Raw genomic sequence first — 56,255 nt, forward strand, 5'->3', positions numbered from 1 at the left:
CCCGTTCCCTATGGCCGCCCGCCCGGCCCACCACCGCCTCGCTCCGGCGGCGGAAACGGCGGGCGAGGACCAGGACCGGGCGGGGGCGGCGGAAAGGGAGGGCGCTGGCCATATCCCGGCGGTGGGCCGTACCCGGGTGGCGGGCCGTAGCCCGGTGGTGGGCCGTACCCGGGTGGAGGAGCGTAGCCGGGCGGCGGCCCCGGCGGCGGACGGTATCCGGGCGGCGGACCGTAGCCCGGCGCAGGTCCGTAGGGGTTCGGGTGGTGCCCGGGCGGGATCGGATGTCCACCGGGCGGGACCTGCCCATACCCGTACGGTGGTTGAGTCACTCCCCCGTACCCCCTCGTCTCACGTTCGCCGACAGCCGCTGACGCAGAATAGCAAGCTGTTTAGAGTAGGCACTCATGCTGACTCTTCGGGGGGGCGCCGTCGGCGCGCTGCTTATCACCATCGTCGGAGTGCTCACGATGGGTTCGCCTGCGACCGCACCGCAAGCCCATGCGCAGGAGCCCGTCGCCGACGGCATCACCATCGTCGCCGATCTGAAATTGAGCCGCGAAGGCGTGCTCGAGGTCAAAGAGCAGATCACCGTGCCCGAGGGCGACAAGTTCACGATGACGGTGCCGCTGCGGGTACCCGCGGGCGAGGGCGCCGAACGCGTCTTCGAGGTCACCGATATCGCCGCCGAGGGCGCGGGCACAGCGAAGGTCGAGGGCGACCTGTTCACTGTGCGCGCAGACCCCGGCCAGTCGAGCTTCAGCTACTCGGTGAACAACACCGTCAGTGAGCAGGAGGGCACCCAGCTGTTCCACTGGGTCGGGGTGATGAACGCCGATATCGCCTCCATCACCGCGTCGCTGATCAGCCCGAGCTTCGAAATGGGCATCGTGGACTGCACACTCGGCCCGCCCAATGCCAGTAAGCCGTGCGCCGACGTGCACATCGAGCCCGACGGCGTGCTCTACCTGGAGCAGACCGATCTCAGCAAGGGCGATGCCATCGACCTGACCATGCAGATCCCGCCGGGCACGGTGCCCGCGAACGCCGAGATCCGCGAGACCGGTTCGACCGCCTTCGACATCACCGCGCCCGTCCTCGCCGCATTCGGTGTGCTGCTGCTGGCTCTTGCCGCGTTGGCGGCGTATGTGTTCCACGCTCGCCGTCAACAGGCCGACGCGGGGACCGCAACCATCGACCCGGTGCTGCGCGAAGACGGCAAAGCACAGTTCACCTCCCCCGACGGAATCTTGCCCGGTGAGGCGGGCGTCCTGCTCGACGAGAGCGCCGACCCGACCGATATCGCCGCCACCGTCGTCGATCTCGCGGTGCGCCGCTACCTGTGGATCGCGCCGATCAGCGATTCGGATTGGCGCATCACCCGGGTGAATCCGGCCGACGATCAGTTGCGCCCGTACGAGCGCGCCGTCTACGAGGCGCTGCTGCCCGGCGGTACCGAAGCCGTCACCGTCGGCGAACTGCGCGCCCCCGGACGGGTGCAGGCAGACCCGGTGCGCGAGGCGATGCTGGCCGACGCGATCGAGCGCGGAGCCTTCATCGACACGGCCCGCCGCAAGCTGCCGATCTGGTTGGGGATCGGTCTGCTGGTGGTCGGTGTCGGTGCGACGATCGGCCTCGCGCTCACCTCCGGCCATGCCCTCGTCGGTGTCGCCATCGCCCTCGCCGGTGTGGCGGCCCTGCTGCTGCCGCGTTTCCTGCCGACCCGTACCGCGCACGGCCGCGCCCTCACGGGCCAGGTGCGCGCTCTGCAACGCGGTCTCGACGCCCTGCGCCGCGATTCGATCCCACCCGCCGACCAGGAACTGGTCTTCTCCCGCGCTCTCCCCTTCACCATCATCACCGGCCGCGCCGACAACTGGATCCGCACCTTCCGCGACCTGAACCCCAGCGCCGACCGCCAACCCGGCCTCTACTGGTTCGGCAGCTTCGAACGCGACCGCAACCTGCACCGCTTCGCAGGCCACTTCCCATTCTTCATCACGGCGGTGGAAGGTTTGTTCCCCGCCGGAAACTAACGGCAGGACTTCCCGGAGCCCGGCAGCCGATTCGCTGCCGGGCTCCGCTGCGTTTCCAGCATGGCCGAAACCGGCGGCCGCACTGCGCCGGTGACAGCGACCGCGGCGGGGGCTTGCGCGTCCACCCCAACCCAGACCGCATCGCCTCCATTCGATGCTTGACCTGCAAGTATTCGAGTAGCTATGGCGCCAAAGGGGTTTCACGACAATTCGGGGTTCTCGGGGACTACTCACACCACCCAGGGCGCAAACAGCCAACAGCACCGGCCGGATCGGAGGCGTGGCCTGCCGGAATCCGTTCGATTCCAGGCAAAAGCCCAGTACCGGACCCGTTCCGGCTACAGAAACGTCCCGCGCGCGGGACACGAGAGCCAAGGGGATTCGAAGATATGAGGGAGACCAGTAGCACCTTGCCCCGCCGCGAACTCGGGCGGCAGTTGCGAGAAGCGCGGGAGGGTATGGGGATGAGCCTCGAACAGGCAGCGGATCTGGTAGTTCTGGAATTCGGCAAGGATCGGCGCGGTAAACCGACCGAGCCCACGACAGTCTTCACCGAGTACTACACAGGCGAGTTCTACTCGGAAAAGGTCCGTACGATCGAGCGGTATCGGCAGGCGTTTGCGGCGCTCCAACTCGTTGCGCTGAGTGAGATCGACAGCAACTGCGTCATCGAATTCGAGCCGGCGAGCCAGGTCGTACGCGGTGCGCGCAGGCGTGGTGCAGAAGAATCCGTCAACTCGGCACAACTCGTCGTCAGGTATGCGCATCCTGTACACCCGCAGGTCCGCAGGTGACCGAGCCGTATATGGGAACGCGGTCTCAGGCTGCCGGTCATCAAGCCAACGCGTTCCGTGCAATGCCGCGGCCGAAACCCCGACAAGTATCCCGCGCCCTTTCCCCCACAAGCCGGCGGCGACAGCCCGCCCTCGCGCATCGAGTGAGAGCCCAGGCGGCACATACACATCCGGGTACACCCGCACATACTTCCGCTCCAGCTGCCACCGACTAACCCGCCCATCTCGCACCGCGACAGACCCCGCAAACGGCAGCGCCTCGCACACCCCCATCGCTCGATCCTCCCACCCCTCACGGCGTCATGTCGACGAGGGAGACGTAAGGCTTGCGACACGCCGGGGCCACCGGTCTCATGTCTCCCTCATCGTCCTACGTGAGGGTGGTGCGGCGGATGGTTGGTAACGGGTCGGTGTAGAGGGGGGTTAGGGAGGTTGCTACGGCGGCGAATTCTTGGACTTTGGGGGCGAAGCCGGTGATGCGAATGTCGGTGGGGGGCAGCACCGTTGCTTGGTTGAAGGCTCGGGAGACGTGGGCTAGGGCGGGGCGGTAGGTGGTGAAGGCTTGGCCGCCCAGGACTACTCGGTCGGGGTTGAGGAGGTCACGGACCAGGGCGACGGTGTGGCCCAGGATCGTGGCGCGTTCGGCTAGGAGGTCGCGGGCGGAGTGGGAGCCGTCGGCGGCGACGCGGTAGAGGTCGGTGATGGTGGTGCCGCCGGTGCCGTTGTGGGCGGGGATGATTCCGCGGCCGACGGCGCGGGCGTGCAGGGCACGGTCGCCGACGGTCACCTCGAAGCAACCCTTACGGCCGCAACCGCATTCGACGTCCGAGCCGGTCGGTAGGTGCGCGATCGAGCCGGGGCCGTTGCTCGGGGTGTGCACTCGACCGTCCAAAGTGACGGCTACGCCGGCGGTTTCGCGGACGTAGAAATAGAGGCTGCTGCCTTTGGCGAGCCCCGACCAGACGTCGGCGGCTTCGCGTTCGACAGTGGGCAGCAACAGTTCCGATGCGGCCATCGCCTCGACATGCGGCGCCACCGACACCGGAAGCTCTAGGACTTCGGCCAGCACCGCCCCGAGCGGCGCGCCACGCCAGCCGAGCTTGGGGTGGTCGACCACACCGGTCTGCGAATCGACGCGGCCGCCGATCGCGACCCCGGCCCACAACGGTTTACGCCGATGCCAGCGCTGCAGGAACGCGCGGGCGCTGCGGGCGACGGTGGTGACGGCGAATTCCTGACCGGTCTGCGGAGTGGCAATGGCGAGACCACCGAGGATGCGGCCGCGTAGATCGGCGGCGACGATCTTGGTGGCAGCGGCACCGATGTGCACGCTGATCGTCAGATACGCGTCGTGGTCGATTTCGAACGGCACCCGTGGCCTGCCGACCGCGCCGGATGCGGTCAGATCGGGACGCTCCCGCAGTACCCCGGCGTTCAACAGGGCCGAGACCTGACGGTTGACCGTCGCGATACTCAAACCTGTTGCGCGAGCGGCGTTGTCACGAGATACCGGACCGCCGGTCGCGGCCCGCAGGACGGCGGCCGCTGGGTTGTCGGAGATCCGTAGTTCCGGTGCGACGACGACCGGGCGCGTACTGCGGACACGGGGGGTGGGCCGAGAAACGGTACGTTCCAGGGTAGGAAGGGACATCTGTGATTCCTTGCTGAAGTCCCGGCGAACGGGACGTGCCTACACGTGTGGTGTGGCGGCAGCGCGCGAGCGGGAGAACCCGGAGAACTCGCTCAGCCGCGGCAGCAGGGACAACACAGTTCCCGCGTGAGCGGGAGCCGCAGACCGAGTCCAGCGGTCACGTAAGTGACTCGCTGAGCGGTGATGCGGCTGGTGAACATGCGATCGAAGGTAACACCGATTCGCGCGACGCACCAAGCCCCTGCACGCCTATGTGTGTCCGAACACAACTGTTTCCGCAGGTAATAGCGTTGCCTGACATCTCATGGATGCGGGCGCGCAAAAGCCCCGCCCGGCGCATCGCCGGGCGGGACGTGGTTGACCCTTATTTCGCGGGCGCCGGGAACGGCTGGTTGATCGTCGAGAAGTACTGGATCGCCGCGCCGATGGCGACGGGAGCGGTCACCAGCAACTGACCGGCGACCGTGCCGAGGGCGCCGACGGCAAGGACGCCACCGAGGCAGCCGATAGCGGCAGCCGGAATGAACGGACCGAACAGCCCGACGATGGTGGCCGAGGCGACCGTGGCGCCTGCGATTCCGCCGAGCACGCAGCCCGCCGCCGCGCCGCCGAGACCGCCGACCAGCGTGCCGACCGATGCGCCGAGGGCGACGGTGGTGGTCAGCCTGGTCCACGCGTCCTTTTCGCGATCGTATTCGGATTTGAACGGCGCCTTGTTCTCGAACGGCAGCGCAACGGGTTGGTAGACCGCGTGTGCGAGATCGAATTTCGGCGTCAGCGTCGCAGTCCGCCCGGATATCTCGGCGGCGATCGGAAATTCGAATTCATCCACCCGGAAATTCAACGGAGTTCCGGCGAGCACCGTCCCATCCGGGCCCTTGACCTTGAATGTATCGCCCTCCACCGCCAGCGATCCGGCATCGGTGGTGATGATCGACTGCGTGTCGCTCGATTCCGCAGTGAAATTCACCGCGCCCGGTTCCTTTTCCGTTGCCGCACCCGCTGTTCCGGCAGCCATACCGGTCGCAACCGTCACCAACGCCGCGATAACGGCTAGCTTGTTCATCTTCATGAAACGCAATCCCTCATCTCAAAGAAACCTTCGAGGAAGAGCATCGACTGAATTGCGTCCGGCGCCGAGGTTAAAACCCGGCGAGATTTCAATGGGCTACGTCCCAGCGAAGCCATCGCGCTTCGAGATCGGCCGGCAATCTCCGTCGGACCAAGGAATCGCGGATTGCCTCGGACTCGAGCCGCCCCTACACCGGCGCGTACGACGAGTAGGTGACTCCGCTGCGGAAACCCTTGGTGTCCAGCAGTTTCAACTTCGGCACCTGGTAACTATCCGGAAATAGCCTGCGCCCACCACCCTGCACCACCGGGTAGACGAAGAGGCGATACTCGTCCACCAGATCGGCGGCGATCAGCGCGTGACAGAGCTTGATACTCCCGGTCACCACGATCTCGTCGCCGGGCTGCTCTTTCAACGCCCGCACTTCTGTCACCGGATCGCCGGACAGAACCGTCGAGTTCTGCCATTGCGGGTCGGTCACGGTAGAGGAGACCACATACTTCTGGATCCGATTCAACGAGGCCGTGATCCCGGTGGGATCGTCGGCCTGCTTCGGCCAGTAGCTGCGGAAGTCCTCGAACGTCTGCCGCCCGAGCAGCAGCGCCCCGGCCTTCCCGTTCTGCTTATGGGTTTCCTCCAGCAGGTCGGAATTGTCGGCTTCACCCGACTCCTGCGGATCGAACCAGTCGCCGAGCATTTCGATGGATCCGTCCACCGTGATGTTCTCTGTGACTACCAACGGCCGCACGCCAGCCTCCTCGGTCTCGTCCCTGTGCCTATATAGACGATCCCGAGGCCGCCGATTCATCGCCGTGCGGCAGCCGAGCAACGGCATTCCGCCGCCGGGTGCCGCACGGCGGACGATCAGTTGACGACGCAGGCGCTACCGAGATTGATGCCGTTACCCACCTGAACGGTGGTGCTGACGACCTCGTCGGTGCCTACGTGGATCTCGGCGGTGATGACGTGCTCACCGGGAGTCGACGGCGTCCACATCTGGGTGACGGTGTCGCCGGCCACCTTCTTCGGGCCGCCGTTGCCGCGGATCTCCCAGCCGTTGTCCCGGAACATCGTCCGATGTGCGATCGAGGCGTCGACGATGGCCTTGATCTCGTAGGAACAGGTGGTGCCATAGCCATTGGCGAGGCCCTGCGACACGGTGACGCTGTGGACGACGGCGGCCGAGGCCTGCGGCGCGGTCAGGGCCGTGCCCGCGGCGACAGCGAGGACGACGGGACCGAGTGCACGCACGATTCGCATAATGGTGGATCAACTCCTGGTGCTTGATGTGACGAGGGGTCGAGCAGCAGCGGCCCGAAACGGCCGCAGACACCGATCATTCGGCTCGCGAGCGTCCCCGGCAAGGCACAGGAAGTATGGTCTCAGCCCTTCTTGGCGGCCGCCTTCATCTGCTTCTTGAAGGCGCGAACCTCCAGTAGCGACTCCGCGTCGACGATATCGGCGGCCGAACGGCGTGAGCCCGGCTCGGCGTAGGCGCCTGCCGCGTCCTCCCAGCCCTTCGGGCGGATATCGAGCTGCTTACCGAGCAGGGCGAGGAAGATGCGGGCCTTCTGGTCGCCGTAACCGGGCAGGTCCTTGAGCCGGCGCAGCACCTCTTTGCCGTCCGGGTCGCCCTCGGTCCAGATGGCCTCGACGTCGCCGTTGTAATGCTCGATGACATAGCGGGCCAGATCCTGGGTGCGCCGGGCCATCGACCGGCCGTAGCGGTGGATGGCGGGCGGGGTCGCGCACAGTTCCTCGAACTCGGCGGTATCGGCCTCGGCGATCCGGTGGATATCGAGTCCGCCCATGCGGTCGGCGATCTTCTTAGGACCGCGGAACGCATGCTCGAGCGGATACTGCTGATCGAGCAACATGCCGATGACCAGGGCCAGCGAGCTCTCCGACAGCAGCTCGTCCGCCTCCGGTTCCTGCGCGAGAGTCAACTTGCCCATGATGCGCTCCTCCTACCCGTCCGGACGTCTCCCGATCATCCCACCCCGCCCGCGTCCCGTGCACGAGCGCGGCTGCACCGGGCAGGATGAATGGCCTGTGTTGATCCGCAGTGATTACAGTCACAGACCTGCGTCGCGGGCACAGGCACGCCCACGTAGGCTCGGCGCATGCCCCAAACGGCGATACCCACATCCGCAACACCCACGATGGATGGACCCATGAACAGCTTCGGGCTACGTCCCGACCGCTTCGACTCCGCGGGCCAGGAACAATTGATCGATGTGCGCGACCTCCAGGCCGCGCTGCCCGGACTGGCGCGGTTGCGCGACTGGGCACATGACGCCCTCGCACTGCGTCCCGGTGAGACCGCCGTCGATATCGGCTCCGGCACCGGCTCGGAGGTCATCACCTTCGCCGAGGCCGTCGGGCCCGACGGGACCGCGCTCGGCGTCGAACCCGATCCACATCTGCTGTCAGCGGCCGAGCGCAACGCCGCGCAGACCGGTTCGCGGGCGAAGTTCCATTCCGGCGATGCCTACGGCATCCCGTTCGGCGCCGACACTTTCGACGCGGTGCTCTGCGAGCGCGTCTTCCAGCACCTCACCGCACCCGATCGCGCTGCTCGAGAGATCGCGCGCGTGGTGCGACCGGGCGGACGGGTCGTGGTGGTGGATTCGGATTGGGGAACCGCGATCGTGCACCCCGGCGATCGTCGTGTGGTCCGCGAGGTCGTCGACACACTCATCTCCGCGACCACCAACCCGTTCTCCGGACGCCGTCTGCCCGGCCAGCTGACCAACGCCGGCCTGGTCATCGACGATATCGGCTCGCACGCACTGGTCCAGGAGCGCCCGGCAGGTGCCGGTGCGCTGGTCTCGCGCGTCTCGGCGATGGCCGTGGCACGCGGGTCGATCACCGAGGCCGAACGCGAGCAGCTGCTTGCCGACCTCGCCGCGGGTGCCGCCAGCGGCGATATCCACCTGTCGGTGACGATGTTCGCGGTCCTCGCCCACAAACCGGCGTAGGCGACGTCACGACAGCGGCCCCGGCAGAACAGGAAGTTCCGCCGGGGCCGCTGATTCGTATCTACTACTTACCGAGCAGCTTCTCGGTGGCCGCCAACAACACGCAGGTAGCGAGACCGTCCATGGCTTTGGCCAGCTCATCCAGTGACGGGAAGCTCGGCGCGATACGAATGTTCTTGTCTTCCGGATCTTTCCGGTACGGGAAGGCCGAACCGGCGGCGGTCAACGCAATGCCCGCGTCCTTGGCCAGCGCGATCACGCGGGCCGCGGTGCCCTCCATGACGTCGAGGCTGATGAAGTAGCCGCCCTTGGGCTCGGTCCAGGACGCGACCTTCGACGCGCCGAGCCGATCCTCCAGAATCTTCAGCACCAGTGCGAACTTCGGCTCCAGCAGCGCACGATGCTTCTGCATATGCGCGCGCACGCCTGCGGCATCGGTGAAGAAGCGCAGGTGACGCAGCTGGTTGATCTTGTCGGGGCCGATGCTCTTCTTGCCCGAGTGGCCGAGGTACCAGTCCAAGTTGGCGGTGGAACCGCCGATGAAGCTCACGCCCGCACCGGCGAAGGTGATCTTCGAGGTCGAGGCGAACACCAAGGGGCGGTTCGGGTTTCCGGCCGCCTCCGCCATCCCGAGCACATCGAGCACCGGCGCGGCGGTATCGGTGAGCGGGTGCACCGCGTAGGCGTTGTCCCAGAACAGGCGGTAGTCCGGAGCGGCGGCGGGCATCGAAACGAGTTCGCGCACCACGTCTTCGGAGAAGACGACGCCCGTCGGGTTGGCGTAGTTCGGCACCGCCCATAGGCCCTTGATCTGCGGGTCATCAGCCAGCAGTGCCGCGATGGCCTGGGTGTCGGGGCCGTTGTGGCGCATCGGGATCGGGATCATCTCGAAGCCGAGCGCTTCGGTGATTGCGAAATGACGGTCGTAGCCGGGGCTCGGGCACAGGAATTTCACGGTCGGCTCATCGGCCCAGCGGCGCGGCGAATCCGGCGTGCCGAAGAGGGTCGCGAATACGATGACGTCGTGCATCAGCTCGAGGCTGGCGTTATTGGCGGCCAGCAGGTTCGACACCGGAATGCCGAGCAGCTCACCGAAGATGGCGCGCAGTTCCGGCAGGCCGTGCAGGCCACCGTAGTTGCGGCAGTCGGTGCCGGTGCCGTCACGGAAGTCACCGTCGCCGGGCAGCGAGAGCAGGGCATCGGACAGATCGAGTTGTTCCGGTGAAGGTTTACCCCTCGTCAAATCCAGCGTGAGCTTCTCGGTTTGGAGCGTCGCGTAATTCGCGGTCTGGGTCTCGTGTTCGGACACGAGCTCCTCATGGCTCATCAAACCGATCTGCGTTTGCCGGGGCATCCTGGGCAGCCTTTCCAAGCAGCGTGGGGTGGTGGGAGTCGGGGGCCGATCACTCGGCACACCCCGGTCAACGTTACCCGGCGATTGCTGCGAATTGGGCGCAATAAAATAAGGGGACCCCGCGCACCCGGCAGAGCCCGTTGACCCTTGCTGCCTTCCGGCCCTGGGGGAGTTCACAGGATGCGCGCCGCGCGGGATCCGTCGGCCAGTGTAGCGGTCCATGGCGGGTGCGCGCAGACGGGGGCAGCGCACAGCAAGATCGCTGGCTACGATCCTTCTGAACATCGGAGGGGCCTTTGCCCTCAGGCACGAGGGGATCGAGTAGATGACGAACCAGAATCCGCCCGAACAGGGCGGCCAGGAACCGCAGTGGTGGGAGACACCGAACGCCGGTGCCGGAGCCGATCCATCCAGATCGGATCCGACGATCCTGCGATCCGACCTGAATCAGCCGGTCGCCGATCCGACCATCCTGCGCTCGGACCTGAACCCACCGGGCGACCCGTACGCCGGCGGCGGTAACCCGTATGGCGGCGCCGCACCGTACCCGGGCGCCAACCCGTACCCCAGCGGCGGCAACCCCTATCCGTCCGGCCAGCAGCAGTGGGCGCCGGGGCCCGGCCAGCCCGTGCCGCCGCCCGGCTTCATGCCTCCCCCGCCGCCACGGTCGAGCAGCAAAACGCCGTGGATCATCGGCGGTTCGATCGCCGCGGTGGTGGTGCTGGTGATCGGCATCGGCATTTTCGCCATCGCGAAGGCCGCATCCGAAGGCGAGGGCGATCAGCCCTGGGACGGCGATTACGCCTTCAAGGAAGGCAACGCCTGCGAACTGGTCGACCTCGGAGTCCTCGAGCAGTGGGCGGTCAACCGCGACGAGACCACGCACAAAGAGGACGGGCCGATGGATCGCCTCGGCGGCGGCGACCTCACCTGCCGGGCGAAGAACACCGACCCCGGCGAGGACGGCGACGAGGCTTCCCTGTCCCTCGAAGTCTCCTTCGACTCCAAGTACCAGGACAAACCCCGCTACGACATGTGGAAGAGCTTCGACACCGGAACGACGGGCACCGGCTACGACAACGGCACGGTGAGCGGTCTCGGTGAGCGCGCCTACTACGCCACCGAGGAACGCACCTACAGCTACATCCCCAGCACCCTCGACCACATCGTCGCGGTCAACGACAGCAATATCTCGGTCAAGGTCGAGATCAGCGTGTCTTCGATGAGCAGCTTCGACCGTGACGGTATCGATGCGGCCGCGCGGGCACAGGTCACGAAGGTGCTCGACGCCCTGCGCAAATAGCCCGCGACGACGGCCCGCGCCCGCCGCGACCGGCCCGTTTGGCGTCCAGCAGGGGGCAGCCGGTATGCTGCACCACGGAGGATTCGCCTAGTGGCCTATGGCGCTCGCCTGGAACGCGGGTTGGGTTAACGCCCTCAGGGGTTCAAATCCCCTATCCTCCGCAGAGAACGACAGGTCAGGACATTATCGATGTCCTGACCTGTCGTCGTTTCAGGCCACCGATCCGGCTCGGGCGAGATCGGCGGCGTCCCAGCGGCCGCGCGAAGCCATCACCGCGGCCCGGTGCCGTGCGGACCACTCGGCTATCACCTCGAGCGCGGACAGCAGGCTGCGGCCCATCGGGGTCAGCGCGTACTCGACCTGGATCGGGACGGTCGGGTAGACCGTCCTGGCGATCAGACCGTCACGTTCGAGTCTGCGCAATGTCACCGTGAGCATGCGCTGAGAGATCCCCGGCACGCTCCGATGCAGTTGCAGGAACCGGCGCGGATCGCCGGTGAGTTCGGCGATCACCAGCACCGACCATTTATCGCCGACGCATTTGAGGACATCGCGAACATTGGTGGCCACCTGATGTCCGTCGCCCATCACATGCGGGGTGTCGGTTGCTCGTCGGAGCATCGTTTCCATTGCTATCGCCGCCGTTCACTCGCCGTCACGGACCCGGGAGCGGCCCGGGTCGCCAGGTACATGCGATCGCGCGCGTTTCCGAGGGCGACGATCAAGATCAGGTTGCCGAGGTTGTAAGGCCCGAGCAGGCGTTCGGCCTCGCCGAACGAGTCGTCCGGCACATCGAATCCGGACAGCTGAGTCAGCGATTCCGCGAAGGCCAGCGCCGCGCGTTCCGCATCGGAGTACAGCGGCGAATCACGCCAACCCGCCAGCTGATTCAGCCGCTCCTGGGTTTCGCCGCCTTCCAGCGCGGCCCGTGTGTGCACGTCGAGGTGGTAAGCACAGGCATTGAGCTGAGAGACCCGGATCCGGACCAGCCCCTTGAGCCGGGCATCGGCCCACCCCTCCTGCTGGAGAACCAGCTCGAGCTCGGCGATCAACTCGAACGCACGCGGCGAAACCGCTGCCAGATCGAGCCGCTGTCGGTACATCGTCCATCCTCACCATCGGGTACTTCGACAAGCCTCGTGCGGTGCCCGGACCGGAACAACGGCAAACTCCTCACCTATCGGTAAGCTGCGTTTACCGATAGGTGAGGGCGTTGGATGGATGGGCAGGAACTGGAGGCGTTCCTGACGCTGTCCGAGGAGCTCCATTTCGGGCGGACCGCCGACCGGCTCTTCGTTTCGCGGGCACGAATCAGTCAGTTGATCAAATCGCTGGAACGACGCGTCGGCGCACCGCTGTTCGAGCGGACGAGCCGGCGGGTGGTGCTCACACCGATCGGGCAGCAGCTGCGCGAGGGCCTCGGCCCGCATGTCGACGGTATCCACCGGGCCCTCGCCAAGGCAGCCGATTCCGCGCGCGGCATCGGCGGCACTTTGCGCGTGGGGTTTTCCAGCCCGCGGGCCAGCGAACTGGTCGTGCGGATCATGGCGGACTTCCGCGCGCGACATCCCGATTGCGATGTCCAGATTCGCGAGGTTCACCTATCCGACCGCTACGGGGCCGTGCGCCGGGGCGAACTCGACATGCTCCTCATCGAATTCCCGGTCGACGAGCCCGATCTCGTCACGGGTCCGGTCCTGTTCAGCGACGAGCGGGTCTGGTGTACATCCCACTGGCCGACGTGCCCCCACTCGACTACGGCCTCGCCTGGTCGGCGGTGGACGTCGCCCCGATGGGCCGCGAGTTCGCCCGGCTGGCCATCAAGAAGTACGCGATGCGCTCGTCGGACGCCGAAGGCTAGCCGCCACTGGCGACCTCGCCGGTCCCCGTCCCCGCCCTGTCGTCGACCGCGGAGCGAATGCGCGCGATGAGGTCGTCGAGACGACGCTGATGTGCACCGGCCCAGTAGATCCGGCCGCAACCACCGCATTGCCGGAAGGTGTTGTAGTAACGGCGAGTAAGCGGTTGCAGCTGGTCGGCGATATCACGCTTGGCGACGTCGGCCAGTAGGCCGCCGCATCGCACGCAGCGGGTGAGCGGGGCAAGGCGGCCTGCGAGATCGAGTCGGGTGACGACCTCCACGATCTGTTCCACGGGACGATCCGAGCGCACGAATACCCCGTGGGTGACGATGCGCCGAGCGAGTAGGCCGCGGTCGCGGGTGAGCAGGATGCGATGTTCGGCAGCCGATATCTCGGCCAGTTCCGCGTCGTCGGCCTCGAACTCGCAGCGGATATCGAATCCCATGAGCCGCATGAGGCGGGCGAGCCCACCGAGGTTGACGTCGACAAGGAAGCGCGGGTCACGCAGTGGATGTGGGCGCACGCGGGTCAGCGACCCGATGTCGAGCGTTTCGAACACCGGGTAGACCGCGAGCCGATCGCCCGGATGGGGACGGTGGGCGAAATCGACGGATTCGCCGTTCACCAGCAGCAGGTCGATCTCTGTGTGCGGCACACCGGCGGCCTCGACGACATCCTTCACCGTCTGGTGCGGACGAGCAGGCCGCCACAGCGCCCGGTAGCGAGCCGACGGCGGCAGGAAGTCGTTCAGCTCGGCATATACGCGCAGCTCGACGCCTGCGGTCACCGGACCATTGTCCCGGTCAGGCGGCCAGCCGCTGCTCGTAGTCCGCCGCGAGCTCGCGCAATGCCGTCGCGCTGTCACCGACGAAGCTCGAGCCGTGCATGATCGCGAGCGTGGTCGGCTGGAGGTCGGCGAGCCGGTAGAGCGCCGCGGGCACGGCCGGTCCGAGTGAGGTCGCATGGAATGCGTCCTCGGCGGCCGATGCGGGCCCGACCAGATCGGCCGCGGTCAGCGCCGGACCTTTGCCAAGCTGGGACATCAGATCGCCGCAGAACAACGTGCCGGTGGTCTGCTCGTAGAGCACCCTGGCCTCCCAATTGTGCGGTGCGTGCGGCGTATCGAAATGCTGCACACGACGGCCGCCGAGATCGATGACCTCGCCGTCGACCATCCGGCGCGGCGGCCGGTCGGCCATATCGTCGATGGAGACCATGCAGCCGAGTTCACCGTGGGCCACCTGAGCGTTCGGTGCGGCCGCGAGGAACTGATTCATGGCCCCGCACTCGTCGGCCTCGACATGGCCGAAGGTGATCCAGCGCAACTGCTCGACCGGCCTTATCCGCTCGATCTGACCGGAGACCAGCGGAAACAGCGCCCGCATGCCGCAGTGGAACAACAGCGGTTCCTCGGCATCGACGAAGAACTGATTGAAGGTGAACCCGGCGGGCCCGACATCAGGGATGAAGGTGGAGATGCGATAGATGCCGTCCGCGATCTCGTCGGTATGGGTATCCATAACAGAATCCCTTGTAGTACTGACCCCCCACTCACAACCACGCGCGATCTCGCATTTTACTCGCGGATCACGGTCGCCGGTACATCGCAGAAGAAGGCGTTCAGTCGGTTTCCAGATCAGGGACCTGTCGCGTATGCGTACACCATGCCCAGGAATGGGCACAGCGATTCGGCCACATTGCCTGAAAGCGGCTTAAGGTTGCTTCAGCCTAGCTTCAGCCGCACCTGAGACCGTTAGCGGCAACTTCGAAATAACAGCCCCCACTGGAGGTTTCGTCCGATGCTCCTGCGCAAGATTACCGCCGTATCGACCCTCGTCATCGCAGCTACCGTTGCCGCGATCGGACCTGCCAGCGCGAATCCGCATGCCGCACAATCCGAAGCTGTCAACTACACAGCTACCACCAATCATGAGAATAGTGTTATCTCGGTCGATTCGGGATCACTGACCGCGGATAACGGCATCTTCGAAATCAAAGCCGACAATGGCACCGTCCTCGCCGGCACGCCGCTCGAGTTCCGCGTCGACGATTTTCTCTTCCCCATTGTCGCCGATATTCATGGCCGGACCGCGACGCTCACGCCCCGGTTCGACCTCGAACACGCCGTCTACAGCCCGGTGGCCCTGCCCTTCGAAGACGAGGCGAGCTGGAAGACGCCCTACGACCGCGAGGTCGCGGCCTTCACTCGATTGAAGGACACGATCGCCACCGGCGCCTCGATCGGCACGATGGTGGGCGGAATCGGTGGCGGGGCGATCGGCTGCGTCCTCGGCGGTATCGCCGGCGCCACGGTTGCGGCGGCCACCATCGTCGGCATGTTCGGACCGTTCATCCCGGCCGCGGCGGTCGGCTGCCTCGGCGGCATCCTCGCCATCGGAGCCCTTGGCACGCTCGCCGGCCAGCTCCTCATCACCGCGCCGGTCGCGATCGCCGCACTGACGCAGTACTTCACCACGATCAATGAGCCCTTCACCCCGCGCGGCAAGTAGAACCCCGCACTCGACCGGGGGCAACACCCCCGGTCGAGTTCTTGCGTGAAGGCGAAAGCCGGTTCAGGACTCCCGGGAATCGGCTGTTTCCGGCGAATCCGCCCGTGACGGCTCCCGTGGTCCATCCGGTGGCGGCGGTCGACGACGCTCCCACGCGCGAGCGAGCAAAATTGTCACCCCGACATACGCCCAGCCGAGCAGCACATCCACCGCGTAGTGCTCGCCGCCGTAGATCAGCGTGAATGCCATGGCCGGCGGGTACAGCGCCAGGATGACGCGGAACCATTTCGGCGCGTACGGCCATAGCGCCACCGCCACCATCAGCGAGAACGCGGCGTGCAACGACGGCAGCGCGGCGACCAGATTGCCCTGCGCTTCCAGCCAATCGGCGCTGGTATCGAACGACACCATCCCGAATCCGAAGCCGCTGACCCGGCCGACCTCCTCCGGGATCACCCCCTCCCGCGACGCGTACCAGGGCGGTGCGGCGGGGATCAGGATGTAGGTGAGCAGGCCGAGATACGACAGCAGCACGATGCGGCGCATGTACTTGGTGAATCGGCCGCGCGACTGCACGTAGAAGATGGCAGCCACCAGCCACGGGACAACGAAATGGCTGGTGTAGACGATGCCGGTGAGCAGCGTCCACCACGGTTGCTCGTCTCCCGACACCAGATGCTCCTGCAACCAGACCGTCGGAATGGTCCCACCGAACATCCAGCTCTCCACCGAGACCAGTTCTTCCACCCGAATCGGCATCCCGAGTTTGTCGGCAATACCGCGGGTGTGGTCGTAGACCACCAGAGCGGCGATCAGCGGTACCCAGTCGATCAGAATGCGCACATGCTCGCGCCACGGCCGGTAGGGATTGAAGGCCGCGATGCCGACCATGATCCAGGCAGCCTGATAAATGCGATCGGTCGGGATTCCGAAGACGATGCTGACCACGGCCAGCGCCACAAGGTAGCCACACCAGATCCCGCTGCGGAACAGTCGGCGCATCGGTCGCTGTTGTTGTACGGCCGAAGCATTCGCCGTTGGCACGCCCATCTATCCAGTTTCCACGCGCGACGCGGGCGCCCGCGCGATATCCGGGAGACGTCCAGTGTGCGACGCCACGGTGAATTCGTTTGCTGAAGTGTTGCTGATTCCCGGTTCGCGGGATACGGTCGTGCCCGATGGGAGACGGACGACTCCCAGGCTGTTCGCATGGGACCGGGAGAATTCGATGGGGAACACGACCAATAGCTGCCACCTTGCTCGTACCGGGCGCAGCGGCGGCATGATCGCGGCCGACACGCCGGTCGACGATTTGCTGGCGACCAAGGAATTCACCGTCGACGGCACCGCGGTCCGAGTGATGATCGGTCGCCCGGAGCCGTACGCCACCGGGCGCGGCTGGCGCTGCCGGATCCGCGTCGAGCGCGGCACCTCGCGGCTGGAACAGTCCCAGGTCGTGGCACCGGACGAATCGTCGGTCGTGCGGCTGGCACTGGAACTGGTCACCTCACGGCTCGGGGTCAGCGAAAACCAGTTCTTCGAAGGCGCCACCGTCGGCCCCGGCGCCACCGGGGCCACGATCGTCCGCTGATCGGCCCGGATCACCTGGTGTGCTCGGCGAGAAAGTCGGCCCAGGTCCTTTTCCCTTCGTCGCAGCCGAAGACCAGGTTGTCGCCCGCGCGGTAGGCGCGGCCAAGTGCGCCGGGAATCCGAACCGGAAGCAGCAGACGACGTTTCCCGGTGGCGCGCAGGTATTGACGGGTGACCTCCGGTAGCTCCAGCACCTCGGGTCCGACGAGGTCACGCACCAGGCCCGACGGTTCGCCGAGGGTGAGTTCGACCAACCGCCGCGCGACCTCGGCCGACTCCACCGACTGGAACCGCATACCGCCGGGTGCCGGTGTCACCGGCGACTTCGCCAAGGTGCTGACGATGGTGAACACCAGGTCGTGGAATTGGGCCGCGCGCAACGTCGTCCACGGCACCCCAGACTCGACTACGGCCTTCTCGGCGGCCGTCTTCTGCCGGTAATACCGCACCGGCAGCGAATCCGGGGCCGTGACCGAGATGTAGACGACGTGGCCGACGCCCGCCCGTGCCGCCGCCGTCATCAACGTCCGGGTGGTCTCGGCGTCGGTCTTGGCGTCGCCTGCCAGGTGCAGGATCGTGTCGACGTCGGCCACCGCGGCGTCGATGCCCTCGTTCTTGAGCAGGTCACCGGTGACGAATTCGATCCCGTCGCGAATGTGCCCGCCGTGCCGGCTCAGCACCCGAAACGGCACGCCTGCGCGGCTCAGCATCGGCGTCACATGACGTCCGAGGGTGCCGGTGCCGCCGGTGACCAAGATATTGGAAGGCATCGCCGTTCTCCGTTCGCATCGCGCCACCGGGCGATCGACCCGGTGATCAGCAGTTTTCGGTCTACGTCTCAGACGAGTGATGGGCTCCGAATGTGACGGCCCGGCCGGACAGTGACCACTGTCTCACCGGAAGTGCGAAGATTTCGGTACGACGTTCGCTCCTGTGCGAGAGAAGTGCCGACGATGATCGAGGTAAGCGACAGCATCCTGATCGATCGACCGGTCGACGTGGTTTTCGACTACGTCGCCGATCAGACGCACGCGCCCGACTGGCAGGACGGTTTGATCGAGGTTCGCCGGACCACCGACGGCCCGATCGGCGTCGGGACCACGCATATGGCCGTGCGCACCTTCCTCGGCCGCAGGCTGGAACTGACCAACGAATACGTCCGCTTCGAGCCGGGCCGGGAGGTCGCGTTCACCGCCGCAACCGGGCCAAGCCACATGGAGGTCTCCTACCGCACCGAGCCCGAGGCAGGCGGCACCCGCCTCAGCTGTGAGATGCGGATGGAGCAGAAAGGGCTGTTCAAGCTGGCGGATCCGTTGGTAGCCCGGAGCCTACGGCGGGACTTCGCCTCGAATTTCGCCAATCTGAAGGCCCTGCTCGAAGGCGTAGTGGAGTAGAGGCGACACTCTTCGATCAGCTCGCGGCGGGGAAGATCTGATCAGCAGGCGGCCGGACCGATTCTCGGACCGCGGCCGGCGGCGCTCACCTCTTCCAGGGCGACGCGGAGCAGTTCGGCATAGAGGTCCAGGTCGGGGACGGTCTCGGGGTCGGCGTGGATGGACAGGGTGATGGTGTCGCCGAGGCCGTGGATGCCGTGGGTCAAGTGCATAACGGAGCCGAGCGCCGGGAAGCCGGCGGTGAACAGCACGGGCGCCGAGCCGAAGGTGAGGTCGGCGGGGCCCCGGTGGACGCTGGAGACCACGGTGTGGCCCGCAATGAAGTCGGGGACGGTGTCGATCGGGTAGCGGTCGACGTCACGGCGCAGGATCGGGGCCGGCAGTCCCGCGGTGACACGGTCCTGCACCGACAGCAGCGGGTGGGCGGCGCGGGTGCGGCGGGCGGCCAGATCGGCGGCGATGTGTTCGGCGCGCCGACGCACGTTCGGTTCGCCGGCATACAGGTCGATACCGAGGCTGCGGTAATTGTTGCGTGGCGCCCGCGCGAGCCGCGCGAACACATCACCGATGGCGGACGAGACGCGGCGGACAAGGTTCTCATCGCGCCTGTCCACCGGGTGCGGCGTCGGCAGTGCCATCGGCACTTGCGCACCGAGCCGGTCCATCGGCGCATCCCGGCGTTCCAGATACCGCGCCAATGCGATGGACACCGCGGTCAACGCCACGACCGTCACGCTGAAACCCGGCACCCGCAGCCGCTGTTCGGGGCACACGATCATCCGCACCCGATGCCCGCGGACCTCCCCCGGCCCGTTCAGCACGCTGGGCGCGAAGCCCCCACCCGCCTCCGGCAACTCCCCCGCCGCAGTCAACTCCGCCAATTCCCGTTGCGCCAGGTACGCGCGAACTCCGCCGACCATTGTGCGAACCATCCCAACAGGAACGCTGATCGCCGCCACCCCGAGCCGAACCGTGTCAGCACCGGACCGCGCCAGGTCGGCCGCCGCGGATACGGCGCGTTGGGTCGGCGGACGGAGTCCGTCCGAATCGACGGCACCTGTCCGCGTGCGGCTGCGATCGCCCCATCGAGCGGGTCGCGCATCGTCGGCGAGCCCGGCGCGGCCCCGTGCCTGCGAACCCGCATGCCGCACCTCAGATGGTGCGAACAGAGCGCGCGCCAAGCCGGCCGCACGTTTGCCATCGGCCAAGGCGTGCGACATCTGCAAGACAGCGACGGTCACCGGTTGCGAATCGGCGGACTCACCCGGCCCGCTACCGTCATGTGCCCTGCTCGGAGGCGGGACGGAACCCATACGTGAGCCGCTGCCGGAGTGCGTTCCGGCCGGGGCTGCGGCAGCGAACCCAGCAAGCCCTATGTCGTCGTCGGATACCTTCGCCGGCCGCGGCGCCCCTGTGACCCTGCGAAAGACATGGATCCGCCACGGGTGCACGGCGGCGTCGACGCCGCTCCCGAGCAGTTCACCAAGAGCGTCTTCCAGATGTGCCCAATCATCCTGTGGGAGCTCGTGTTCGACGAACTGTTCGTGGTCGAACCCGCAGGGAACCCAGGCGGGGTAGGCGAGACCGGCCGGTGCGGGGCGCAGGCGGACGCGAAGGTCGGGGATGGCGGCGCTGCGATGTTCGATCGCCGAGCGCAGCTGGTCGGTGCTCAGCTCGGATTCGGCGAAACAGTACAGCAGGAACAGGTCGTTTCGGGTGCGGCGGGACAGCCAGTACATCGTCGCGTCCTGCGGCCGGACCGTGCTCATGGCCGTGTTCACCGTTCGCCCGCTCCGCTCGCCCACTGGGCCGACGATAACGACACGGCGGCGAGACGGCGGAGGTGGGCAGAAACCATCGACTGGGCCCACGGGCAGTGCTACCGTCTGTAGTAGAACCCCCAATCACTCTATCCAGGGTCGGGTGTCGGCTATGGCTGCACTAGCTCGCACTATTAGTTCGCAGGCCAACGCGGTGGACGATCGATATCGCGCCGCGGCATTCGTGAAGCGCTCCATCAACAAGGTCTTCCCCACCCACTGGTCGTTCCTGCTCGGTGAGATCGCCCTGTACTGCTTCATCATTCTGTTGCTGTCCGGCGTGTATCTGACCTTGTTCTTCGACCCATCCATGGCGCACGTGACCTATGACGGCGCCTACCAGCCGCTGCGCGGTGTTGGCATGTCGCGGGCCTATGAGACGGCGCTGAACATCTCCTTCGAGGTGCGTGGCGGTCTGTTCGTACGCCAGGTGCATCACTGGGCGGCGCTACTGTTCGCGGCCTCGATCATCGTGCACCTGCTGCGCATCTTCTTCACCGGCGCGTTCCGCAAACCGCGTGAGGCGAACTGGGTGATCGGTTCGCTGCTGCTGATCCTGGCGATGTTCGAGGGCTTCTTCGGCTATTCGTTGCCCGACGACCTGCTCTCAGGTACCGGCCTGCGGGCCGCGTTCTCCGGGATCACCCTCGGACTCCCAGTGATCGGCACCTGGATGCACTGGTTGATATTCGGCGGCGACTTCCCCGGCGACATCATCATCCCCCGCCTGTACGTCGCACATGTACTGCTGTTCCCCGGCATCATGCTCGCGCTGATCGCGGCCCATATCGCGATCGTCTGGTACCAGAAGCACACGCAGTACCCGGGGCCGGGACGCAGTGAGAAGAATGTGGTCGGTGCTCGCATCGTGCCGGTGTTCGCGGCGGATCAGGGCGCGTTCTTCGCCTTCACCCTCGGCGTCGTCGGCGTGATGGGCGGACTGCTCCAGGTCAACCCGATCTGGAATCTCGGCCCGTACAACCCATCGCAGGTGTCGGCCGGTTCGCAGCCCGACTTCTACATGATGTGGACCGACGGCCTGGCCAGGCTCATGCCGCCGTGGGAGCTCTACCTCGGCCGCTACACCGTCCCCGCCGTGACCTGGGTGGCACTGACCATGGGCCTGGTGTTCGTCCTGCTGATCGCCTACCCGTGGATCGAGAAACGCCTGACCGGCGACAGAGCCGCACACAATCTGCTGCAACGCCCCCGTGACGTCCCGGTGCGCACGGCGATCGGCGCCATGGCCATCACCTTCTACGTGGTCCTGACCCTGGCTTGCGTCAACGACATCATCGCCTACAAGTTCAACATCTCGCTCAACGCGACCACTTGGGCCGGTCGTATCGGCCTGCTGCTCGGCCCGCCGATCGCCTACTTCCTCGCCTATCGGTTCTGCCTCGGCTTACAGCGCAGCGACCGAGCAGTGCTCGAGCACGGCATCGAGACCGGCGTGATCAAGCGGCTGCCGCACGGTGAGTACATCGAGGTGCACCAGCCACTGGGTCCGGTCGACGAGCACGGCCACCCGATCCCATTGGAGTACCAGGGTGCGACGGTGCCCAAGAAGATGAACAAGCTCGGCTTGGCGGGCAAACCGGGCACCGGCAGTTTGCTGCGGGCCGATCCGCGGGCGGAATCCGATCGCAATCTGGCGATCGAGGAGGAAGAGGAGCACCGTCAGCTCGCGGTCCTGCGCAGGCAACAGGACATCGAGTCCGAACGCTGATCCGGCACTGCGAAGGCCCCGAGTCCGACTCGACCCGGGGCCCGTGATGCTGTGTGTTCCGGCTGCGGCCCGACGCTACTGTCGGCGTCCGAACTGGCCGCTGGACAGGCCGGTTAGGAATGCGTCCCACTCGCCGGGTGCGAAGGCCAGCACTGGTCCGTTCCCGCTGTCCTTGGTGTCCCGGACCGCCACGTTGCCGTCGACGAGCTGCGCGACTTCCACGCAGTTCCCGTCCGGGCCACTGTGCCGGCTCTTCCGCCACACAGCCCCCGACAAATCAACCTCCACGGCACCGACTCCTTTGCTGCGTCACGATATTTTGTTCTGACTTCGGACTTGCTCCGATCAACCGGCATCCGACACCGAACGACGAACGCCGTGGTGCGCCTGGTGATAGCGCGCAACTTCCCCTGTGCGCCTGCCTGCACTCGCATTTACGGGAACGCACGGGCTGCGCGGCGAAAACGCCCACGTGGGCGGGCACCGCGCAGTGAACCCTAGCAGGTTCATCCATAGTTTGCCGGGCTCTTGCCCACTACCACAACACTTTTGCCAAGCTTGCGAAGTTTTGTCGTTGCGGAAACATTGCCAGCGGAGAGCTTTCTTTCTGAGACGGTTTCAGCGGTTGAAGTATTCATCCGATGTGATTGGCCTGTGATCGGTCATAAATGCGCAGACCGATACACCGCGCGAGCGCAACGCCGGATGGGCGTGGATCATGGAGGACATGGTCGAACGTGATCGCGACGCCACAGGTCGCGCACTCAACGCCCGTCCGCGAGACCGCTTCGGACGGCCGCTGCCACCGGGTAGCGAGGGTGTGCCGCGAATTCCGGATGACTTGAATCTGCCACCCCAGCAAACTCTCTCCTTCGCCCAGCAACTGCTGAACGATGGCCTCGCGTTCAACGCACATGAGGTTTTGGAGGCGGCCTGGAAGAACGGACCGTTCGCCGAACGGATGCTGTGGCAGGGACTGGCGCAGTATGCCGTGGGGCTCACCCACATTCAGCGCGGGAACGCGAAGGGCGCACATACCCTTCTGACGCGAGCGATAAACCGTCTTTCGTCATTTGGTGGCGACTTCGAGAGTGATTCTGATTACACCGAAAGGAGTGGCGAAACCGCCGATCCCATTCCGTATGGCATCGATGCAGCGGGTCTGATCGCGTACGCGCAAACCCTGCTCGCAGATCTGGACACGGGTACACCGATCACCGAGGACCGGCTCAAGCCACGCCTGTGCGGTACCGCCTCACCACGACGATGACCGGACCGCACCTACCATGACCGGCATGCCGACCGACCTCGCTCCCGCGGGCCGATACGCGCCGAGCCCCTCCGGTGACCTACACCTGGGCAATCTGCGAACGGCCCTGCTGGCCTGGCTCTTCGCCCGTAGCTCCGGACGCCGATTCGTAGTGCGCGTCGACGATCTGGACCGGGTACGGCCCGGCGCCGAACAACGTCAGCTGGCCGACCTGGCGGCGATCGGCCTGGACTGGGACCTGCCGGTGGTCCGCCAATCCGACCGCCTCGAGCACTACACCGCGGCCATCGACCGGCTCACCGCCGCGGACCTCACCTACGAATGCTTTTGCACCAGAAGAGAAATCCAGCAGGCCGCCACCGCTCCGCACGGGCCGATGGGCGCCTATCCGGGCACCTGTCGCGACCTGTCCGATGCCGAACGTGCACGTAAACGCACCGAGGGCCGATCCGGCGCCTTGCGACTTCGGGCATCGGTGACCGAATTCGAGGTGACCGACCAACTGCACGGGCGCTACCGCGGCTCGGTCGACGATGTGGTGTTACGTCGCGGCGATGGCATCCCCGCCTACAACCTCGCAGTGGTCGTCGATGACGCGGAGCAAGGTATCGACCAGGTGGTGCGCGGCGACGACCTGCTGCCGTCCACCCCGCGCCAGGCGTATCTGGCCACGCTGCTCGGACTGGAAGTTCCACATTACGCGCATGTCCCGTTGGTACTCAACGAATCTGGGCAGCGGCTGGCCAAACGTGACGGCGCGGTCACCCTCGCCGACCGGCACGCACTCGGCGAAACCACCGAACAGGTGGTGTCGGCGCTGGCCCGCTCGCTCGGCTACACCGGCCACACCGCGCCCGAACTGCTGACCGAATTCGACCCCGCCGACCTGCCCTCCGAGCCCTGGACGCTCGATCCGGACGGGTTGTTGCAACATGATCGTTGTCCGTAACGTACCCAGCGACCGATCTTTCGACGGACGAGGATTACATATGACAAGCGGTGGGTACGACCCCAACCAGTATCCGCAGGGCGGGCAGCCGTACGGGCAACCGCAATTCGGGCAGCAGCCCCAACAGCCGTACGGTCAGCAGCCCCAACAGCAGTACGGCCAGCAGCCCCAACAGCAGTACGGCCAGCAGCCCCAACAGCCCCAGCAGCAGTACGGGCAGCCGCAGTACGGGCAGCCGCAGGACCCCCACGGCCAGCAGGCCCAGTACGGTCAGCAGCCGCAGTATGGTCAGCAGCCGCAGCAGGACCCGTACGCGCAGCAGCAGTATGGTCAGGCTCCGCAGGGCCAGTACGGGTATCAGCCCGGGTTCGGTGGCCAGCCGGGTGAGCTGTGGCCGCGATTCGGCGCACGCGTTATCGACTCGCTCATCGCCGGCATCATCCCCGGCATCATCCTCGGCGTCGTCTTCGCGGACAGCCCGATGGCCATGCTGTTCCTCGGCTACCCGATCATGTACATCGTCATCCTCGCCTACATGGTGCTGATGGAGATGAACGGCGGCATGTCGCTGGGTAAGAAGCTGCTCGGCATGCGGGTCGTCGCCCCTGGCGGCGCTCCCAAGATCAGCCCGGAGATTTCGCTGAAGCGCAACGCGTATCTGGCGATCGCCATCGTGCCGTGCCTCGGACCGCTGATCGCCGTCGGTCTGATGATCTACATGGCCATCACCATCGAGCAGGACCCGAACAAGCAGGGTTGGCACGACAAGTTCGCCGGCGGAACTCAGGTCGTCAAGAGCTGACCGCTGACCGCGTCGTTGCCGACGGCGTGACAGATACGACGAGGGGCGCACCGAAACCGGTGCGCCCCTTCGTTGTCCGTGCGACCAGTCGAATCACCAGGCGGTATGACTCTTCGAGCGGCCTCACCGATCAGGGTGTGCTGTCCGCCGATTCGCGGCGATCTCGATGACCAGGTCGCGGCTGTTTACGTACCGAACCCGCTCACCACACCCACGATGTAGAGGATCCAGTACAGGATGCCGATGGTCAGGCCGACCGCGCCGACCGAGATACCGGCGATCGCCAGGCCGCGGCCCTCCTGCCTGGACTGCTTGATCTGATTGAGGGCGACGAGACCGAGGATCAATCCGACCAGGGGCACGATCAGCAGACCACAGCACAACAGCCCGATGCACGAGGTGATGAGCGACCCGATCGCCATGCCGTTGGTGCCAACCGGCGGCATGCCATAAGGCTGATACCCGGCCTGATACGGATACCCGTACCCCTGCTGCTGCGGATACCCCTGCTGCGGATAAGCCTGCTGTGCGTACGGATCAGCCGCCGGCTGCTGGTACGCCGGATATTGCGGCTGCGATCCCGCCGGATACTGCGGCTGCGCGGGCGCACCCGGCTGCGACGGATACTGCGGTGCCGCCGGGTACTGCTGCCCCGACGGATACCCGGGCTGTTCTGCTGCGGGGTGCTGCGGGACCGAACCGGCGCCACCTGATTCCGACGACACGCCCTGGCCGCCGTACTGCTTCCACCATTCGTCGGAATCGCCCGGATTGGTCATGGATACACCATATGGCAAACCTGGTTGGATGAGGCGGGTGAGTGATTCGACCAAACCCGCAGAGCACGGGGAGTCTGGACGCCCCGCGTCGGACCATGCGGCATACGCCCAGGTCGCGCGGGGCTACTACACCCCCATCGTTGCGCTGTTCACCGCCACGCTGATCATTTCCAACGTCTGCGCGACCAAGGGCGTGCAGTTCTTCACCGACCATTCGGTGACGCTCGGGCCGCTGGAGGTGCTGCCCATCACCACCGACGGCGCGTTCTTCCTCTTCCCGCTGGCCTACATCCTCGGCGACGTGCTGAGTGAGGTCTACGGCTTCCGCGCCACCCGTCGCGCCATCTACTACGGATTCGGTGCGCTGCTGCTGATGGTTGTGTGTTTCGCCATCGCGATCCAGCTGCCGCCCGCGGTGTTCTACGAGAACCAGGAAGCCTTCCGCACCGTCCTCGGCACCACGCCGCAGCTGGTGGCGGCCGGGCTCGCCGGTTACTTCGTCGGCCAGCTGCTGAATTCGGCGACACTGGTGCTGATCAAGGAGCGGACCCGGGAAAAGCATCTATGGGCTCGGCTGATCGGCTCCACCGTGGTCGGCGAACTCGCCGACACCCTCATATTCTGCTCGATCGCCGCCACCGCCATCGGTATCGACAGCTGGGCGCAGTTCGCCAACTACGTGATCATCGGCTTCCTGTGGAAAACGCTGGTCGAGATCCTGGTCATGCCGATCACCTATCGGGTGATCGCACTGCTCAAGAAGCACGAACCGAGCTACGCGCCAAAGGACTTCGACCCGCTGCACTCGTGAAGAACGGGCCGCGCGGCTCGTCGCTGTTGGCGTCCGGCCCGACAGTCGATGTGTCCGCCCACGGCCAAGTTCGCGCCCGTCGCCCGGGCAGCGACATCGAGGTGTCCATCGACTTCCGACCCTCGACGGCCTGGTGAGCTTTCGAAGTTCCGCTCGATCGTGGCGCATGCAGAAACTTCTTGAGGATGATGGAACCGATCGTGCTCCAATATCGTCCAACCATAGTGACGGCCTGATAAAGGCATCACGGTGCGTCACAGTTAGATTCAGATATAGGTCGTGCCATCGGACGCGCTCTTCAATGGGTTCGCGGACGCGACCCGAGAGTTTGGGGGTATACGTATGAGTGCTCGGTCATCCGTCGCTATCGCTACAGTCGGGTTCGTATCGGTGACATTGTTTGCCGCGCTGCCAGCATCAGCGGCCGCTGAGCCCGCAGTGCATACGAAGGACGAGCCAACGGTTTGTACCGCGACGCCGAATAACCCACACAGGTCAGGTGGAGCGGGCGACGGGCGCGTTATCTTCAAGACGAGGGTGATCTGCAACAAGACGGCTACGGTCAAGATCCAAGGTGTGCTGCTCTATGCGCCGACGGCCGATGGCAAGCCGACTCCTGTTACCAGCTCGGAGGAGACCAGGACGATCCAAGCGAACAAGGCAGCGACGTTCTACACGCCTGATCGCAACGATCGACAAGTGAAGGAAAGCGGCTACTACCAGGGACTTTCCGTGGGGCAGATCATCAATCCGCAGGGCACGATCGGAAAGAACGTTACGACACTGGTCCGTATTGGCTGATCGTATCGACGGCAGGGAGTCATGAAAGTTGAAGTAGTCGATCCGCGTGACGGTCGCTGGGAGGTAGACGATCCTACCTTTCGCGTCTACCTCTGGGATACCGACGCGCGATGCTCATACGAGTATGAGATCACCGGCGCGGAAGTAGAGACCGTGATCGAGTGGGTTGGCAAAACGATCACGCCGGGCTGGCGCTACACGATCTACGTGGTCATCGATGTTGATGAACGTGGCGGAGTCGGTTTGGTTCGTATCGGTGGGTTATCCGGAGATCCGTTCGCCTGATGATCTAACGATTCGACCCCGCTCGGCGAGCCGGGCGGGGTCGAATCTGTCGGGCGGAGGCCTTGTCTGTCAGACCCTGGCTTCCACCGGCTTCTTCGCGGCCTCGGCCTCGCGCTGCTGAAGTTCGCGCAGCTTGGTGCCTTCCACGTCGATATCCGGCACGATCTTGTCCAGCCAGGCAGGCAGCCACCAGGCCCACTTGCCCATCAGCACCAGCAGCGATGGGATCAGCACCATGCGGACGAGGAACGCGTCGAAGAACACGCCCGCCGCCATCGCGAAGCCCATGGACTTCGAGGTGACATCCGAGGACAGCATGAACCCGGCGAACACCGAGATCATGATGATCGCGGCCGAGGTCACGACGCGGGCGCCGTGGTGGTAGCCGTCGATCATCGCGTCCTTCGGCGACTTGCCGTGCACGAATTCCTCACGCATGCGGGTCACCAGGAACACCTGGTAGTCCATGGCGAGACCGAACACGATGCCGATCAACATGATGGGCAGGAAGCTGATGATCGGGTGGGTGTCCTCGATGAGACCGAGCGCGCCCTCCTGGAAGAACAGCACGGTGACACCGAAGGTGGCCGCCATCGACAACAGGAAGCCGAGTGCTGCGGTCAGTGGCACCAGGATGGACCGGAACACCAGCACCAGCAGCAGGAAGGCCGCTCCTGCCACGATCGCCAGGTAGGGCACGATGCTGGCGAGCAGCACGTGGTTGACGTCGGCGTAGATCGCGGTCTGGCCGGTGATGCCGTATTCCATGCCGTACTTCGAGGTGAATTCGCCCTCGGCATCACGGACATCGGCGACCAGATCCTGGGTGGCCTCACTGTTCGGGCCGGACTTGGGCACCGCCATGAACAGCGCCGCCTGCCCGTCCTCACTCGGCTGGGCCGTGGTCAGGTAGTCCATGTCCTCGTAACCGGACAACCGGTCGCGCAGCTCGGTCAGTGCGGCATCGCGCTGATCCTGCGGCACCTCGGACATATCAACGGCCACCACGAGCATGCCGTTCTTGCCCTCGCCGAAGCCCTCGGTCTGCAACTCGTAGGCCTTGCGGACCGACGAATCCTTGGGCGCGCTGTCACCACCGGGCAGGCCGAGGTTCAGGTTCAGCGCCGGTGCGGCGAGCGCACCGAGCACTACGACGCACAGGATCAGCGTGGCGGCGGGAGCCTTGGCGATGAGCCGGGCGAACCGCATGCCGTTGGTGACCGAGTTGTCGTCCTCCGGATCGTGCTTGGCGACGAACGGAACCTTCGGCTTGAACAGGAACCGGCCGAACGCGCCCATCAGTGCGGGCAGCAGGGTGATGGCGGTGACGACGGCGAACGCCGCGGCGATCGCACCACCGATACCCATGGCGGTCAGGAAGCTGACGCCGACGATGCTCAGGCCGAGCAGCGCGATGAGCACGGTCAGACCGGCGAACACGACTGCCGAACCCGCGGTGCCGACCGCGACACCGGCGGCCTCCTCGGGCGAATCCTGCACGACGAGTTCGTGCTTGTACCGGGACACGATGAACAGCGCGTAGTCGATCGACAGCGCCAGACCGATCATGGAGGCCAGGATCGGGGTGAAGGTCGGGACCGCGGTCAGCGAGGTACCCATCAGGATCACCAGGCCTGCGGCGCCGACACCGACGATGCCGGTGATGATCGGCACGAAGGCGGCGATCAGCGCGCCGAAGGCGATGATCATGACGATCAGCGCGACGCCGATACCGATCATCTCGGCCGAACCCTGTTCGGGCTGTTCCTGGGCCAGCACGCCGGTCATCTCGGCGGTCAGGCCGGCTTCGCGGGCCTGACCGGCCACGGCCTCGGCGGCCTCACGATGCTCGGGCTTGATGTCGGAGAACTCCGCGATCGTGAACGGCACGTCGATGACCGCGACGGTGCCCGGGTTCTGCTCGTTCAGCACATTCAGCGGCGCACCGGAGCACATACCTTTGAAATCGGGTGCGCCCGGATCGTCGAGGCAGTTGGGCGACGGGATCGGCGGTGTCTGGCCGGGCTCCAGCGCGGCCATGGCCTCGGCCTGCGCCTTGGCGGCCTCCGTGCTCGCAGGCATCATCTGGGTGGCGGTGACCGGGTTGACGATCGGCCGGGTGTGATCGACGATCTCCTGCTCACCCAGCTTCGGCGCGTTGAACTTCGCGACCATCGCGTCGAGGGCGGCCATATTGTTCGGATCGGAGAGCTTGCCGTCCTTGGCGGCGACCACGTAGGTGGCCATGATCGCGTCGATGCTGAAGCCCGACGCGTATTCGGGCATGTGCTCTTCGAGGATCTGGGTGGCGCGCTCGGATGGCAGGCCGGGCATGTCGAACTTGTCCTGGAATGGTTTGGCCAGGCTCGCCGCGACCCCGCCGAGCAGCACCAAAAGGAGCAGCCAGACGGGCAGCACTATCCATTTCCGGCGGAAAGCGAGCTTTCCCCATCGGTATAGATAAACGGACACGGGGGTCTCTCCTAGCTATCGCTTGGCTTGCTATGGGTCGGTTCAATTGCTGGAGCGTGTAGACAGCACCTCTGCCGCGGGTGCTTGCCGTCCCCGCCTCCAATTGACGCGCTCTGCCTACCGTGCGGTAGGTAGACTACCGTAGGAAGTAACCGGAGGCGCAACCTCAATATCTCGGGCACCCGGAGCCGGGCACGAAAGTGATGAGAGGATCATCCCATGACCATCCGTGACTCATCGGACACTGTTGTCGCAGGTGGAGGCACTAAACAAGCCATCCGAGACGCCGCGGTCACGCTCTTCACGAACAAGGGGTTCGAGCAGACGAGCCTGCGCGAAGTCGCGGATGCGGTGGGAATCACAAAGGCGTCTCTCTACTATCACTACGCGTCCAAGCTCGATCTGCTGCTCGCGATCATCGATCCGGTGATCGACCACATGCGCTCGGTGGTCGAGGACATCGACGCCGTTCCGCACAACCCAGAAGGCATCCGGGCGGTCCTGCGCACCTACGTCCGTGGCATGGTCCGCCACCGCGACGCCGGCGCGATGTGCATGCGCGACACCATCGCCATCGTCAACGCCATGGCCGACCGCTATCCCGACGTGGCCGACAGCACCAGGGAGCTGCGCCGCTGGCTCGCAGGCCCGAACCCGACCGACGAGGCCATGCTGCGGGCCAGCGCCGCGCTGGAAATCCTCGGTGTGGCGCTGCTGTCCACCGAAATCGTGCCCGGCGCGTCGGATTCGCTGGTGGAATCGACACTGCTCGACGCCGCCACATGTGTGCTGACTGCCTGCGGGACCGCGTAGATTCGACCGCGTCAGTCGCCAACGTCAGGAGCCGGACAGTTGCACATCACCGCGAAGGTCGATCACGCGGTGCGAACGTTGCTCGAGATCGCCGACGCGGCCGGGACCGGTGCGGCGGTGAAAGCGGAAACCATCGCATCGGCGCAGCGGATCGCCCCGAAAGTGCTCGAAGGCGTGCTCGCCGAGCTGCGCCGGGCCGGCCTGGTGACGAGCAGACGCGGACCCGACGGCGGCTATCGGCTGGCCCGGCCCGCCGCGGCCATCTCCATCGCCGACGTCATCCGCGGGATCGAGGGCCCGCTGGCATCGGTGCGCGGTGAACGCCCCGAGGATGTGCGCTATCCGGGCACGGCCGAACCCTTGCGGCGGGTGTGGATCGCGCTGCGCGTCAATATCCGTGCGGTGCTCGAGGACGTCTCGATCGCGGATATCGCGGAGAACCGGCTGCCGGGGTTAATCGACGCGCTGACCGCCGATCCGGGCGCGTGGGCTCGCCGTGAGCCCCGCGACGATCAAGAGCTACTCGGGCGTAACTGACCGGCGTCCAGGGGCAAATGTCCTCGTCACGCCTGCCGAATTGCCGGTAGCCTCCATTCATCATGTTGATCTCACTGCTTCGCACGTATTTGGCTCCTTATCGAGCGCAGCTCGCGGGAGTCGTCGCGTTGCAGCTGATCTCGGTCATCGCAATGCTCTACCTGCCCAGCCTGAACGCCGACATCATCGATGACGGCGTCACCAAGGGCGATATCGGCTTCATCTGGCGCACCGGACTGGTGATGCTCGTGGTGACCGGCGTGCAGATCGTCGCCTCGGCCGCCTCGGTATATCTGGCCGCGCAGGCCGCCATGGGCGGCGGCCGTGATCTGCGAGGTGCGCTGCTGCATCGGGTCGGCACGTTCTCCGCCCGCGAGGTCGGCACCTTCGGTGCACCCTCGCTGATCACCCGCAACACCAATGACGTCCAGCAGGTGCAGCTGCTGATCGTGATGGCTGCGACGATCCTCGTCATGGCCCCGATCATGTGTATCGGCGGCATCATCATGGCGCTGCGCGAGGACTTGAAACTGTCCTGGGTGCTGCTGATCGCGGTGCCCGCGCTCGGCCTGAGCATGGCGCTCATCATCGCCAGGATGGTGCCAGGCTTCCGCGCCATGCAGGCCAGGATCGACGAGGTCAACCGAGTGCTGCGCGAGCAGATCACCGGTATCCGGGTGGTGCGCGCGTTCGTCCGGGAACGGCAGGAGACCTGGCGGTTCGGGGTGGCCAACAACGAGCTCACCGAGACCTCGCTGCGGGTCGGCCGACTGATGGCCTTGATGTTCCCGACGGTCATGCTGATCAGCAATCTCACCGCGGTCGCCGTCATCTGGTTCGGCGGGCACCTGGTCGATTCGGGCGATATGCAGATCGGCTCGCTGACCGCGCTGCTCGCCTACATCATGCAGATCCTGATGGCCGTCATGATGGCCTCGTTCTTGGCCATGATGGCCCCGCGCGCCGCCGTCTCCGCCGACCGCATCGGCGAAGTGTTGGAGACCAGCTCCTCGGTGCACCCGCCGGCGCAGCCGCAGCCCTTCCGTGGCGACCCGGCCGAAGTCGACGTCCAGTTCGCCGAATTCAGCTACCCGGGTGCGGAGAAGTCCGTGCTGCATGCGATCCGGTTCCGGGTCGAACCCGGCCAGACCACCGCGATCGTCGGCTCCACCGGCTCCGGTAAGACCACATTGATCAACCTGATCCCGCGACTGATCGACGTCACCGACGGCGCGGTCTACGTCGGCGGCACCGATGTGCGCCACCTCGATCTCGCGCAACTGCGCGGGCAGATCGGGCTGGTGCCGCAAAAGGCGTACCTGTTCTCCGGCACCATCGCCAGCAACCTGCGCTACGGCAACCCCGACGCTTCCGACGAGGAATTGTGGCGCTGCCTGGAGATAGCTCAGGCCGCCGACTTCGTCCGGGAGATGCCCGAGGGCCTGGAAACCCCGGTCGCCCAGGGCGGAACGACGGTGTCCGGCGGTCAACGTCAGCGGTTGGCCATCGCACGCGCCTTGGTGCGCAGGCCGAGGATTTATTTGTTCGACGATTCGTTCTCCGCGCTCGATGTCGCCACCGACGCCCGGCTGCGCGAGGCACTGCGCCCGGAAACCCGCGAGGCCTCGGTGATCATCGTGGCCCAGCGCATCGCCACCATCCGCGACGCCGACCAGATCGTGGTTCTCGAAGACGGCGCCATGGCGGGTATCGGTACGCATGAGCAGCTGCTGCGCGACTGCCCGGAATACCAGGAGATCGTCGAATCGCAGCTGAGTGTGGAGGAGGCCCGATGAGGCCGGGGGCGGTTCCGGGTGCACCGGACAGCAAGGCGAAATCCTTCGGCCCGTCGCTGAAGCGGCTGCTGCGCAGGCTCGCGCCGGAGCGGGTCAGCGTCATCGCGATCGTGACCCTGGTGATCGTGTCAGTGGTGCTCAACACGCTCGGCCCTTACATCCTCGGCGAGGCCACCAACCTGGTCTTCGACGGTGTCGTCGGCAAGCAGCTGCCAGCGGGCATCAGCAAGGACGAGGCGATCGCGGGCCTGCGCGCCCAAGGTGACAACACCCTCGCCGACATGCTCTCTGGCATGGACGTCGTGCCCGGTGTCGGCGTCGATTTCGACGCGGTCGGCCGGGTGCTGATGCTGGTGCTGGTGCTGTATATCGGCGCAGCGGTGTTCAGCTGGTTGCAGGGCTATCTGCTCAACAACGTCATCAACCGGACGGTGAAGCGGCTGCGCAGCGATGTCGAGGACAAGATCCACCGGCTGCCGCTGAGCTACTTCGACTCCGCACCACGCGGTGATGTGCTCAGTCGGGTCACCAATGACGTCGACAATGTCTCGCAAACCTTGCAGCAGACCATGAGCCAGCTGCTGACCTCGGTCTTCTCGGTACTCGGCATCCTGGTGATGATGTTCTGGATCTCGCCGCTGCTCGCGCTGATCGCACTACTGACGGTGCCCGCCGCCATCGTGGTCACCACGCAGATCGCCAAACGGTCCAAACCGCATTTCGTCGACCAGTGGAAGTACACCGGCCTGGTGAACGCCCAGGTCGAGGAGGCCTACACCGGGCACGAGATCGTTACCGCGTTCGGCCGCAGCCGCGAGGTCGCCAAGGAGTTCGACAAGCGCAACGACCAGCTGTTCCACTCCAGCTTCAAGGCGCAGTTCATCTCCGGCCTGATCATGCCGTCGATCATGTTCCTCGGGAACCTGAACTATGTGCTGGTCGCACTGGTGGGTGGGCTGCGGGTGGCCACCGGCCAGCTCTCGCTCGGTGAGGTGCAGGCGTTCATCCAGTACTCCAGGCAGTTCAGCCAGCCGCTGACCCAGATCGGTGCGATGGCCAACCTGTTGCAGTCCGGAGTGGCCTCGGCGGAGCGGATCTTCGAGATCCTCGACGCCGAAGAACAGAGCCCGGACCCGGTGATGGAGGACGCGCGCCCGGTGGATCGCGGCCGAGTGGAGTTCGAGGCGGTGTCGTTCCGGTACGAACCGGACACACCGATCATCGAGCGACTGTCATTGGTTGCCGAGCCCGGCCATGTGGTCGCCATCGTCGGCCCGACCGGCGCGGGCAAGACCACGCTGGTGAACCTGCTCATGCGGTTCTACGAACTCGACGCGGGCGCCATCACCATCGACGGCGTCGATATCACCGACATCACCCGCGACCACCTTCGTTCGCGCATCGGCATGGTGTTGCAGGACACCTGGCTGTTCAAAGGCACCATTCGGGAGAACATCGCCTACGGCAATCCGAATGCGAGCGAGACCGATATCCTCGCCGCCGCTCGCGCCGCCTACGTGGACCGGTTCGTGCACGCGTTGCCCGACGGCTACGACACCGTCATCGACGAGGAGGGCACCGGGGTCAGCGCCGGTGAGAAACAGCTCATCACCATCGCGCGGGCGTTCCTGGCCAAGCCGTCGATCCTGATCCTGGACGAGGCCACCAGCTCCGTCGACACCCGCACTGAACTGTTGGTGCAGCATGCGACCTCCGCACTGCGCCGCGACCGCACCAGCTTCGTCATCGCACACCGGCTGTCGACCATCCGCGACGCCGATGTGATCGTGGTGATGGAGAAGGGGCAGATCGTCGAGCTCGGTAGTCATGAACGGCTGCTGGAGAACCGTGGCGCGTACTACCGGCTCTACAGCGCGCAGTTCGCGGCCGCGGCAGCGGAGGCCTAGCCGGCACGATGTGCGAGCGCGCGTCGCCACGGTCCCGGCTGTGTGGACGCACCGCGCCTGCTGCGAAGATGGGCCCCGTGTCTGACCGCGATGCTTTCTCGTTCACCGTCGGTACCCGTCTCGATGGGCAGTACGGGCGGACCGGCGTGATCAGCACACCGCACGGCGATATCGCCACGCCAGCGTTCATCCCGGTGGGCACCAAAGCCTCGGTCAAGGCCGTGCTCCCGGAAACCATGAGCGAGATCGGTGCGCAGGCGTTGCTCGCCAACGCCTACCACCTGTATCTGCAACCCGGCTCCGACATAGTCGACGAGGCCGGTGGGCTCGGCCGGTTCATGAACTGGCCTGGACCGACGTTCACCGACAGCGGCGGTTTCCAGGTGATGTCGCTTGGCGTCGGGTTCAAGAAGGTGCTGGCCATGGAGGCCGTCGACGTCCGCAGTGACGACGTCATCGCCAAGGGCAAAGAGCGCCTGGCCACCGTCGACGACGACGGCGTCACCTTCCGCTCCCATCTCGACGGCTCCAGTCATCGCTTCACCCCCGAAGTGTCGATGGGCATCCAGCATCAGCTCGGCGCCGACATCATGTTCGCCTTCGACGAGCTGACCACCCTGCTCAATACCCGTGCTTATCAGGAGAAATCCCTGCAACGAACGCATGAGTGGGCCAAGCGCTGCATCGACGAACACGAACGGCTCACCCACGCGCGCACCCACCGCCCGTACCAGGCGTTGTTCGCGGTGATCCAGGGCGCGCAGTACGAGGACCTGCGACGCAAGGCCTGCCGCGAACTGGAAACCATCCGCGGTCAGGACGGCACCGAGTTCGATGGCTACGGCATCGGCGGCGCGCTGGAGAAACACAATCTCGGCACCATCGTCGGCTGGTGCAGCGCAGAACTGCCCGAACACAAGCCGCGCCATATGCTCGGCATCAGCGAACCGGAGGACGTGTTCGCCGCGGTCGCCAATGGCGCCGATACCTTCGACTGCGTCAACCCGTCACGGGTGGCCCGCAATGCCGCCATCTATGTCGACGCAGGCCGATTCAATATCAACACCAGCCGGTTCCGCCGCGACTTCACCCCGATCGACGAGAACTGCGACTGCTACACCTGCGCCCACTACACCCGCGCCTACCTGCACCACCTGTTCAAGGCCAAGGAGATGCTGGCCGCGACGCTGTGCACGATCCACAACGAGCGCTACACCATCCGCCTGGTCGACCGGATCCGGGACAGCATCGACGGCGGGTACTTCGAGGAGTTCCAGGCCGAGACGCTCGGGCGCTGGAAAGGGCGGATCTCCGCGCCGTGATCGGTTTCCCCCTTCGCTCTAGGCATGCTCGTACGCGCACCCCCGTTCAAACGGGGAGAGCGGTGATCCCTTCACCGAGCTACTACTGGCTCGGTTCTGGCAGTGTGCAGTGCTCGACCTTCGGATTGAGGCCCGCGTAGTTGAGTGGGCCCGCAACCACGGTCAACGCGATGGTGGCGAAATCGCGGCATTCGGCCGGGGCTGCGGTGAAATAGTCGCGCTGGAAAGCCGCGACGAAACCGATCACCAACCACACCATCAACAGCAAACTCAACAAGCTCGCGCCGAAGCCGCGCGATGATCTAGCGCGAATCGAAGGCTCGCGCATGGCAATCGCTTCCTTCCATCTCCGAGTACCGGTGGGGTACCCGGCCCGGCCCGTGGCTATCAGCCGGGCAGGTGTTGTGTCACCATCGCGGCCGAACCGGGCACTGATGCCCGGTCGGCGTACGGCCCGACCGAGCGAAGGTTCGGCAGCGTGCCCGCGCCCTGATCAACTCGGACGCTATGAACCAGTATTCAGCCCGGGACCGCGAGGGCCAAGAGCCTGCTCGGAGTCACCGGACCGCCGCCGCCATCGGGTCGACCGGCCGACGACCGATTACCGGTCGCACCGCCGGGTAATCGTCGGGTGATCACCCGACCGAAAGGGAGGCCGCGGATGGCATTGCACGGCGTCGTCGGCTTGCGGACGGTGGTTCTGGACTGCCCGGAACCACGTCGACTCGCGGAGTTCTATCTGGACCTACTCGGTGGGGAGATCATCGAGAGCGAAAGCGACGACACCTGGGTCGCGATGGTCGAGCCGCAGGGTAGCCGACTGGCGTTTCAACTCGCCCCCGAATACGAACCGCCCCGCTTTCCCGACCCGAAGGCTTCACAGCAGCTCCACCTGGACATTCTGGTCAGCGATGTCGACGTCGCCGAGCCCGCGGTGCTCGAGGCGGGCGCGAAGTTCATTCTCGCGGCGGAGAACTTCCGGGTGTACACCGATCCGGTCGGCCACACGTTCTGCCTGGTGTGGTTGCCGAACTGATCAGTTGGACGTCTAGTCGCCGAACGAAATTCGCGCTGGCGGGCCCGGCGGCAGCAGCTCCGCAGCGGCCGCATCAGGCGTCCCGGTGAGATAGCGCTGGAGCGTAGGCCCGATCCAGGCGACGACTTCCTGCCTGTTCATCGCCACCAGCGGTGGGAAAGCAAGCACGAACCGACACAGCGCCATGCCGAGGATCTGCGAGGCTGCCAGCCCGGCCCGCAGCGGCACGTCCCGCGGATCCTCGACCGCACGGGCGACGACGGGCGCGAGCTGTGCGGCGAAGATCGACCGCATCCGTTCGGCGACGGCCTCATTGGTCACTCCGGCGCGCAGCAGGATCAGCAGGGCTTCGTCGCGCTCCCAGCGTTCCAGGAAGTGCGCGACAACGGTGGAACCGAGCAGGTCCCGCGGCACCGTCGACAGATCCGGTAGCTCCAGGTCGAATTCCGCGGCGGCCGCGAACAGCCGCTCCTTGTTGCCGAAGTAGCGCATCACCATCGCCGGGTCGATGCCCGCTTCGGCCGCGATGGCGCGAATGGTGGCCCGGTCGTATCCATCCGCGGCGAAGCGTTCACGGGCCGCGGCGAGGATGACGGCTTTCGTTTCACCCGAGGACCTTCTCATATCAACAAGTGTAGGCCAACAACTGTTGACATCGCCAGAATACGGCCCTACCTTGAATGCCAACAGTTGTTGACTTCCTGAGGGGTACCGAAATGACGAACTCCATCGCAGACGTTCTGATCGTCGGAGCCGGGCCGGTCGGCCTGACCGCAGCGATCGTCCTTGAACAGCTCGGCCACGATGTCGTAGTCGTCGACAGCCAGAGCGAAGGCGCGAACACCTCACGGGCCGCCGTCGTGCATCCGCACACGCTCGAACTGCTCGAGCCCTACGGCGTGACACCCGCGCTGGTCGACCGTGGTCTGCACACCCCGACCTTCACCATCCGTGATCGTGACCAGTTGCTGATCGGCGTCCCGTTCAGCGACCTGCCCACCGCCTACCCCTACACCCTGATGATCTCCCAGGCCGACACCGAAAAGTATCTGCTGGCAAGACTTTCCGAGCTCGACGGCAAAGTGGTCCGCCCCGCCACCGTCACCGCGGTCGTCCAGGACTCCGACTGCGTCACCGCGACCTTCGACGACGGCAATCAGATCCGTGCCCGCTACCTCATCGGCGCCGACGGCATGCACAGCCTGGTGCGCGAACAGGCAGGCATCGGATTCACCGGTGGCACCTACGCCGAATCGTTCACCCTCGCCGACGTCCGGATGTCCGGCGGTGTCCCGCAGGACGAGGTGATCCTGTACTTCTCCCCCGCAGGCCTGGTCGTCGTCGCACCACTGCCGGACGACAGGTACCGGATCGTCGCCACCGTCGACGAAGCACCACACGACCCCGACATCACCTTCGTGCAGCGACTCCTGGACGAACGCGGCCCGAAAGCCCACCCCGCCGTGGTCGAGGAAGTGGTGTGGGGCTCCCGCTTCCGCGTCCACCACCGCATCGCCGACAGCTTCCGCCTCGGCCGCGTCCTGCTGGCAGGCGACGCGGGCCACGTGCACTCACCGGCCGGTGGCCAAGGCATGAACCTCGGCATCGAAGACGCGATCACCTCCGCAGAGGCACTGTCCCGGGTGCTCGGAGGTGAGCCGGACACCCTCCTCGACGACCTCGCCGTCTCTCGCCGCGGCACCGCCGAAAGCGTGGTCTCGATCGCGAGCCGGCTCACCGACATCGCCACCGTTTCGGCGCGGGTTCGGCCGCTCCGCAACACGATCATGCGGTTCGTCGGCAAAGTTCCCGCCGTCCGCCGCCGCCTGGCCTGGCGCCTGTCGGGGCTGGATCGCCGGTGAGCTCGAGCCACCACCCGAGCACGAGGGCCTTTCCAGGCGCGGCTGCGAGCCCTTCCACACAGCAGTGAACCCCGCTGACACCTGAATTTTGGATTTCGCACCGATGGATTTCGCTGCGGGGCACAGAATCTCGATCGAGTCGTTCCGGCCACCGACAGGGGTCCACACTCTTCAAGCGCTTATCGAACGCGCACTGTCAGAGGCCGATCAACGCACCGGAGAACCGCATGACCGAGTCCCTCATTCAGCTGCCCACCGCTGGAGAACCAGTGATCGACACCTTCGATCGGATGATCCGGACCGGGCCTATCGTGCCCTATGAACTGCCGGGTGGCGTCAAGGCTTGGATGGCGGTCAGCCATCAGGCCGTCGGTGAGGTACTCGCCGGCGACGGCACGATGTTCAGCAAGAGTACGAAGAACTGCCCGGCAATGCACGACGGAACTGTTCCGGCCGACTGGCCGCTGCGCGTGCTGACCGACGCCGATCACCTGCTCAACAAGGACGGCGCCGACCATATGCGGATGCGCCGGGCCATCGCTCGCGCGTTCACGCCCGCCCGAGTTGCCCAGCTCGAACCACGCATCCAGCAGCTCACCAACGATCTGATCGACCGATTCGCCGACCAGCCCGAGGTCGATCTCGTCGAGAACTTCACCATGCCGCTGCCGGTCGGGGTGATCTGCGAACTGTTCGGCGTACCCAGCAGCGACCAGCCGAAGTTTCGCGGATGGACCTCCACGCTCATCTCGCACAACAGCACCGGCGAGCAGACCATGGCCGCCATGCAGGAGATGGTCGGCTATCTGACCGAGCTGGTCGCCGACAAACACCGCAACCCCGGTGACGACCTGACCTCGGATCTGGTGCAGGCCCAGCCCGAACACGGAATCGCCGACGCCGAGCTGGTCGAAATGCTGTGGATCATCATCGTGGCCGGACACGAGACCACCATGCATCTGCTCGGCAATGCGGTAGTGGCGCTCTACACCTATCCCGAGCAGCTCGCGGCGGCCCGGGCCGGTGACCGTTGGGCCGATGTCGTCGAGGAGACCTTGCGCTACCGGAACGCGGCCTGCGCCATGTTCAATCGCTATGCCCTGCAGGATGTTCAGATCGCCGGTGTCGATATCCCCGCCGGCGCGATCGTGGGCTGGTTCGCCGGCGTGGGACGCGATCCGGCGAAGTACCCGGACGCCGATGTCTTCGATATCGATCGCGATCACTCGGATCAGCTGGGATTCGGGCGCGGTCCGCATTTCTGCCTCGGTGCACATCTGGCCCGGCTGGAATCTCGCGTCGCGCTGTCCACCCTGTTCGGGCGGTTCCCGCACCTGCGGCTCGCATGCGATCCGGCCGAGATCCCGTACGCCCCGCAGTTCATGACCAACGGCCCACTCTGCGTGCCGGTCGAGCTCCAAGCCATCAGCTGAGCGAGGCCGCCCACGGGCGGGAAGCTGCAAGAATGCTGTCTGACCACCGCTGAGCGGATACGTGGAGATCAAGATCAGAGCGACCGAGTTTCCCTCATGCGGTATTCCGAGCTGACCGTAACAAGCACAGCGGTGTGGACCGAGGTCACCGACCATTTCCTGACCGCGGAACACCGGTACCGTGATCCGGCCGACTGGTGGGCCCGGATCACGGTTCAGGAGTCCTCGGGCTACACCCTGTTGCGCGCACAGCAGCGCGGCGACCACCTGATGAACCGCAGCCGCTCACATGTTCAGCGCGGCCCGACCGATCATTGCTGGATCGTGTTCCCGGAACATGGCGAATACGTCATCCAACAGCCCGACCGGCTCACCCGGGTACCGCCCCGCCACGGGTTCGTCCTCGAGCTGGACCGGACCTGCCGGGTACTGCTACCCGGCTCGACGGCCCACGCGCTCCTGCTACCCCGCGCGCAGCTCGAACGACGACTGCCCGCCGGAGGCAGTTCGCAGACGATGCTCGACATGTCATCGGGTCTTGGGAGGGTGGTGCTGAGCATGCTCAGCACCACCCTCGCCGGACAATCGGACCTCACGACGCTGGAATTCGACGCCATCTGCGATCGGGTCACCGAACTGCTGTGCTTGATGCTCATCGGCGATATCGGGCCACAACAGGCCCATGTGGCCGAAACCGTCGATACCATCCGAGCATTCGTGCGAACGAACCTCGGCTCGGGTGATGTGCGGCTGCCCGCGGTCGCCCGTGCGCTCGGCTGGTCACCCCGCCAGCTGCGGTCGGTCCTGCACCAGATGGGAATAACCTATCGAGACCTGCGGCGGACAGAAGCACTGCGCGCCGCCCGCGATCTGCTGGCGCGTCCGGGCCCGCTGTCCATCGGAGAGGTGGCCGCGCGCTGCGGATTCACCAACGCCGGATTCTCGACGGCGTTCAAATCCGAGTACGGCGAAACACCACGGAGTTTCCGGCGGCGCCGGGTGTCCGAACAACTCGCCGTCGGCCCGCCTGGTCCGTGAGCGGTGTGCCTCGGCCACCGACCCTTCACGTACAGGATCGCCACTTGCCGTGGGGTTCAGATTTGAGGAGATGAATCGAGATGCGCGCGATGCACGCCACCGATGCACACAACAATTTCGCGGCCGTACTGGATGCCGCCACAGAGGACAACGACCAAGTGGTGATCACTCGCAGTGGCGGTAAGGAAGCCGCCGTGGTCATATCGTTGCGTGAGTGGGAGGCGATGACCGAGACCGCCTATCTGCTCGCCGATCCGGCCAACGCCGCATGGCTGGCCATGGGCATCGCACAGGCCGAGGCCGGACAGGCCACCGAACGTGAGCTCGTTGATCCCGACACGGTAGCCGAGGACAACCTGTGAACCGCACGCTCACCTTCACCGACACCGGGTGGACCGACTACCTCTACTGGCAGCACACCGACCACGCGACGTTCAGGAAATTGAACCGGTTGATCGACGACATCCGGCACAACGGCAATGCCGCGGGCACCGGCACACCTGAACCACTGCGGCAGAACCTGGACGGATGGTGGTCACGCCGAATCGATCACGAACACCGGATCGTCTACCGGTCGGACGACGACACGGTGATCGTCATCGCCTGCTGAGGACCCCGGCCCACGGACGATCACGCAAAAAAAGCCCCTCGCCTGAGTGCGCAGGCGAGGGGCTTTGTGGCGGTGGCGGAGGGATTTGAACCCTCGGAGGGGGGTTACCCCTCACACGCTTTCGAGGCGTGCTCCTTAGGCCGCTCGGACACGCCACCGCCGACTAGGCTACCGGAATCGCGGCTGATCGCTAAATCGGCAGGTCAGGGCGGGGTGGGTCAGCGCTGGGAGTGGAAGAAGTCGTCGAGGAGGGCGGCACACTCGGGTTCGAGGATGCCGCCGCGAACTTCGGGGCGGTGGTTGAGGCGGCGGTCGCGGACCACGTCCCAGAGGGAGCCGACCGCGCCGGTCTTGGGTTCCCAGGCGCCGAAGATCAGGCGGCCGACCCTCGCCAACACCAGGGCGCCCGCGCACATGGTGCACGGTTCGAGAGTGACGGCGAGGGTGGCGCCTTCCAGCCGCCAGCCATCACCATGGATCTGCGCGGCCCGGCGCAGCGCCAGGACCTCGGCGTGTGCGGTGGGATCTCCCAGCGCCTCCCGTGCGTTCGCCGCGCGGGCCAGTTCGCGGCCGTCGGCATCGAAGACGACCGCACCCACCGGGACGTCACGTGGATCGGCGGCGCGGGCGGCTTCGACGGCGGCGCGGACCATGTCGGCGTCGGATGGCCGAACACCGGTGGATCCTGAACCGAACGGCCCTTCCGTCACGTCAGCGCGGCAGTTTGTCCAGCACGGCCGACAGCTCGTTGGCGAAGCCGAGACGCTGGGCGATCATGCCGAGTTGCTCGTCGGGGTAGAGATCGGTTTCGGCGAGGATGACGCTGAAGACCGGTTCGGGTAGGCCGAGGTCGGCGAGCACACCGAGATCGCCCTCCTCCCAGGGGTCCACATCGTCCAATTCGTCCGGATCGATATCGGGGATCTCCACGTTCAGCGCTTCGAGCACGTCGGCTGCGATGTCGTAATCGATCGCGGCGGTCGCGTCCGACACCAGCAGCCGGGTGCCGCTGGGGGCCGGGCGCACCACGATGAAGAACTCGTCGTCGACGTCGAGCAGGCCGAACACCGCGCCCGAGCTGCGCAATGCCTTCAGTTCGTCCTCGGCTGCGGCCAGGCTGGTGAGCGCGGCCGAGCTCAGCGGACTACACCGCCACGTGCCGTCTTCACGGACAACGGCTACCGCGAAACCTTCCACGTCGTCGAAATCGTCCGACGCCGGCCTGTTCCCGCCCGAGCGCTGTGCTGCCATGGCCGCAACGGTAGTCGGCTCGAGGTCAAATGTTGAAGTCGTATGCGAATCTGTTCCGGTGACTGGTGATCAGCAAGCGCCCGTATGCGTTCTCGGGACCGGATTGATCGGCGGATCGCTGCTGCGCGCGGCGGTCGGAGCCGGATTCCGAGCGTGGGGGTACAACCGGTCCGAGGCCGGTGCCGAGGCAGCCCGCGCGGACGGATTCGACGTCACCGGCGACCTTGCCGCCGTACTGACCCGGGCCGCCGAAACCGATGCGCTGATCGTGGTCGCGGTGCCGATGCCCGCGGTGGATCAGATACTGTCCGCGGTCGCCTTATTCGCACCGGAGTGCGCGTTGACCGATGTGGTGAGCGTGAAAGCGCCGGTCGCGGCGGCGGTCAAGCGACATGGGCTCGGCGCGCGATTCGTCGGCGGTCACCCGATGACGGGCACCTCGCAGTCCGGCTGGGCGGCAACTGATCCCACGCTGTTCCACGGCGCGGCCTGGGCGGTCGGCGTCGACGCGGGTACGCACCCGCAGCCGTGGACGCGGGTGGTTCGGCTGGCGCTGGCCTGCGGCTCGGTGGTCGTTCCGGTCGTATCCGACGAACACGACCGCGCGGTGGCCCGCATCTCGCACCTGCCGCATGTGCTGGCCGAAGCCCTGGCGCTGGCCGGCGCGGGCGGTGGTGAACTGGCGCTCGGTCTGGCCGCGGGCTCGTTCCGGGACGGCACCCGCGTCGCAGCCACCGCCCCCGACCTGGTGCGCGCCATCTGCGAACCCAACGCCACAGCCCTGCTCGAGGTGCTCGACGAATCGCTGGCCGTGCTGAACGCCGCCCGCGACATACTGGCGCAGGACGGTTCACTCGCCGATCTCGCCGAGGCAGGACACGACGCGCGGCAGCGGTACGAGACCGCCGAGCGCTGGGAGATCACCGGTATCCGGCCTGGTGACCACGACTGGCTGGAGCGGTTGCGGGAGGCCGGCCGGCACGGCGGGGTGATCACCCAGCTCGGTTGAGGGCACCGGATGTGCGGCCGGCCGCGACGTTGTGTGGAACCGGGTCGACGCGCCCGGCTCGGACACTGTGGGCCCATTGCTCGGAGCCCGGTGGGCCACCCCGGCTACCGAGCCGATATCCGGGCACTCGGCATACCCGGCAACCCCGATGTGTCGCTCAGATGCGTTCGGCCAAGCCCGGGTAGTCGAGCAGGAAGCCGTCCGGATCGACGGTGACCGTCGCACTGGAGACCGGGGAGAGGACGCTGATGCCGTCGCTGGCACTGCTGTAGGTGAGGCTGGCTTCCTGGACGGTCAGCTCCGGCAGCCGGACGTAGACGACCGGGACCTGGACGTCCTCCACCGCGTGCTGGAGGCTGAAGCGGCGGATGGGCAGTGTGTTGAAGAACGGGCTGAGCACCACGTCCACATCGAGTGCGCCGCCGAAGGTGGAGCGGATGTGGGTTCCGGTGGCGTCGATCAGCCAGTAGTTCTCCTCGTCCCGCGAGATCGAGGCGTGCCGCTCCCCCGCCGCGGTGGTGCTGCGCAGCGACAGGCGCTTGGTGGCGCCGTTCTCGTCGGTGACCAGGTCGTAGGAGGCACTGAATGCCGGATGCTCGGCGCCGGTGCCGCCGATGATGCGGCCGGTGGCACGGATCCGGTTGCCGTTGACCGTTACGCGCACCGATTCCATCCGTGTCGCGTCGTGCGCGCGCCAGGTGAGGACCGCGGGCCAGCGGGAGGGCGACGGGCTCTCGTGGCCTGATGCTGCGTCGGTCGCGTGCGTCACGTATCTACCGTAAGCGACAACACCGTCATGACCGCATCACACCAGCGACTCGCGCCATGCCGCGTGCAGACCGGCGAAGCGCCCGTTACCCGCGATCAGTGCCCGCGGCGCGCCGTCCTCAACGATGCGGCCCGCCTCGAGCACCAGCACCCGGTCCGCGATGGACACCGTGGACAGCCGATGCGCGATGATCACCGCGGTGCGATCGCGCAGCACCGTCTCGAGGGCATCCTGCACCAGGCGTTCGCTGGGAATGTCGAGGCTGGAGGTGGCCTCGTCCAGCACGATCACCGCCGGGTCGGCCAGGAACACCCGCGCGAACGCAACCAGCTGCCGCTGCCCGGCCGAGAGCCTGCCGCCGCGTCTGCGCACATCGGTGTCGAAACCCTCCGGCAGGGCCATGACGAACTCGTACAGGCCGACAGCACGGGCCGCGTCGTGCACCTCGGCGTCGGTGGCCTCTGGCCTGCCCAACCGGATGTTGTCGGCGACCGATCCGGAGAACAGATACGCCTCCTGAGTCACCATGACGACGTGGCGGCGCAAATCGGCGTCGGAGATCCGGCGCAGGTCGATGCCGTCGAGCGTCACGACGCCGCCGGACGGGTCGTAGAACCGGGTCAGCAGCTTGGCCAGCGTGGATTTGCCCGCGCCTGTGGGGCCGACCAGAGCCACGACCTGGCCTGCGGGGATATCCAGGGTCAACTCGGGCAACACCGGACCGCGCGGCGAACCGGCGAACGTGGCGCTTTCGGCATCGCCACCCACCCGATCGGTGGCACCCGTACTGTCGTCGAACGCGACCGTCTCCAGGCCGGCAACGTGCTTCCGCCGGTCGGCAACATCCGTGCCCTGTTCGGCGGCTCCTCCTGAGTCCGTTCCACCCGGACGTGCCGAATAGTCGAACCAGACGCGGTCCAACCGCATCCCACCGGCGACCTTGCCGAGCGGAACCGAATCGCTCGGCTCGACCACCGCGGGCCGCTCTTCCAGCACACCCGAGATCTTCTCCAGCGCGGCAGCCGCGGACTGGTAGGAGTTGAAGACCTGGGCGAGCTCGTCGAGGGGGCCGTAGAAGTTCTTCAGATACAGCAGGTAGGCGGCAAGTACGCCGACGGCGAGGTTGCCCTCGATGACCTGCCAGGCGCCGACGATGATCACCACGACGGTGGTGAGGTTGCCGAGCAGACGGGTGAGTCCGGCGTATTCGCCCATACCTCGCACCGCGGTGACATTGGCCTCGCGGTAGGCGGCGTCCTCCATGGCGAGCACCGATTCGTTGCGTTCCTCGCGGCGGAAGGCCTGCACCGCACGCATCCCGCCCATCGACTCGACGAACTGCACCACCACTGCGGCGATCGCGCCGCGGGTGCGACGGTAACCGGCACGCTGCCTGCGCTGGGCCCACCGGGTGACCAGGAACAGCGGGACGAAACCCGCGAACACGACCGCGGCAAGGGTCAGATCCAGGTAGACAAGCAGCACCGCGATGGTGAGCACCGACAGGATCGCGCTCAATGCCTCGTTGAGGGCGCCTTCCAACAGCTCCTGCAGCGTTTCGATATCGCCGGTGAGCCGGGCGACGACCTTTCCGGAGGTGTACTTCTCGTGAAATCCGACATCGAGGCTCTGGACGTGAGCGAACGCCCGGACCCGCAGATCGAACAGCACGTTCTGACTCAGCCTGCCCGCGACGCGAACGAAGCAGAAAGTGGTGAGCCCGCCGAGCAGCGCGGCGCCGAAGTACCCGCCGACAGCCCACATCAGCGGAGCCCAGTTGCCCACGCGTCCTTCTGAGATGCCACGGTCGAGTCCGTAAGCGACGAATAACGGCCCCGCCACCGTTGCCGCGTTGTCGACGATGATGATGGCGAGGGCGAGCGCCGCGAGCCTGCGATACGGACGAACCAATTCGGCCAGCAGCCGCCGCGACCGGGCCGCGAGCACCAGGTTTCCGGTCTCGGTGACCTCCTTGTCCTCGCTGGCGATACCGCGCCAATCAGCGGCCTCGTCGGCACGCTCGGCGACGGCCACACTCGTGCGAGCATCCTGTCCGACACCCGCATCGGCGCCATCGGAACTCGACGAGATCCGTAAGTCGGCGTCGGTCGGATCCCGCTCAGCGTCGACGCTCATGATTCACCTCCCATCAGTTCGCGGTAGCGGCTGCTGGTGCGCAGCAATTGGTCGTGGGTGCCCTCGGCGACGATTCGGCCGTCGGCCAGTAGCGCGACGCGATCGGCGAGGGCTGCGGTCGAGGGACGGTGCGCGACCAGCAGTGTGGTGGCTCCGGCGAGTGCGGTGCGCAGTCGTTCCTGCACCTTCTCCTCGGTCTGCACATCGAGCGCCGACAGCGGATCGTCCAGCACGACGATGCGGGCGCGGCCTTCCCGACCGGCCCGGGTGAGCACCGCACGGGCCAATGCCAGCCGCTGCCGCTGCCCACCGGACAGGCTCAGCCCCTGCTCACCGATCCTGGTGTCCAGTCCCCAGGGCAGGTTTTCCACGAAATCCATGGCCTGCGCGATCTCCAGCGCCCGCCGCACATCGGCGTCGGAGGCGTCGGGATCGCCGAGCGCGACGTTCTCGCGCACGCTCGCCGAGAACAGCACCGGATCCTCGAACGCCACCGACACCAGCGACCGCAGATCGCGCACTCGCAGTGCGGCGATATCGATACCGTCGATGGTGACGGCACCGCCGGTGACGTCGTAGAGGCGGGGAATCAGGTTGAGCAGGGCGGTCTTACCGCTGCCCGTGGCGCCGACCAACGCGACTGTCTCCCCAGGGCGAACCGTCAGTGAAATATCGCGCAGCACATCGTCTTCGGCCTCGGGGAAGGCGAAACGTACCCCGTCGAGACGTAGTTCACCGATGACCCGCTCCGGCAGCGACACCGGATCGGCCGGATCGGTGATGTCGGTGGGAGTGTCGATGATCTCCCAGTACCGGTCGGCGGCGGTGCCGGCGTCGTTCAGTTCGGCCAGCAGGAAGCCGGTCCAGATGATGGGCCATTGCAGGAAGGTCGCCAGGGTGATCGCACCGACAACGGCGCCGAGCGTCATCGTTCCGCTGACCACCGCGTACGCGCCGAATCCGAGCGCGAACACCAGGATCGACTCCGACAGCACCACCATCGCCGACCACAGCGTGGCGTCGAGGCGCACCTTGTACATCTCGGTGCGCTGGAGTTCGCGGGCCTGCGCGGTGAAATGGCCACCGAAATAGCTGCCGCGGCCGAAGGCCTTGAGCACCCGGATACCCTGCGCGGACTCCTCTGCGGTGGTGGCCAGATCGCCCGACTGGTCCTGCGAGCGCCGTGAGGCCACACCGTAGCGCCGGACGAAGCGGGTGCAGATGATCGTCAACGGCAGTGCGGCGGCGGCGAAGATCAGTCCGATCTGCCAGCTCATCGCGACCAGCACGGCCAATCCGACAGGGATCACCACGGCGTGGATCACCAGCACCGGACCGGCGAACCCGATGAATCTGCGCACCGTGGCCAGGTCGTCGACGGCGCGCGACAGCAGCTGGCCCGATTCCCAGGAATCATGGCGCCCGATCGCCAACGCCTGGAGTTCACGAAAGATCTTGGCCCGCATGGTGATCTCGAATTGAGTGGCGGGCTTGGCCAGCAGCCAGCGCCTGCCCCACACCCCGACCGCCTCGATCACACCTAGGGCGAGCACCGCGAGCACCGGGGCGACGATGCCGCTGAGATCACCGCGCGCGATCGGTCCGTCGACGATCCGCGCGATCACCAGCGGGGTGAAGACGGCGGTGAGCATTGCCGCGACCGATAGCGCTGTGGCCGCGGTCAATTCGAATCGGTACGGCCGCAGGTACGGCCAGAACCGGCGCAGCGATGTCAACCGCCCGGGCGTAGGCGCCGACGGCTGTGGTCTGTCGGCCTCCGCTTCAGCGGAAGGCACGTCCAATATGACGGACAAATCTCCCCCTTCGGTTCAGCGACGTCTCCGGTGATCCGCACCCCGATTCCGGCGACGCCTTCGATGATCGCAGCGGGGTATGACAACAAACGGGTCCATCTAGCCTGGCATCGCGACAACGAACAGCCAACCGATTTTCTTCCCGCCCGCACCGCCGCGACCGGTCATAGACTCCGAGTGTGCTGATCGTCGCCGGATATCTCCGAGTCACCGAACGCGACCGCTATCTCGAGGCGTGCCGCGAGGTCGTCGAGCAGGCGCGGGAAGCGCCCGGCTGTCTGGATTTCACTCTCGGCGCGGATCTGGTGGAACCGGACCGCGTCAATGTCTACGAACGCTGGACCAGCCGAGCCGCGGTCGAGGTGTTCCGCGGTGAGGGCACCTCGGGCGAACTCGACGTCCAGATCACCGCCGCCGACGTGCGCGAATTCGACTGCACCGGCGAAGTACGGCTCTGAGCCCTTCGCCCCCGATACTGCGGCGCACCCCGGGCGGCCTCAACCGTCCAGATCACCGCAGCCGACATGCGCGACTGCGGCGAAGCGCCGCTCCAAGTCTTTTCGCACCCGGAATACAATGACCGGTCCAACCTCAATTTTCGAGCGAAGCGAGACCGAGCATCCGAGTTCGCGGCCCGTCTCGCGTCTCCGCTGCCGCTGCGCAAGCCGAAGGCAAGCAGTGGTAGCGGAGACGCGAGACACCAAGGGGCCGCGAACACGCGGCGCCGCAGGCGACGCAAAACCAACACCGAGAGGACGTTCGTTGACGGGCGCGCGGATGGTCGGGCTGTTCGCCGGGATCGGCGGGCTCGAACTCGGCCTGGCCGAACACGGCTGGCAGACCGAGCTGCTGTGCGAGATCGACCCGGGCGCGCAGGGAGTGCTTGCGGCCCGGTTCCCGGATATCCCACTACAGGCCGACATCACCCGGCTGCGCGCGATTCCCGCCGGAACAGAATTGGTCGCTGCCGGATTTCCCTGCCAGGACCTCTCGCAGGCGGGACGAACCGCAGGCATCACCGGAGACAGGTCCGGCCTGGTGGACGAAGTTTTCCGGCTGGTGCGACGCAAACGCGGGCCGCGTTGGCTGTTGATCGAAAACGTCCCGTTCATGCTGCAACTCGGGCGTGGTGCGGCCATGCGGCATATCACCGCTGCGCTCGAGGAACTCGGCTACACCTGGGCCTACCGGGTGGTCGACGCGCGCGCGTTCGGGCTGCCGCAGCGCCGGAACCGGGTGCTCATGCTCGCCTCCCGCACCGAGGACCCGCGCGGGGTGCTGTTCGGTGAGGACGCGGGCGCACGCGCCGTCGGCGACGCGGCCAGCGATCCGTGCGGCTTCTACTGGACCGAGGGTGTGCGTGGACTCGGCTGGGCGGTGAACGCGGTGCCGACGCTCAAAGGCGGTTCCGGTCTCGGTATCGCCAGCCCGCCCGCCGTCCGGTTGCCGTCCGGGGAGATCGTCACGCCGGGCATCGTCGACGGGGAAATGTTGCAGGGCTTCGATCCCGACTGGACCGCGCCCGCCACCGAGGTGCCCGGTATCCGGCAGGGCCACCGCTGGAAACTGGTCGGCAATGCGGTCAGTGTCCGGATGGCGTCATGGGTGGGCGCACGGCTCGCCACGCCGCTCGAGCCGCTGCCCGGTGATCGCCCGCTGCCACCTGGCAAGCCGTGGCCGGTGGCGGCGTGGGGCCGGAACGGCGCCGCCTTCGAGGTCCCCGTCTCGACATGGCCCGTGCACGAGCCGTACGAAGACCTGAAGAACTTCCTCACCGACTCCCGCCTGCTCTCGGCCCGCGCCACCGCCGGTTTCCTGCGCCGCACCGCGATGGGCAGCCTGCGGTTCCCGCCGGGCTTTCTCGACGATATGGAATCGCATCTCGACCGCATGGGTGGCTGGGCGGCGTGATCGCCCGGCCGCGCGTTGGCACATCGTGACCAGCCGACGTCCACCCACAGATCCCGCGACGAGTTCCCGCATGTCCCGGCAGCGGCGCGCGGGCACCAAGCCCGAACTCGCGCTGCGTCAGGAACTGCACCGCCGCGGGCTGCGCTACTTCGTCGATCGCGCGCCCATCCGCGGTCAACGCCGCCGCGCCGACGTGGTCTTCCCGCGCCTGCGCGTCGCCATCTATGTGGACGGATGCTTCTGGCACAGCTGCCCGCAACACGCCACCTACCCGAAGAACAATGCCGAATGGTGGGCCGAGAAGCTGGCGGGAAATGTCGCCCGCGATCGCGCCACCGACGCGGCGCTCACCGCGGCAGGCTGGCAGGTCATCCGGGTTTGGGAACACGAAGATCCCATTGCGGCGGCCGACCGGATTTCCGAATCGCTGCATCACGATTGAACGAAGATCGGCCGGCAACGACATCGAACCTGTCATTGACACCGGGGCGGCCGGCGAGCTCATCGGCCTCACTGTGCCGCCACCAGGTCGCACCACGGCTACGCATTCCGGCAGCTCGGTGATCAGGCGCGGAGCCGCGGTACTACGGGTGCCCGAACCCACGGACGAGATCGCCCGGCGCGACTCAGCTTTGCCCGCTCCCGAAACTGCCTTCCAACCGGCTCCGTGACCCCGGATGTATCAACCGCGCCGCACTGACCAATCCGCTGTGCGACCACGTGCGACGGCGGATCAGCAAGCAAGGCTCGGACCGCGCGACACCCAGCAGACGACATTCCTCCGCACTGGCCAGCACCGCCTCGACGACGTGTTCGCCGCGTTCGAGCGGTGCCACCTCGCTGAGATAGGTATTGGGGGTCATGGCGGTGAAGTCCTGGTCGAGGTACTGCGGCGCCTCGGCCGGGTTGACGTAGCGGTCCTCCACCTGGATCGGGACATCGTCCTCGAAGTGCACGATCAGCGAATGAAAGACCTTCCCGCCCAGGTCGTTACCGAGCACGGGATGTCCGGCCTCGGCCTCCTCCGCGCGGACGAACACGACCTCGGTGCGGTGGCGGTGACCGCGCTGGGAGATCTCGTCGGCGATGTTCTTGACCTCGAACAGCGGTGACGCCGCCTTGGTCGGGGCGACGAAGGTACCAACGCCCATCACCCGGTTCAGCACGCCTTCGGCCGTGAGGTCGCGCAGTGCGCGGTTGATCGTCATCCGGGACAGGCCCAACGCGTTCACCAGCTGGTTCTCCGAGGGGATCTGATCGCCCTCCTGCCACCGGCCGACCTTGATCTGCGACACGATCAGCTGCTTGACGCGCTCATATGCGGCGAACTCGGTGCCGAGTCCGCCGTAGAGCGCGGCCAGCTCCGTGTCGACTACTTCGATCGCCACCACCGACATCCGTTCCCTTGCTTCATGGGGCTTCGCACCGGCCGTTGTCATCGCGCCAGCGCCCGTAGCTGCCTGGTCGCGACCGACAGGGCCGCAAGATCCCGGTCGCCCGATTCCGAGATTGCCCCGAGGATACGTTGCGTGCGGTCGAGCCGGGCCGCGCTGCGGTGCTCCCAGCCGCCGATGACGTCCTCGGCGCGCTCGCCGGGCTCGCCGTCGACCAGCACGTCCTGGCACAGCGCCCTGATCGTGGCGTACAGCTCGTCCCGCAGCGCGACCCTCGCCAGGGCATTCCATTTGGTGCCGCGTTCGAGCCGCGATACCGCAACCAGCTGCGGCACCACCCCGAGCCGTTGTCCGAGCAGGTAGTACACCTCGGCCACCGATGCGGGTTGGCGGCCGGAGATCTCGGCGACCTCGACGATGTCGAGCAGCGCGAACTGGTCCAGCAGCAACGACACTCGTGCGGCGAGTTCCTCGGGTACCCCGCGGTCGGTCAACGCCGTGGTGCGAGCGTGCAGATCGGCTGCGTCGCTACCGGACAACCAGCCCGCGACGTGCGGGGTCAGTTCCGCGATCTGGCTACGGAAGCGCCGGATTTCGGCGCCGACTGCCAGCGGTTGCGGACGCTGGGTGAGCATCCACCGCGACGCACGGTCGAGCAGCCTGCGGCTGAGCACGATCAGTTCGTCGGCGAGTTCGGCACTCAGCCCACTGCCACGAATATCGCGCCACAACGTCGGCAGGTCGAACACCGCAGCGACCACCGCGAAGGCGCGCACGGCGTCGGCGTTGCTCGCGCCGGATTCCTCGGAGAGCCGGTAGGCGTATGTGATGCCGCCGTTGTCGACGACGTTGTTGGTCAGGACGGTTGCCACGATCTCGCGGCGCAGCGGGTGATCGGCGATCGCGTCGCCGTACTCCTCGCGCAGCTGCCGCGGGAAGTAGTGGGCGAGGTCGTCGGCGAAAGCGGGGCTGTCGGGCAGGTCGCCTGCGAGCAGATCGGCCTGAATTCCCAGTTTCACGTGCGCGAGCAGCGTGGCGAGCTCGGGTGAGGTGAGCGCCTGGCCGCCGCGTTGCCTGGCACCGATCTCCTTCTTGCTCGGCAGCACTTCCAGTTCGCGGTCCAGTCCGGTAGTCGCCTCTAGATGCTGGATGAGCCTGCCGTGCACGGCGATCGACGCCGCTGCCCTCGCTCGGCTCGTGCCCATGAGCTGGTTCTGGGATGTGTTGTCGGCCAGGACGAGCCGGGACACCTCCGTTGCCATCGCAGCCAGCAGATCATTGCGTTCGGCGGTGGCGAGCCTGCCAGAACCGACAAGGGCGTCGAGCAGGATCTTGATATTGACTTCGTGGTCGGAGCAGTCGACGCCTGCCGAATTGTCCAGTGCGTCGGTGTTGATCCGGCCGCCTGCCTGGGCGTATTCGATCCGGCCACGCTGGGTGAAGCCGAGATTGCCACCCTCACCGACGATCCGGGCACGGACCTCGGCGCCATCGACTCGGACGGCGTCGTTGTTCTTGTCGCCGACATCCAGATGGGTTTCGGTGCTCGCCTTGACGTAGGTGCCGATGCCGCCGTTCCAGAGCAGGTCGACCGGTGCCCGCAGGATCGCGCGCACGAGCTCGGGCGGAGTCATCCGGGTGATGTCATCGGGTAACCCGAGCGCGGCTCGGACCTCGTCGCTGATCGGCACGGCCTTGCTGGTGCGTTCCCAGACTCCGCCGCCCTTGCTGATCAGCTCGGGTGCGTAATCCGCCCACGACGATCGCGGCTTCTCGAACAGGCGCGATCGTTCGGTGAAGGAGAGCGCCGGGTCGGGGTTCGGATCGAGGAAAATGTGGCGGTGGTCGAATGCCGCGACCAGCCGGATATGCCTGGATGCGAGCATGCCGTTGCCGAAGACATCACCGCTCATATCGCCGACACCGGCCACGGTGAAATCCTCGGAGCGGGTGTCGACGCCGAGTTCCCGGAAATGCCGTTTCACGCTCTCCCACGCGCCACGTGCGGTGATACCGAGGGCCTTGTGGTCGTAGCCGACCGAACCGCCGGAGGCGAAGGCGTCGCCGAGCCAGAACCCGTACCGTGCCGCGACATCGTTGGCGATATCGGAGAAGGTCGCTGTGCCCTTGTCGGCGGCGACCACCAGGTAGGTGTCGTCGCCGTCATGGCGGCGGACGTTCGGGGGCACGATCACCGCGCCGGTGGTCAGGTCCAGGTTGTCGGTGAGGTCGAGCAGCCCGGCGATGAACGAGCGATAGCACCGAACCCCTTCGGCCCGTACTTCTTCCCGATCGGCCGCCGGGTCACCGGTGGGGGCCGGCGGGCGTTTCACCACGAAACCACCCTTGGCGCCCGCGGGAACGATGACGGCGTTCTTCACCGCCTGCGCCTTCGCCAAGCCGAGCACCTCGGTGCGGAAGTCCTCCTTGCGATCCGACCAGCGCAGCCCGCCGCGGGCGACGGTGCCGAACCGCATGTGGACTCCCTCGACACGCGGCGAATAGGCGTAGATCTCGAAACGCGGTCGCGGCGCCGGCAGTTCCGGAATCCGCTGCGGATCGAACTTGAAGGACAGGCAGGTCCAGGCATCGGGTTCCGCGTGGACGTAGTGGTTGGTGCGCAATGTCGCCCGGATGACGCTGAGGTATCCCCGCAGAATGCGGTCGGCGTCCAGGCCAGGAACCGCGGCAATACCGTCCTCCAGCAGTTCGAGCAGCGGATCGGCGGCGGACGCGCGTGCGTAAGGATCGAATCGGGCCTCGAACAACTCGAGCAAACCGCCGGTGAGCCCGGGGTGTTCACCGAGAACGCTCGCGATATGGGCTCTGCTGTACGGGAATTCACCCTGCCGGAGGTAGTTCGCGTAGGCGCGCAGCACGGTGACCTGTCGATGATCCAGTCCTGCGCGGGGTACCAACTCGTTGAACCGGTCCGCCTCCGCCCGGCCATGCCAGATGGCGGCGCAGGTATCGGTGAAGCGGCGGGCGAATGCGGCGTCGTCGAGTTGCGGCGGCAGCATCTGCTCGGGGTAGCGCAGCGAGAACCGATAGATCCTGCCATCGATGCCGCCGGTATTGGCAATGACGTACGGACGCTCGTCGAGCACCTCGACACCGAGGCTCTGCAGAATCGGCAACACCTCGCTCAGCGAGGCCGAACGGCCGCCGAGGTAGAGCGTCAGCCGCCATTCCGCGGACGATCCGGGGCTGCGTTCCAGCGCCAGATCGATGACGTCGCGGCCGAGACGTTCCAGGCGGGCGATGTCGTTCGGGGCGCTACCCGGATCGACGTCCTGCTTATAGCCTTCTGGTATGGCCGATATGTAGTGGCAGGCCAGGTCGCGCGCGATCGGGG

Annotated in this window: 54 protein-coding genes, 2 tRNA genes, 1 other RNA gene and 2 pseudogenes (1 of these 59 running past the window's edge); 32 read left to right on the top strand and 27 right to left on the bottom strand. The window is 66.3% G+C overall.

The window, feature by feature from the left end; all coding sequences use genetic code 11:
- The first annotated feature begins 404 nt into the window (after nt 1-404).
- Together GV792_RS21330 and GV792_RS21335 are read left to right on the top strand one after the other, a co-directional pair.
- The gene (locus tag GV792_RS21330; protein WP_163826063.1) at nt 405-2,033 is read left to right on the top strand and encodes a DUF2207 family protein; all 1,629 of its coding nucleotides are present in this window, start codon (nt 405-407) and stop codon (nt 2,031-2,033) included.
- A gap of 389 nt (nt 2,034-2,422) precedes the next feature.
- Nucleotides 2,423-2,827: a hypothetical protein gene (locus GV792_RS21335; protein WP_163826064.1), complete on the top strand. Its 405-nt coding sequence runs from the start codon at nt 2,423-2,425 to the stop codon at nt 2,825-2,827.
- 370 nt (nt 2,828-3,197) lie between these two features.
- Here the strand turns inward: GV792_RS21335 and GV792_RS21340 are convergent, their stop codons facing one another.
- The 5 genes from GV792_RS21340 to GV792_RS21360 form a co-directional block, all read right to left on the bottom strand.
- On the bottom strand, nt 3,198-4,478 hold the full coding sequence (locus tag GV792_RS21340; protein WP_163826065.1) for an ROK family transcriptional regulator: 1,281 nt from the start codon (nt 4,476-4,478) through the stop codon (nt 3,198-3,200).
- 364 nt (nt 4,479-4,842) lie between these two features.
- Entirely contained in the window at nt 4,843-5,550 is a 708-nt protein-coding gene (locus GV792_RS21345; protein ID WP_163826066.1) for a hypothetical protein, read from the bottom strand.
- A gap of 187 nt (nt 5,551-5,737) precedes the next feature.
- Nucleotides 5,738-6,298, bottom strand: a complete 561-nt coding sequence (locus tag GV792_RS21350) for a dihydrofolate reductase family protein (RefSeq protein WP_163826067.1) — start codon at nt 6,296-6,298, stop codon at nt 5,738-5,740.
- 116 nt (nt 6,299-6,414) lie between these two features.
- A complete protein-coding gene (locus GV792_RS21355) occupies nt 6,415-6,801 on the bottom strand; it encodes a hypothetical protein (RefSeq protein WP_163826068.1) in 387 nt (128 codons plus the stop codon).
- Nucleotides 6,802-6,932: 131 nt separating this feature from the next.
- Complete coding sequence (locus GV792_RS21360) at nt 6,933-7,505, bottom strand: HhH-GPD-type base excision DNA repair protein (protein WP_163826069.1); 573 nt, start codon at nt 7,503-7,505, stop codon at nt 6,933-6,935.
- 219 nt (nt 7,506-7,724) lie between these two features.
- Between GV792_RS21360 and GV792_RS21365 the strand changes: the two genes are divergently transcribed.
- Entirely contained in the window at nt 7,725-8,531 is an 807-nt protein-coding gene (locus GV792_RS21365; protein ID WP_163826070.1) for a methyltransferase domain-containing protein, read from the top strand.
- A 64-nt stretch (nt 8,532-8,595) separates the two neighbouring features.
- Here the strand turns inward: GV792_RS21365 and GV792_RS21370 are convergent, their stop codons facing one another.
- Together GV792_RS21370 and ffs are read right to left on the bottom strand one after the other, a co-directional pair.
- On the bottom strand, nt 8,596-9,885 hold the full coding sequence (locus GV792_RS21370; protein WP_163826071.1) for an aminotransferase class I/II-fold pyridoxal phosphate-dependent enzyme: 1,290 nt from the start codon (nt 9,883-9,885) through the stop codon (nt 8,596-8,598).
- A 108-nt stretch (nt 9,886-9,993) separates the two neighbouring features.
- An RNA gene (gene ffs, locus GV792_RS21375) (signal recognition particle sRNA small type) lies at nt 9,994-10,088 on the bottom strand.
- 122 nt (nt 10,089-10,210) lie between these two features.
- Here ffs and GV792_RS21380 point away from each other — a divergent pair.
- Both GV792_RS21380 and GV792_RS21385 read left to right on the top strand, forming a co-directional pair.
- Complete coding sequence (locus tag GV792_RS21380) at nt 10,211-11,188, top strand: hypothetical protein (RefSeq protein ID WP_163826072.1); 978 nt, start codon at nt 10,211-10,213, stop codon at nt 11,186-11,188.
- 76 nt (nt 11,189-11,264) lie between these two features.
- A tRNA-Ser gene (locus GV792_RS21385) sits at nt 11,265-11,349 on the top strand.
- 49 nt (nt 11,350-11,398) lie between these two features.
- On the opposite strand, the gene GV792_RS21390 is transcribed toward GV792_RS21385, so the two are convergent.
- Together GV792_RS21390 and GV792_RS21395 are read right to left on the bottom strand one after the other, a co-directional pair.
- The gene (locus GV792_RS21390; protein WP_175583221.1) at nt 11,399-11,809 is read right to left on the bottom strand and encodes a winged helix-turn-helix transcriptional regulator; all 411 of its coding nucleotides are present in this window, start codon (nt 11,807-11,809) and stop codon (nt 11,399-11,401) included.
- A gap of 11 nt (nt 11,810-11,820) precedes the next feature.
- A complete protein-coding gene (locus tag GV792_RS21395) occupies nt 11,821-12,291 on the bottom strand; it encodes a carboxymuconolactone decarboxylase family protein (RefSeq protein WP_163826074.1) in 471 nt (156 codons plus the stop codon).
- Between the two features lie 114 nt (nt 12,292-12,405).
- Between GV792_RS21395 and GV792_RS30390 the strand changes: the two are divergent.
- Together GV792_RS30390 and GV792_RS29785 are read left to right on the top strand one after the other, a co-directional pair.
- Nucleotides 12,406-12,858, top strand: a pseudogene (locus tag GV792_RS30390) (LysR family transcriptional regulator); the annotation flags it as partial.
- 50 nt (nt 12,859-12,908) lie between these two features.
- Nucleotides 12,909-13,049, top strand: coding sequence for a hypothetical protein (locus GV792_RS29785; RefSeq protein ID WP_256668607.1), 141 nt, complete (start codon nt 12,909-12,911; stop codon nt 13,047-13,049).
- On the opposite strand, the gene GV792_RS21405 is transcribed toward GV792_RS29785, so the two are convergent.
- Both GV792_RS21405 and GV792_RS21410 read right to left on the bottom strand, forming a co-directional pair.
- Complete coding sequence (locus GV792_RS21405; RefSeq protein ID WP_163826076.1) at nt 13,046-13,837, bottom strand: Mut7-C RNAse domain-containing protein; 792 nt, start codon at nt 13,835-13,837, stop codon at nt 13,046-13,048. The two genes, GV792_RS29785 and GV792_RS21405, sit on opposite strands and share 4 nt — an antisense overlap.
- Nucleotides 13,838-13,853: 16 nt before the next feature.
- Entirely contained in the window at nt 13,854-14,570 is a 717-nt protein-coding gene (locus GV792_RS21410; RefSeq protein WP_163826077.1) for an MBL fold metallo-hydrolase, read from the bottom strand.
- A gap of 279 nt (nt 14,571-14,849) precedes the next feature.
- On the opposite strand from GV792_RS21410, the gene GV792_RS21415 reads away from it, so the two are divergent.
- Nucleotides 14,850-15,560 (top strand): hypothetical protein, encoded by a 711-nt coding sequence (locus GV792_RS21415; protein ID WP_163826078.1) that lies wholly within the window; start codon nt 14,850-14,852, stop codon nt 15,558-15,560.
- A gap of 63 nt (nt 15,561-15,623) precedes the next feature.
- On the opposite strand, the gene GV792_RS21420 is transcribed toward GV792_RS21415, so the two are convergent.
- Nucleotides 15,624-16,610: a phosphatase PAP2 family protein gene (locus GV792_RS21420; RefSeq protein ID WP_256668606.1), complete on the bottom strand. Its 987-nt coding sequence runs from the start codon at nt 16,608-16,610 to the stop codon at nt 15,624-15,626.
- A 178-nt stretch (nt 16,611-16,788) separates the two neighbouring features.
- Here GV792_RS21420 and GV792_RS21425 point away from each other — a divergent pair, with 178 nt between their 5' ends.
- On the top strand, nt 16,789-17,151 hold the full coding sequence (locus GV792_RS21425) for a hypothetical protein (protein ID WP_256668605.1): 363 nt from the start codon (nt 16,789-16,791) through the stop codon (nt 17,149-17,151).
- A gap of 10 nt (nt 17,152-17,161) precedes the next feature.
- Here the strand turns inward: GV792_RS21425 and GV792_RS21430 are convergent, their stop codons facing one another.
- Nucleotides 17,162-17,920, bottom strand: a complete 759-nt coding sequence (locus GV792_RS21430; protein ID WP_163826079.1) for an SDR family oxidoreductase — start codon at nt 17,918-17,920, stop codon at nt 17,162-17,164.
- A 183-nt stretch (nt 17,921-18,103) separates the two neighbouring features.
- On the opposite strand from GV792_RS21430, the gene GV792_RS21435 reads away from it, so the two are divergent.
- Nucleotides 18,104-18,544, top strand: coding sequence for an SRPBCC family protein (locus tag GV792_RS21435; protein ID WP_163826080.1), 441 nt, complete (start codon nt 18,104-18,106; stop codon nt 18,542-18,544).
- Between the two features lie 41 nt (nt 18,545-18,585).
- Here the strand turns inward: GV792_RS21435 and GV792_RS21440 are convergent, their stop codons facing one another.
- Complete coding sequence (locus GV792_RS21440; protein WP_163826081.1) at nt 18,586-20,313, bottom strand: WS/DGAT domain-containing protein; 1,728 nt, start codon at nt 20,311-20,313, stop codon at nt 18,586-18,588.
- Between the two features lie 163 nt (nt 20,314-20,476).
- Here GV792_RS21440 and qcrB point away from each other — a divergent pair, with 163 nt between their 5' ends.
- A complete protein-coding gene (gene qcrB / locus GV792_RS21445) occupies nt 20,477-22,093 on the top strand; it encodes a cytochrome bc1 complex cytochrome b subunit (protein ID WP_163826082.1) in 1,617 nt (538 codons plus the stop codon).
- A gap of 75 nt (nt 22,094-22,168) precedes the next feature.
- On the opposite strand, the gene GV792_RS21450 is transcribed toward qcrB, so the two are convergent.
- Entirely contained in the window at nt 22,169-22,381 is a 213-nt protein-coding gene (locus GV792_RS21450; protein ID WP_163826083.1) for a DUF397 domain-containing protein, read from the bottom strand.
- A 439-nt stretch (nt 22,382-22,820) separates the two neighbouring features.
- Between GV792_RS21450 and GV792_RS21455 the strand changes: the two genes are divergently transcribed.
- The 3 genes from GV792_RS21455 to GV792_RS21465 are packed head-to-tail and all read left to right on the top strand — an operon-like array spanning nt 22,821 to nt 25,114.
- Nucleotides 22,821-23,363, top strand: a complete 543-nt coding sequence (locus tag GV792_RS21455; RefSeq protein ID WP_163826084.1) for a DUF309 domain-containing protein — start codon at nt 22,821-22,823, stop codon at nt 23,361-23,363.
- 25 nt (nt 23,364-23,388) lie between these two features.
- Nucleotides 23,389-24,312, top strand: a complete 924-nt coding sequence (gluQRS, locus tag GV792_RS21460) for a tRNA glutamyl-Q(34) synthetase GluQRS (protein ID WP_163826085.1) — start codon at nt 23,389-23,391, stop codon at nt 24,310-24,312.
- 40 nt (nt 24,313-24,352) lie between these two features.
- Complete coding sequence (locus GV792_RS21465) at nt 24,353-25,114, top strand: RDD family protein (RefSeq protein ID WP_163826086.1); 762 nt, start codon at nt 24,353-24,355, stop codon at nt 25,112-25,114.
- A 185-nt stretch (nt 25,115-25,299) separates the two neighbouring features.
- On the opposite strand, the gene GV792_RS21470 is transcribed toward GV792_RS21465, so the two are convergent.
- Nucleotides 25,300-25,893, bottom strand: a complete 594-nt coding sequence (locus GV792_RS21470) for a DUF4190 domain-containing protein (RefSeq protein ID WP_163826087.1) — start codon at nt 25,891-25,893, stop codon at nt 25,300-25,302.
- Between the two features lie 28 nt (nt 25,894-25,921).
- On the opposite strand from GV792_RS21470, the gene GV792_RS21475 reads away from it, so the two are divergent.
- The 3 genes from GV792_RS21475 to GV792_RS21485 all read left to right on the top strand — a co-directional run bounded on the left by GV792_RS21475 (nt 25,922) and on the right by GV792_RS21485 (nt 27,790).
- Complete coding sequence (locus GV792_RS21475; protein WP_175584643.1) at nt 25,922-26,704, top strand: queuosine precursor transporter; 783 nt, start codon at nt 25,922-25,924, stop codon at nt 26,702-26,704.
- Between the two features lie 390 nt (nt 26,705-27,094).
- Nucleotides 27,095-27,505 carry a hypothetical protein gene (locus tag GV792_RS21480; protein ID WP_163826089.1) on the top strand — a complete coding sequence of 137 codons (411 nt, stop codon included), beginning with the start codon at nt 27,095-27,097 and terminating at the stop codon, nt 27,503-27,505.
- Nucleotides 27,506-27,526: 21 nt separating this feature from the next.
- A complete protein-coding gene (locus GV792_RS21485; protein WP_163826090.1) occupies nt 27,527-27,790 on the top strand; it encodes a hypothetical protein in 264 nt (87 codons plus the stop codon).
- 69 nt (nt 27,791-27,859) lie between these two features.
- Here GV792_RS21485 and GV792_RS21490 read toward each other — a convergent pair whose 3' ends face one another.
- On the bottom strand, nt 27,860-30,262 hold the full coding sequence (locus tag GV792_RS21490) for an MMPL family transporter (protein WP_163826091.1): 2,403 nt from the start codon (nt 30,260-30,262) through the stop codon (nt 27,860-27,862).
- 219 nt (nt 30,263-30,481) lie between these two features.
- Between GV792_RS21490 and GV792_RS21495 the strand changes: the two genes are divergently transcribed.
- From GV792_RS21495 to tgt, 5 genes are all read left to right on the top strand, one after another.
- On the top strand, nt 30,482-31,075 hold the full coding sequence (locus tag GV792_RS21495; protein WP_163826092.1) for a TetR/AcrR family transcriptional regulator: 594 nt from the start codon (nt 30,482-30,484) through the stop codon (nt 31,073-31,075).
- 39 nt (nt 31,076-31,114) lie between these two features.
- The gene (locus GV792_RS21500) at nt 31,115-31,612 is read left to right on the top strand and encodes an RrF2 family transcriptional regulator (RefSeq protein ID WP_163826093.1); all 498 of its coding nucleotides are present in this window, start codon (nt 31,115-31,117) and stop codon (nt 31,610-31,612) included.
- Nucleotides 31,613-31,674: 62 nt separating this feature from the next.
- Nucleotides 31,675-33,408: an ABC transporter ATP-binding protein gene (locus GV792_RS21505; protein WP_163826094.1), complete on the top strand. Its 1,734-nt coding sequence runs from the start codon at nt 31,675-31,677 to the stop codon at nt 33,406-33,408.
- A complete protein-coding gene (locus tag GV792_RS21510) occupies nt 33,405-35,315 on the top strand; it encodes an ABC transporter ATP-binding protein (RefSeq protein WP_163826095.1) in 1,911 nt (636 codons plus the stop codon). Before GV792_RS21505 ends, GV792_RS21510 begins: the two co-directional genes overlap by 4 nt.
- Before the next feature lie 68 nt (nt 35,316-35,383).
- A complete protein-coding gene (tgt, locus tag GV792_RS21515; RefSeq protein WP_163826096.1) occupies nt 35,384-36,637 on the top strand; it encodes a tRNA guanosine(34) transglycosylase Tgt in 1,254 nt (417 codons plus the stop codon).
- Nucleotides 36,638-36,719: 82 nt separating this feature from the next.
- On the opposite strand, the gene GV792_RS21520 is transcribed toward tgt, so the two are convergent.
- On the bottom strand, nt 36,720-36,965 hold the full coding sequence (locus tag GV792_RS21520; RefSeq protein ID WP_163826097.1) for a hypothetical protein: 246 nt from the start codon (nt 36,963-36,965) through the stop codon (nt 36,720-36,722).
- 333 nt (nt 36,966-37,298) lie between these two features.
- Between GV792_RS21520 and GV792_RS21525 the strand changes: the two genes are divergently transcribed.
- A complete protein-coding gene (locus tag GV792_RS21525; protein WP_163826098.1) occupies nt 37,299-37,673 on the top strand; it encodes a VOC family protein in 375 nt (124 codons plus the stop codon).
- 12 nt (nt 37,674-37,685) lie between these two features.
- Here GV792_RS21525 and GV792_RS21530 read toward each other — a convergent pair whose 3' ends face one another.
- Nucleotides 37,686-38,297: a TetR/AcrR family transcriptional regulator gene (locus GV792_RS21530; RefSeq protein ID WP_163826099.1), complete on the bottom strand. Its 612-nt coding sequence runs from the start codon at nt 38,295-38,297 to the stop codon at nt 37,686-37,688.
- Between the two features lie 92 nt (nt 38,298-38,389).
- On the opposite strand from GV792_RS21530, the gene GV792_RS21535 reads away from it, so the two are divergent.
- The 5 genes from GV792_RS21535 (at nt 38,390) to GV792_RS21555 (ending at nt 42,616) form a co-directional block, all read left to right on the top strand.
- Nucleotides 38,390-39,535 carry an FAD-dependent oxidoreductase gene (locus tag GV792_RS21535; protein ID WP_163826100.1) on the top strand — a complete coding sequence of 382 codons (1,146 nt, stop codon included), beginning with the start codon at nt 38,390-38,392 and terminating at the stop codon, nt 39,533-39,535.
- 227 nt (nt 39,536-39,762) lie between these two features.
- Nucleotides 39,763-40,968: a cytochrome P450 family protein gene (locus tag GV792_RS21540; RefSeq protein ID WP_163826101.1), complete on the top strand. Its 1,206-nt coding sequence runs from the start codon at nt 39,763-39,765 to the stop codon at nt 40,966-40,968.
- A gap of 96 nt (nt 40,969-41,064) precedes the next feature.
- Nucleotides 41,065-42,006, top strand: coding sequence for an AraC family transcriptional regulator (locus tag GV792_RS21545; RefSeq protein WP_163826102.1), 942 nt, complete (start codon nt 41,065-41,067; stop codon nt 42,004-42,006).
- 80 nt (nt 42,007-42,086) lie between these two features.
- Complete coding sequence (locus GV792_RS21550; protein ID WP_163826103.1) at nt 42,087-42,368, top strand: type II toxin-antitoxin system Phd/YefM family antitoxin; 282 nt, start codon at nt 42,087-42,089, stop codon at nt 42,366-42,368.
- Nucleotides 42,365-42,616, top strand: coding sequence for a Txe/YoeB family addiction module toxin (locus tag GV792_RS21555; protein ID WP_163826104.1), 252 nt, complete (start codon nt 42,365-42,367; stop codon nt 42,614-42,616). The genes GV792_RS21550 and GV792_RS21555 overlap by 4 nt, the downstream gene beginning before the upstream one ends.
- Nucleotides 42,617-42,683: 67 nt before the next feature.
- On the opposite strand, the gene GV792_RS21560 is transcribed toward GV792_RS21555, so the two are convergent.
- From GV792_RS21560 to GV792_RS21570, 3 genes are all read right to left on the bottom strand, one after another.
- A tRNA-Ser gene (locus tag GV792_RS21560) sits at nt 42,684-42,774 on the bottom strand.
- Between the two features lie 60 nt (nt 42,775-42,834).
- Entirely contained in the window at nt 42,835-43,269 is a 435-nt protein-coding gene (locus GV792_RS21565; protein ID WP_163826105.1) for a nucleoside deaminase, read from the bottom strand.
- Nucleotides 43,270-43,327: 58 nt separating this feature from the next.
- Entirely contained in the window at nt 43,328-43,867 is a 540-nt protein-coding gene (locus tag GV792_RS21570; protein WP_163826106.1) for a tRNA adenosine deaminase-associated protein, read from the bottom strand.
- A gap of 58 nt (nt 43,868-43,925) precedes the next feature.
- Between GV792_RS21570 and GV792_RS21575 the strand changes: the two genes are divergently transcribed.
- On the top strand, nt 43,926-44,876 hold the full coding sequence (locus tag GV792_RS21575) for a prephenate dehydrogenase (RefSeq protein ID WP_163826107.1): 951 nt from the start codon (nt 43,926-43,928) through the stop codon (nt 44,874-44,876).
- Nucleotides 44,877-45,033: 157 nt separating this feature from the next.
- On the opposite strand, the gene GV792_RS21580 is transcribed toward GV792_RS21575, so the two are convergent.
- Genes GV792_RS21580 through GV792_RS21590 form a run of 3 tightly spaced genes read right to left on the bottom strand, consistent with a single transcriptional unit; the run spans nt 45,034 to nt 49,517 of the window.
- A complete protein-coding gene (locus GV792_RS21580; protein ID WP_163826108.1) occupies nt 45,034-45,645 on the bottom strand; it encodes a putative glycolipid-binding domain-containing protein in 612 nt (203 codons plus the stop codon).
- A 36-nt stretch (nt 45,646-45,681) separates the two neighbouring features.
- Nucleotides 45,682-47,781, bottom strand: a complete 2,100-nt coding sequence (locus tag GV792_RS29790; RefSeq protein WP_256673866.1) for an ABC transporter ATP-binding protein — start codon at nt 47,779-47,781, stop codon at nt 45,682-45,684.
- Entirely contained in the window at nt 47,778-49,517 is a 1,740-nt protein-coding gene (locus tag GV792_RS21590; protein ID WP_375154347.1) for an ABC transporter ATP-binding protein, read from the bottom strand. The genes GV792_RS29790 and GV792_RS21590 overlap by 4 nt, the downstream gene beginning before the upstream one ends.
- Before the next feature lie 257 nt (nt 49,518-49,774).
- On the opposite strand from GV792_RS21590, the gene GV792_RS21595 reads away from it, so the two are divergent.
- The 3 genes from GV792_RS21595 (at nt 49,775) to GV792_RS21605 (ending at nt 51,948) form a co-directional block, all read left to right on the top strand.
- The gene (locus tag GV792_RS21595; protein WP_163826110.1) at nt 49,775-50,053 is read left to right on the top strand and encodes a putative quinol monooxygenase; all 279 of its coding nucleotides are present in this window, start codon (nt 49,775-49,777) and stop codon (nt 50,051-50,053) included.
- A 319-nt stretch (nt 50,054-50,372) separates the two neighbouring features.
- Nucleotides 50,373-51,506, top strand: coding sequence for a DNA cytosine methyltransferase (locus GV792_RS21600; protein WP_175583137.1), 1,134 nt, complete (start codon nt 50,373-50,375; stop codon nt 51,504-51,506).
- Between the two features lie 70 nt (nt 51,507-51,576).
- Nucleotides 51,577-51,948, top strand: a complete 372-nt coding sequence (locus tag GV792_RS21605) for a very short patch repair endonuclease (RefSeq protein ID WP_163826112.1) — start codon at nt 51,577-51,579, stop codon at nt 51,946-51,948.
- Between the two features lie 184 nt (nt 51,949-52,132).
- Here GV792_RS21605 and hutC read toward each other — a convergent pair whose 3' ends face one another.
- Nucleotides 52,133-52,903 (bottom strand): histidine utilization repressor, encoded by a 771-nt coding sequence (hutC, locus tag GV792_RS21610; RefSeq protein WP_163826151.1) that lies wholly within the window; start codon nt 52,901-52,903, stop codon nt 52,133-52,135.
- A gap of 38 nt (nt 52,904-52,941) precedes the next feature.
- Nucleotides 52,942-56,255 (bottom strand): annotated as a pseudogene (locus GV792_RS21615) (NAD-glutamate dehydrogenase domain-containing protein) (its annotated part continues 46 nt past the right edge of the window); the annotation flags it as partial.

The organism is Nocardia cyriacigeorgica (assembly GCF_010868145.1).
Lineage (GTDB): Bacteria > Actinomycetota > Actinomycetes > Mycobacteriales > Mycobacteriaceae > Nocardia > Nocardia cyriacigeorgica_D.

What these genes read in the sequence shown, in the direction of transcription:
- GV792_RS21330 (WP_163826063.1), top strand. Translation starts at nt 405, where the DNA reads ATGCTGACTCTTCGGGGGGGCGCCGTCGGCGCGCTGCTTATCACCATC.
- GV792_RS21335 (WP_163826064.1), top strand. Translation starts at nt 2,423, where the DNA reads ATGAGGGAGACCAGTAGCACCTTGCCCCGCCGCGAACTCGGGCGGCAG.
- GV792_RS21340 (WP_163826065.1), bottom strand. Translation starts at nt 4,478, where the DNA reads ATGTCCCTTCCTACCCTGGAACGTACCGTTTCTCGGCCCACCCCCCGT.
- GV792_RS21345 (WP_163826066.1), bottom strand. Translation starts at nt 5,550, where the DNA reads ATGAAGATGAACAAGCTAGCCGTTATCGCGGCGTTGGTGACGGTTGCG.
- GV792_RS21360 (WP_163826069.1), bottom strand. Translation starts at nt 7,505, where the DNA reads ATGGGCAAGTTGACTCTCGCGCAGGAACCGGAGGCGGACGAGCTGCTG.
- GV792_RS21365 (WP_163826070.1), top strand. Translation starts at nt 7,725, where the DNA reads ATGAACAGCTTCGGGCTACGTCCCGACCGCTTCGACTCCGCGGGCCAG.
- GV792_RS21370 (WP_163826071.1), bottom strand. Translation starts at nt 9,885, where the DNA reads ATGCCCCGGCAAACGCAGATCGGTTTGATGAGCCATGAGGAGCTCGTG.
- GV792_RS21380 (WP_163826072.1), top strand. Translation starts at nt 10,211, where the DNA reads ATGACGAACCAGAATCCGCCCGAACAGGGCGGCCAGGAACCGCAGTGG.
- GV792_RS21390 (WP_175583221.1), bottom strand. Translation starts at nt 11,809, where the DNA reads ATGCTCCGACGAGCAACCGACACCCCGCATGTGATGGGCGACGGACAT.
- GV792_RS21395 (WP_163826074.1), bottom strand. Translation starts at nt 12,291, where the DNA reads ATGTACCGACAGCGGCTCGATCTGGCAGCGGTTTCGCCGCGTGCGTTC.
- GV792_RS21410 (WP_163826077.1), bottom strand. Translation starts at nt 14,570, where the DNA reads ATGGATACCCATACCGACGAGATCGCGGACGGCATCTATCGCATCTCC.
- GV792_RS21415 (WP_163826078.1), top strand. Translation starts at nt 14,850, where the DNA reads ATGCTCCTGCGCAAGATTACCGCCGTATCGACCCTCGTCATCGCAGCT.
- GV792_RS21420 (WP_256668606.1), bottom strand. Translation starts at nt 16,610, where the DNA reads ATGGGCGTGCCAACGGCGAATGCTTCGGCCGTACAACAACAGCGACCG.
- GV792_RS21425 (WP_256668605.1), top strand. Translation starts at nt 16,789, where the DNA reads ATGGGGAACACGACCAATAGCTGCCACCTTGCTCGTACCGGGCGCAGC.
- GV792_RS21430 (WP_163826079.1), bottom strand. Translation starts at nt 17,920, where the DNA reads ATGCCTTCCAATATCTTGGTCACCGGCGGCACCGGCACCCTCGGACGT.
- GV792_RS21435 (WP_163826080.1), top strand. Translation starts at nt 18,104, where the DNA reads ATGATCGAGGTAAGCGACAGCATCCTGATCGATCGACCGGTCGACGTG.
- GV792_RS21440 (WP_163826081.1), bottom strand. Translation starts at nt 20,313, where the DNA reads ATGAGCACGGTCCGGCCGCAGGACGCGACGATGTACTGGCTGTCCCGC.
- qcrB (WP_163826082.1), top strand. Translation starts at nt 20,477, where the DNA reads ATGGCTGCACTAGCTCGCACTATTAGTTCGCAGGCCAACGCGGTGGAC.
- GV792_RS21455 (WP_163826084.1), top strand. Translation starts at nt 22,821, where the DNA reads ATGGTCGAACGTGATCGCGACGCCACAGGTCGCGCACTCAACGCCCGT.
- gluQRS (WP_163826085.1), top strand. Translation starts at nt 23,389, where the DNA reads ATGCCGACCGACCTCGCTCCCGCGGGCCGATACGCGCCGAGCCCCTCC.
- GV792_RS21465 (WP_163826086.1), top strand. Translation starts at nt 24,353, where the DNA reads ATGACAAGCGGTGGGTACGACCCCAACCAGTATCCGCAGGGCGGGCAG.
- GV792_RS21470 (WP_163826087.1), bottom strand. Translation starts at nt 25,893, where the DNA reads ATGACCAATCCGGGCGATTCCGACGAATGGTGGAAGCAGTACGGCGGC.
- GV792_RS21475 (WP_175584643.1), top strand. Translation starts at nt 25,922, where the DNA reads ATGAGGCGGGTGAGTGATTCGACCAAACCCGCAGAGCACGGGGAGTCT.
- GV792_RS21485 (WP_163826090.1), top strand. Translation starts at nt 27,527, where the DNA reads ATGAAAGTTGAAGTAGTCGATCCGCGTGACGGTCGCTGGGAGGTAGAC.
- GV792_RS21495 (WP_163826092.1), top strand. Translation starts at nt 30,482, where the DNA reads ATGACCATCCGTGACTCATCGGACACTGTTGTCGCAGGTGGAGGCACT.
- GV792_RS21505 (WP_163826094.1), top strand. Translation starts at nt 31,675, where the DNA reads ATGTTGATCTCACTGCTTCGCACGTATTTGGCTCCTTATCGAGCGCAG.
- GV792_RS21510 (WP_163826095.1), top strand. Translation starts at nt 33,405, where the DNA reads ATGAGGCCGGGGGCGGTTCCGGGTGCACCGGACAGCAAGGCGAAATCC.
- tgt (WP_163826096.1), top strand. Translation starts at nt 35,384, where the DNA reads ATGGGCCCCGTGTCTGACCGCGATGCTTTCTCGTTCACCGTCGGTACC.
- GV792_RS21520 (WP_163826097.1), bottom strand. Translation starts at nt 36,965, where the DNA reads ATGCGCGAGCCTTCGATTCGCGCTAGATCATCGCGCGGCTTCGGCGCG.
- GV792_RS21525 (WP_163826098.1), top strand. Translation starts at nt 37,299, where the DNA reads ATGGCATTGCACGGCGTCGTCGGCTTGCGGACGGTGGTTCTGGACTGC.
- GV792_RS21530 (WP_163826099.1), bottom strand. Translation starts at nt 38,297, where the DNA reads ATGAGAAGGTCCTCGGGTGAAACGAAAGCCGTCATCCTCGCCGCGGCC.
- GV792_RS21535 (WP_163826100.1), top strand. Translation starts at nt 38,390, where the DNA reads ATGACGAACTCCATCGCAGACGTTCTGATCGTCGGAGCCGGGCCGGTC.
- GV792_RS21540 (WP_163826101.1), top strand. Translation starts at nt 39,763, where the DNA reads ATGACCGAGTCCCTCATTCAGCTGCCCACCGCTGGAGAACCAGTGATC.
- GV792_RS21545 (WP_163826102.1), top strand. Translation starts at nt 41,065, where the DNA reads ATGCGGTATTCCGAGCTGACCGTAACAAGCACAGCGGTGTGGACCGAG.
- GV792_RS21550 (WP_163826103.1), top strand. Translation starts at nt 42,087, where the DNA reads ATGCGCGCGATGCACGCCACCGATGCACACAACAATTTCGCGGCCGTA.
- GV792_RS21565 (WP_163826105.1), bottom strand. Translation starts at nt 43,269, where the DNA reads ATGGTCCGCGCCGCCGTCGAAGCCGCCCGCGCCGCCGATCCACGTGAC.
- GV792_RS21570 (WP_163826106.1), bottom strand. Translation starts at nt 43,867, where the DNA reads ATGGCAGCACAGCGCTCGGGCGGGAACAGGCCGGCGTCGGACGATTTC.
- GV792_RS29790 (WP_256673866.1), bottom strand. Translation starts at nt 47,781, where the DNA reads ATGAGCGTCGACGCTGAGCGGGATCCGACCGACGCCGACTTACGGATC.
- GV792_RS21600 (WP_175583137.1), top strand. Translation starts at nt 50,373, where the DNA reads ATGGTCGGGCTGTTCGCCGGGATCGGCGGGCTCGAACTCGGCCTGGCC.
- GV792_RS21605 (WP_163826112.1), top strand. Translation starts at nt 51,577, where the DNA reads ATGTCCCGGCAGCGGCGCGCGGGCACCAAGCCCGAACTCGCGCTGCGT.
- hutC (WP_163826151.1), bottom strand. Translation starts at nt 52,903, where the DNA reads ATGTCGGTGGTGGCGATCGAAGTAGTCGACACGGAGCTGGCCGCGCTC.